A 57,671-nucleotide genomic window follows, 5' to 3' on the forward strand; every position below is an offset into this window, starting at 1 on the left:
AAGTGCTGGTATTATTGGCACAAAAGGAAAATGGACCAACGGTGTGACTATGGCCGATGTAAATAACGACGGATTACTAGATATTTACGTGTGTTATTCGGGGCCACAGCAAAATAAACAAAACGAACTCTACATAAACCAAGGCAACAACACTTTTAAAGAAAGTGCTAAAGCTTATAATATAGCCGATAATGGTCATTCCGTACAAGCGGCTTTTTTCGATTATGATAAGGATGGCGATCTCGATTTATACGTGGCAAACTATCCTCCAACGCCATTTCAAATTGGCAACGATTATTACGCTGATAAAAAAAATAATCCTTCTTTAGAAGATTCAGATAAATTATTCCGCAACGACGGAAATAATACATTTACAGACGTTACCGAAACTTCGGGAATACTAAATTTTGGACTTTCACTTGGGCTTAGCATTAGCGACATGAATAACGATGGTTGGGCAGATATTTACGTTTCAAACGATTTTAATTCTCCTGATTATTTGTACATCAATCAAAAAGATGGCACATTTAAGAATGAAATAGATACAATGATGGCGCATACCTGTAACTTTGGTATGGGCACCGATGCTGCAGATTTTAATAATGATGGTCTTATAGATTTGTTACAGGTTGATATGGCTTCTAGTCAAAATGATCAGGAAAAGGCCAACATGTCGGCTATGAATACTGAAAAATTTTATGAAGCTGTAAGTTTAGGACTGCATCATCAATATATGAAAAATAGCTTGCAGGTAAACACAGGGTCAGGAACCTTTAGCGATGTAGCTTACCTTGCTGGACTTGCTAAAACCGAATGGAGTTGGGGACCGTTGTTTTTCGATTTTGATAACGATGGATGGAAGGATGTTTTCATTACCAACGGCATACGTAGAAATGTAAACGATAATGATGCTATTATTTATTTAAAGCTTAAGAAAGCATACAACGACCTTACACAAAACGATATTGTAGAAACCCTTACTAAATTGCCTGTAAAACCGGTAGATAACTATTTGTATCGAAATTCTAAATCTTTAAAATTTAATAAAGCTGAAGGAAATTGGGGCTTAACGTTTAAAGGCTTTAGTAATGGTGCCAGTTACGCCGATTTAGATAACGATGGTGACTTAGACATGATTGTTAATAATTTAGATGCGACATCTTCAATTTTCGAAAATAAATCTAATCAATATTCAAATACAAACTACTTAACAGTTAGCCTGAAAGCTAAAAAGGATAACCACTTTGGAATCGGTTCTAGAATTACAATAAAAACGGTACATGGAACTCAAGTGCAAGAACTATTTTTAACCAGAGGCTTTGAGTCTTCCACCGAACCTAGGGTACATTTCGGACTAGGCAATGCATCAAAAATTGATACGCTTCAAATACTTTGGCCATCAGGGAAGCTACAAACTTTAACTGAGGTAGCTGCTAACCAAGTTTTAAACATTGTTCAAGAAGAACACTCTGGATCGGTTAAACAAGATGAAATCATAAAAGAAACAGTGTTCTCACCAATTTCAGATAACTTAAAAATCAATTTTAAACATATAGAAAACCCGTATAACGATTTTGATAAGGAAACACTTCTACCGCATAAAATGTCGACTTTAGGTCCTTTTATTACCGTTGGTGATGTTAATGGCGATGGTTACGACGATTTTTATGTTGGTGGCGCCATGGGGCAATCTGGAAAATTATTTATCCAAAACATTGATGGCGGTTTTATCGAAAGTTTTCAAAAAAGTTTTCAAAAAGACCAAGGTTTTGAAGATATGGGAGTCTTGTTATTTGATGCCGAAGGCGACAACGATTTAGACCTCTATGTGGTTAGTGGTGGTAACGAATTACCAAAAGGACATTCAAATTATCAAGACCGTTTATATTTAAATGATGGAAAGGGGAACTTTTCTAGAGCAGTTAGTTTGTTACCAAAAATAACGGCAAGCGGGTCTTGTGTTACCGCCTCAGATTTTGATAATGATGGTGATCTCGACGTGTTTGTAGGCGGGAGATTATCGCCTCAAAATTACCCAAATGCTGGAGAATCCTTCATTTTAGAAAATCAAAACGGAACGTTTAAAGATATAACCGAAAAAGTTGCACCAGGTCTTAAAACCATTGGCATGGTAACATCGGCAGAGTGGAACGATTTAAACGGCGATGGCACTATAGATTTACTAATTTCCGGTGAATGGATGCCGATAACAATGCTTATAAATCATAACGGTAAGTTTAGTATCAGAAATAATAGCGCTGAGGTAGGCTGGTGGAACCATGCGACTGTAGCCGATTTAAACGGCGATGGAACGAAGGATATTATAGCTGGTAACCTTGGACTTAATTATAAGTATCAAGCGAGTCACGAATTTCCGTTTGTTATTTATGGCGACGATTTTGATGATAACGGATCCTCTGATATTGTACTTGGGTATTACAATCAGGAAACCTTGTATCCCGTGAGAGGGCGATCATGTTCTTCAGATCAAATACCATCTATTAAGAAGAAATTTCCGAATTATACAACATTTTCAAAAGCCACTTTGCAAGATGTTTATGGTAAAAAGGCTTTAGATAGTGCAAAGGTGAAATATGCAGCAACACAATTTGCGTCTGGAACTTTTTCTCTAGATAAAAATTTGAATCTAAATTTTGAGGCCTTTCCAATTGAAGCTCAAGTGTCATCGGTTAACGATATTTTAGTTGAAGATTTCGATAAGGATGGGACTCTAGATGTTATCATGGCAGGTAATTTGATGAATTCAGAAGTAGAAACACCGCGAAATGATGCGAGTTTCGGCCTGTTTTTAAGAGGGCAGGGAACAGGGGCTTTTGTTTCCTCGCCTTCTTATGTTTCTGGAGTTCATTTTACTGGACAAATTACCGATTTAGCCATTATTAAAACCATAAAAGGTAACGTCTTATTGGTGGCTGCGAATAACGACAAGTTAAAGGCTTATAAAATAAATTAATAACATGGTTAATAGTTTATATGTTCGCTATAATTGGTCTTTAAAAAAGCTAACCATACAGGCTTTGGCAACAATGTTGTTGCTGGTTTTTGGGTGTAAACCAAAGGATTCCGACTCGCAATCAGAAGGCACTCAAAAAATGGCCAAGCGATTAGAGTTTGTAACGGCGCGTGCAAATCCTGATATTAATTTTTTAATTTCGGATAAACGAATTGCACGAAAAAAAATACGTTTTGAAACTGCACCCGATAATGAGTTTGTTTTTTTTGATTACGTTCAGGAATTATTAAATGCTGGGCAAAATGCTAAAGCCTTACATCTTGTAAATCAACGCTTATACGAGAAAATAGGAGACAGTTTAGCGTTCAGTCCTAAAACTATTTACTACCATAAACTACAGGTAAATGCACATATTCAGTTGGGAGAAGATCTTAATTGTGTTAATCATCATGTGGGGGCGTCTTGCACCATTCCTATACAACCGGAAGCCGTTCATGGTAATGTAATACACGCTTTAAAAGCAGTTGAAATTTTGACCCAAATGGTTAAGGCTTTTCCAAAAGATTATGAAAGTCGCTGGTTGCTAAATCTGGCTTACATGACTATGGGGTCTTATCCCGAGAGTGTTCCTAAAGCATATTTGGTTCCTCTCGAAAACCCTTTAATCAAAACAGAAGATAGCTTGGTAAATATCTTCAAAAATATCGCCATGAAAGCAGGGGTAGCAGTTAACGATATTGCTGGAGGCGTATCACTCGAAGACTTTAACAATGATGGCTTTTTAGACGTTATGGTTTCGGCTTATGGGTTGAAAGGACAGCTTCGATATTTTGAAAATAATCAGGATGGTACCTTTACCGAAAAAACGGAAGAAGCAGGATTAACAGGATTGTTTGGGGGGCTTAATTTGGTACATGCCGACTATAATAACGATGGCTTTGTAGATGTTTTTGTATTACGTGGTGCTTGGTTTGGTGCCGAAGGCCGTTATCCTAATTCTCTTTTAATGAATAAAAATGGACATTTTGAAGATGTTACCGAACAAGCGGGAGTTTTGTCCCAAATGCCTACACAAACAGCTGCATGGGCCGATTTTAATCTTGATGGTTATCTTGATCTTTATGTTGGTAATGAAACCATTAATATTGGCTTTGCCCAAAGCGAGTTTTACATGAATAATGGCGATGGCACGTTTACTAATGTGGTCGATAAATTGAAACTTGGCGTAACAGGTTATATAAAAGGCGTCACTTGGGGCGACATAGATAACGATATGTTACCCGATTTATACGTGTCTAACTTAACTCGGAAAAATAAATTATTTCATAACCTGGGCGGAACTTCTCTCGAAGATTGGAAATTTGAAGAGATTAGTACTGCCGCAAATGTTGAAGACCCTGTGGGGAGCTTTCCAACATGGTTTTGGGATTATAATAATGACGGACACGACGATTTGTTTGTAGCGGGTTACGATCTAAATCGAATTAAACAGGTGTCGTTCGATGAGGTAAGTGCTTTGCTTGGGGAAAATCCCAAATACTCACTCCCCAAACTCTATAAAAACAATGGTAACAACACCTTTACCGATGTTACCGAATCTATGGGCTTGGCAAGGCCATTTTATGTAATGGGGTGTAATTTTGGAGATATTGATAATGATGGCTACTTAGACTTTTATCTAGGAACTGGCGCACCAAATTTAGGGTCTATAGTGCCGAACAGAATGTTTAAAAATGACAAGGGAAATTATTTTAATGATGTAACCTATCAAGGTGGGTTTGGGCATATTCAAAAAGGGCACGCCATTGCTTTTGGCGATATCGATAACGATGGCGATCAAGATATTTACGCCGTTATGGGTGGATCGGTAGTTGGAGATAATTTTCCGAATGTACTTTATCAAAATGGAGGGAACACCAACGCTTGGCTTGTGGCTAAATTAATTGGTACAACAGCTAACCGTTCGGCTATTGGTGCTAAAGTAGAACTCACTTATATTGATGCTACAGGACAAACACATAAGCTGTTTAGAACAGTCACCACTGGCGGAACCTTTGGGGCTTCTAGCCTTCAATTAGAAATAGGATTAGCAAAAGCAGTAAAAGTTAAAGAACTAAAAGTACGGTGGCCAAATAAAAATAGAACGGTTGCTATTTATAAAGATATAGACATTAACCAACGTATTGAAATTAAAGAAGGCGAGAGTACTGTAAAAACAATGTTAAAGCCTAATTCTAAATCGGTAAACTAACCACAAAATATTCTGTAATAAGATGAATTACAACAGTAAAAATATAATGTTTGCAATGGCTCTTATGCTGGTCTTTGCTTGTAAAGAAAAAGAAGATAAAACCGTACCAGAATCAGAAATAATTCCCGAATTGCAACTGTTTAAACAAGTTAGTTTAGAACAATCTGGAATCGATTTTAACAACCGCTTGGTTGAAACCGACAGTATGAACTATTTTGTGTATCCATATATTTACATGGGCGGTGGAGTTTCTATTGGCGATATTAATAACGATGGTCTTAACGATATATATTTCACGGGGAACATGACCCCTAACAAATTATACTTAAATAAAGGCGGATTAAGCTTTGAAGATATTAGTGAAAAGGCAGGTGTTGCAGCTGGAAACCAATGGATAACAGGAACTACCATGGCCGATGTAAATGGCGATGGATATTTAGATATTTATGTGTCGGTTGCTGGAAAATTTAACCCTAAACAAAATTTACTTTACATAAATAATAAAGATTTAACCTTTACCGAAAGCGCCGAAGCTTATGGTGTTGCTGGAGATGCGAATACCATACAAGCTACCTTTTTTGATTACGATTTAGATGGCGATTTAGACTTGTATGTGGCCAATTACCCTATTAGTAGGTTTAGTACACCCAATGGGGTCTATAAACAACGCATAGAAAAGGCAAATATAGTAGATAGCGACCGGTTGTACCGTAACGATGGTAATAATAAATTTATCGATGTTACCGAAGATTCGGGAATATTAAATTACGGGCTTTCGGTTGGTGTTGCGGTTAGCGATATAGATAATAACGGTTATCCCGATATTTATGTGTCTAACGACTTTGCAACACCCGATTACTTATATATGAATAATGGTGATGGCACGTTTTCAGAGCAATCAAAAGAACTAACCAAGCATACAGCTTGGTACGGTATGGGGGTAGATATGGCCGATATTAATAACGATGCGTTGCCAGATGTTATTCAATTGGATATGACACCCGAAAATAACCGCCGTAGTAAAGCCAACATGGCGAGTATGAATCCGCGTAAGTTTTGGGATAACGTTAAGATGGGTTTTCATTATCAATACATGCAAAACTGCCTTCAACTAAACAACGGAAAGATAAACGATACGTTGCAGCCTTTTAGCGATATTTCCAGATTAGCCGGTATGGCTACAACCGATTGGAGTTGGGGAGCACTTATGGCCGATTTTGATAACGATGGTTGGAAAGATGTTATTATTACCAACGGCGTTAGAAGGGAAATAAATAATAAAGATTATTTTAAAACCTTAAAGACCTATACGCCTATGGCCTTTAAGAATAATATGTTGGAACTTACTAAGAAAATGCCTTCAGAAAAAGTGCCCAATTATGCTTTTAAAAACAACGGAGATTTATCGTTTAAAGATGTTAGTAAAGATTGGCATCTCGATTTTGTAGGTTTTTCAAACGGTCTGGCTTATGGCGATTTAGATAACGACGGCGATTTAGATTTAGTGGTTTCCAACTTAGACAGTATTTCTACAATTTATGAAAATCAGGCCACTAAAATTTCAGGAAACCATTATCTACGTTTCAAGTTTAATGGCCCTGAGCAAAATAAGTTTGCTTTAGGTATAAAAGTATTGTTGGAATACGATGGTGCCAAACAATTTCAGGAGCTTACTCTAACCCGTGGGTATCAATCGTCGGTGGAGCCTTTTCTTAATTTTGGATTGGGAAAATATGCTAAAGTTGATAAAGCAACCATTATTTGGCCTGATGGTAAACAAGAAATAAAAGAGCATATAACAACCAATAGTATAGTAGAGGTTAACTATAATGATGCAGTCTATAAAACGATTACAACATCAAAAGACAATAAGTCAAATTACAAGTTTACTAATGTTACCGCACGTTCAGGGGTTAATTTTAAGCACGAAGAAAATATATATGATGATTTTAAGGAAGAACCATTACTTCCTCATAAAACATCACAGTTCGGTCCGGGTATTGCCGTGGCAGATATCAATAAAGATGGAAGGGAAGACTTTTTTGTTGGTGGAGCCAATGGGCAATCCGGCCGAATTTTTATCCAACAATCAGATCGAACTTTTCAAGCCATTGATGTTCCCGACCTTCAAAACGATGCCGTTTACGAAGATTTGGGAGCTCTCTTTTTTGATGCCGATGCCGATGGTGATGACGATTTATATGTGGTAAGTGGCGGCAACGAATTTGGGGCGGGGTCTCAGTTTTTACAAGACCGATTATACCTAAACGATGGACAAGGGCATTTTACAAAAAACACTCAGGCATTACCAAAAATGCTTACCAGTGGTTCCAAAGTTATTGCTGCCGATTTCGATAAAGATGGCGATTTAGACCTTTTTGTTGGGGGTAGATTGGTGCCTGGAAAATACCCCTTAGCTCCTAGAAGTTATTTGCTTAGAAATGATAGTGAAAATGGTAATGTTCGTTTTATTGATGTAACAGAGGATTTGGCTTCAGATTTATTAAAACCAGGTTTGGTTACCGATATGAAATGGAGCGATGTTGATGGAGACGATTGGCTAGATTTGGTGCTTGTAGGAGAATGGATGCCTATCTCAATATTTAAAAATAGCAAAGGAGAGTTTAAAAACGAAACCAAAGCCTATGGTCTTGAAAACACTACGGGGTGGTGGTACAGTATCGATGTTCAGGATTATGACAACGATGGTGATTTGGATATTGTTGCAGGAAATCTTGGGCTTAATTATAAGTATCAAGCATCGAATAATCAAACCTTCGATGTATATGCATCCGATTTTGATAAAAATGGCCACCTCGATATTGTTTTAGGGTATTATTCAGAAGGGGTTCAGTACCCGGTTCGTGGTCGCGAATGTTCGTCCCAGCAAATTCCAGGAATTACTCGAAAATTTAAAAATTATGATGCTTTTTCTAAAGCAACGATAGAAGATGTTTATACAAAAGATAAACTTGAAGATGCCTTGCATTACAAGGCTAAAACTTTTGCAACTACCTATTTTCAAAATGATGGTAAACATTTTTCAGCAAAACCATTATCTTCACAAGCGCAATTATCGGCTGTTAATGGTATTGTAAGTAAAGATGTTAATAATGACGGGGTTTTAGACCTTATATTGGGAGGAAACCTTTTTACCTCAGAGGTAGAAACGCCAAGAAATGATGCAGGTCAAGGGGTTTTGCTAATTGGCGATGGAAAAGGTAATTTTTATGCAAAAGCACCCTATGAAAGTGGCCTAAGTTTAAGTGGCGACGTAAAAGGTTTAGCAATGCTGAAATCTGAAGGATATACCTATATTATTGTTGCAAATAATAACGATAAATTGCAAATCATTGAATGCGACATTAATTAATAATTTAATTTCTAAATCATAGTATGCCTACATTTTTGTACATAAAAAACATTTTATTAAGAACGGTTTTTATCCTTCTGGCTTTTATGCTTTTTTCTTGTAAAGACAATAAAAAAGGGCATGCAAAAGAAACAGCATTTACCAATAACTTGATTTATGAAACCAGCCCTTATTTGCTGCAACATGCTCATAATCCGGTGAATTGGAATGCTTGGGGAGACGATGCGCTTGCATTAGCTAAAGCTGAAAACAAATTGCTGGTAATAAGTATAGGGTATTCAACATGTCATTGGTGCCATGTTATGGAAGAAGAAAGCTTTCAAAATGATACTGTAGCCCAAGTAATGAACCAGGATTTTATAAATATTAAAGTTGATAGAGAAGAACGTCCCGATGTTGATCATGTGTATATGACTGCCGCACAAATGATGAATGGTGCTGCAGGTTGGCCATTAAATGTTATCGCTCTTCCTGATGGTCGGCCGGTATTCATTGCCACGTATATGGAAAAAGAGCAATGGATGGCGCTTCTGAAAAAGTTTCAGGCCTATTTTAAATCAGAGCCCGATAAGCTTTACGAATATGCCAAACAGGTTGAAGAAGGTTTACAAGCCTTGACACCAATAGTTGATACCGAAGCAGATGTTAATTTTAGTATCGAAAATTTGAATCAAGCCTTAGCAGCCTGGAAAACGAATTGGGATACCGAGTGGGGTGGCGACAAGGCAAACGAAAAATTTATGCTGCCAGTGCGTTTACAGTTTTTATTAAAATATGCTGTAATGTTTTCAGATGACGATACATACGCTCATGTTGTAAAAACTTTAAATAAAATGGCTCTTGGTGGGGTTTACGATCATCTTGAAGGCGGGTTTTTTCGCTATACCACAGATTCGAAATGGCAGGTGCCTCATTTTGAAAAAATGCTATACGACAATGCACAACTCATAGCGCTTTATGCCAATGCTTACAAGGCCAGTAAAAACCCTGATTATAAAAAGATAGTTTACGAAACCTTTTCGTTTTTACAAAACAATATGTTTAGTGGGCAAGGTGGGTATTACGCTGCTATCGATGCCGATAGCCAAGGTGAAGAAGGTAAATATTACTTGTGGAAAGCCAACGAGTTACAGGAGATTTTAGGGAACACTACCGATACGTTTAATTTGGTGTATAACCCGCAAAAGATTCAATTGGAGTATCAAGGTTTTGTTTTACAACCCATAGTTTCTGATACTACTATTGCAGAACAACTAAAGGTTTCATTAAAGACCCTTCAAACGTATAAAGAAGACTGGAAAAACGCTTTGTTGAAAGCGCGTGAAAAGCGCGTTAAGCCCTTAACAGATAAAAAGATAATTTGTTCTTGGAATGCCCTATTAGGAAGTGGTTATATTGAAGCTTATATGGCTTTTCAGGATAAAACATTTCTCGATAGAGCCTATGGAATATATGATTTTTTACAAAAACATTTGATTAAAGAAGGTCGCTTATATCATTCCTACATTTCGGATCAATCTGGAGAAAAAGGCTTTTTAGAAGACTATGCTTTTTATATCGAGTTTTTAATCCAAATTTATAAAGCAACAGCCAATGAAGCATATCTTAATGAAGCCAAGTTATGGTTAGAGCGTACCGATACGCTTTTCTATGACGAAGAAAAAGGATTGTATCAGTTTGCTTCAGGTAATGAGTTAATAACACCAGTAATAAAGCTAGATGATGGTGTTTTACCTTCCCCAAATACCATAATGGCAAAAAACCTTATGCAATTAGGGCATATTTATTTTAATAAAGATTTTAAAAAAAGAAGCAAGACGATGCTTTCAGCAGTACAACAAGATGTTTTAGAGTATTTGCCCTATTACTCAGGTTGGGCTGATGGTTTTTTAGATTTAAGTACTGTGGCTTACGAAGTTGCTATCGTAGGTCAGGAGGCTAAATTAATTTTATCCCAAATGAATCAGGCATACCTGCCAAACACTTTAATTGTGGCAAGTCGTGAAGCTAGCCCAATACCAATATTTGAAAACAGATTTTCCGATTCCGGAACCTATATCTACATATGTCAGGAAAATATGTGTAAACTACCAACAACCAATGCCAACCAGGCAATTAACCAAATTAAACAAGATTATGAATAAAAGAGTAAACCTACTATTATTAGTAATAACTATAATTTTTTCAGTAGGATGTAAACAACAAAAAAAACAAGAAGAGGTTAGTATGGAACCTCGAGGAGCAGATAACATTGCTTATAAATGGGGCCATATGGCCATACAAGCACAAGCTTGGGATACCGAACGTTTTAAACCTCGCCCAACAGTGACTTCGCGATATTTAGGACTTATATCGGTGGCTATGTTCGATGCCTGGTCTAGATATGATGAAACCGCTACGCCTGTTTACACTACAAATGTAGACAGAAGACCTTCAGAAGAACATACCCTAAAAAACAAAGAAATAGCAGTGAGTTATGCAGCATACCGTGCGCTTTTAGAATATTATTATTCAGATGCTAAGGAATATGCAGGTTTAATGAAGGAGTTAGGTTTAGACCCTAACGATATGTCTATGGATCCGACCACGCCAATAGGGGTAGGAAATCTTGCTGCGAAAGCTGTTATCGAAGCTAGAAAAAATGATGGTGCCAATCAGTATGGAGAAGAAGAAGGCTCAAACGGAAAGCCTTATTTTGATTATACAGGTTATAAACCAGTAAACGACCCAGATAATAATGTTGATATAAACAGGTGGCAACCAAAATATTTTACCGATGCTAAAATGGGGAAATTTGCCCCAGGATGTTTAACACCTTACTGGCAATTAGTAAAACCTGTTGCTATGGATTCTGCAAGTCAATTTAGACCAGGACCACCTCCAATGGTAGGGTCAGAGCAATTGGCTAAAGAAGTAAAAGAAGTGGTTGACTTACAAGCAAATTTAACCGATGAGCAAAAAGCTTTAGTAGAATTTATGCGTGATGGCCCGCAATCGGTGCAGCAAGCAGGACACTGGTTTAAATTTGCTCAGGAAGTGTCCATTAGGGATCAGCACACTCTAGATGAAGATGTAAAAATGTACTTCTTAAATCAAGTGACAGCCATGGATGCCTTTATCGCATCGTGGGATTCTAAAATGTATTACGACTTTGCTAGACCTTTTGCTTTGGTACATGAATACTACACAGGAAAAGAAATAAAAGCTTGGGCAGGGCCAGTAAAAGGCATGCAAAAAATGGATGGTAGCCAATGGCGACCATACTCGCCGAGTAGTTTTTTATGTCCGCCGTTTCCAAGTTACACCTCAGGACATAGTACCATAAGCGGCGGTTGTGCTGAAGCATTAAAACTTTTTACTGGCGATGACCATTTTGGTGCGTCGGTAGAACTAATTCCAGGGTCACTTACCGAAACCGATTCTACGTTTTATGGTAAAAAGGTAACTTTAGAGTTTCCAACATTTACCAAAACTGCTGAAATGGCTGGTATTTCTAGAGTTATGGGTGGTTACCATATTCAGGCCGATAATGTTGCTGGTCTTCAATTAGGAAGAGATGTGGCACACCAAGCCTGGAAGTTTTATAATGAGCACCTGGGTAAATAAGATAGTTTTCAACAATATATTATAATTAAATGCAAAAAAGGATTCCGTTTCAGGAATCCTTTTTTAATTCAAAAGAATAGAAACTTATAATTTCACCAGTTTAAATATATTTGATTGTCCAAATCCATCACTTATTTTAACCAAGTAAATATTTTTAGATAAGTCTGATATGTTGAATGTCGTTCCTTTTTCATAATCACCATCAAATTGTTTTACGAGTTTACCCGTCATATCAAAAATATCAACTTTCTCGATGGCTTGGTTTACTTTAAAAGTATTATTTGCCGGATTGGGATATAGTAGAATATGTTGTCTGTTTTCATTTTCAGAAACCGATAATGTGCTCATCTGGTTACCATAAATTTTAAATTCACCAGGTTTTAACTGAATGCTTGTTGTAGCCGCATTTATTACGGAGTTGTCTAACAAATCGTACCAATCTCCGGAATAAGGGAAATTCGGGTTAATGGATTGAGTTACGATATCAAAATTAGCAACGATTATAACATTTTTTAAAGTTGTACCTGAGGTGTTTTCATTACCTGTATAAATTGAAATTCTTGGCGTTAAATTATTTGAAGAAATAGTATAATTACCTTCAAATACGGGCTCATTAATTTTTAAATTATTAATGCGCGACCAGTCGTTATAAATTTGGTTTCGTTGTGAAACACTCAACCAATTATTTGTCCATTGCGGTTGCGGTTTTGTGTCTAGTTTACAATCACCCGGAGTTGCATCTTCAGGCGTGTTTACCGAACCACTGTTACATGTAAAAATGGAATTTTCCATTCCTAAATCGCCAAAATGCCAAATCATTTTTGGCCCTGGAATCGTTAGAGAAACAGCGCCTAAGGCAGACATTCTGGATAAGGCTGTTTCCAGATTGGTGATATCATAATCAGCATTGCTATTTCCATAAAGTAGGTTTTTGTACATTAAGCGTTCTTCATCATGACTTTCGGCATATCCAACCAAACGTGGTGAAGAATACCCTCGGGAATTGTGTCCCATTTCGCTTATATCTGAACTATACCCCATAGTTAACTCGTTATATGGGTCGGTCATTTTTCCCCAAAGCATGATGCCTTTACCTTCATCAATCCTGTAGTTAGCCCACTCGGTTTCTTCATCTCTTGATGATTTGCCATCGGAGTTAGCATCCCAATCGGTACCGAGATGTTCAAAAATGACATAGTGATCAGGATCTAAACTCCAGCTATAATCTGCATAGTCTTTTAAAATAGCTACTCGGTCGGCATTATAATCGTTGGTACATCCTTCGTTATTTTCGCAATTTTGAGTAAATCCTTTGGTTAAGTCCCAGCGAATACCATCGATGTGAAATTCTTCTATCCAATGTTTCACCACGCGTTTTGTGTAGTAATTAGTAAATCCGTTGGAGTGATTAAAATCCGATCCCACGTTATAGGTGTGTTTCGGCGTTTGATTAAAGTATGGATTCTCAGAACTAGGTTCGCCCCAACCATCATTATCGGCATCATTCATCCATAATCTAACCATAGGGTTTCGCCCGAAAGCATGATTTATTGCTAAATCAAGAATAACTGCAATTCCGTTTTGGTGGCAGATGTCAATCAGTTCCTTAAACTTATCTTGAGTACCATAAAACTTATCTAAGGCCATATGGAATGAGGTGTTGTAGCCCCAACTTTCGTTACCTTCAAATTCCATAACAGGCATAAGTTCGATGGCATTAATATTTAAATTTTTAAAGTAATCGATGCGGTCGATAATGTCTTGAAAATTTCTGTCGGCATCAAAATCACGAACCAACACCTCATAAATTACTAGATCTTCTTTTTTAGGTTTAGTAAAATTGGTGACTTGCCAGTTAAAGTCGGATTGACCAGTTTGTAAAACACTAACTTCACGTTCTTGTCCAACAGGATATGCTGGTAGAATCGGATAGCTCTCTGATGGTATATAAGGATCGTCAAAAGGAGATAAAACTAATGTCGAGTAAGGATCCGCAGTTTTAACAAGTGTAGGGGAATTTGCTAAAGGTGTTTTATCTACAGCCCAATATTGATACGTTTCAATTTGTTTAGAAGTTAAACCTGTTAAGGTAATCCAGAATTTGCCATTACGTGACGGGTCTCTTTTCATTGCGTAATTGGAGTCAGGCTGCCAGTTATTAAAACTACCAGCCACATAAACAAAATCTTTGTAAGGTGCATATAACACTAAAGTTGCTTTCGATGGGTCGCTTTCATCATAGGTGATACCGTCTTCATAATTTTCAGGCATGAACCCCGTAAGCGCCCCTGGATCAATAATCACTGAAAAAGTGATGATTTTGGTTTCTCCCGAAAAGGTGACTTCTAAACTGTAATTTTTGTTTTCTGTAATATTTGCATCGTTGAAAGTATATGATGCTATTGTATTTTGTGAATTAATAATGTTACCATTGGCTTTTAAAACATAATCAGCATTACCGCCCGTATTGGTAGCCGATATATTGAGGTTATCACCAGAGTTTAAAATAGTAGTATTGTTGGTAGGCGCAGAAAGTGTTACCAAAAACGTGCCAACAGACTCTAAATAGTCATTAGACTGTTTATCGCCAGAACCATCTTTAGCTTTTATGAGGAACCCTATTTGTCCAATGCCCGTTCTGTTATAGAATGTTGTGGGCGTAAATGTAATATTGTATTCATCGGCTGATGCATTATAAGATAACCGGTTTGCTTCGTTAGAGTCGGTCCAGCTTCCATTCGTTGGGCAATCCTGTTGATTAGCAAGATTAGTATCATAAGACCACGACCACAAGTATAAGGCGTTGTTGTTAACCCCCCATGTGGCTTCATCTATAGAGGCCCCATCAAAAGTTATGGTTATGCTATCGTCTTCATTAAAAGGGGAAGGAGATATTGAATAACTTACATCTTGTTTTTGTCCATAGCTAATTGTACAAAGCAGTAGTAAGAGGAGTAATTGTATGTTTTTCATTTTTTTTAGTCATTAAAACAAAAAAGGGCTGTATTGATTAACAACACGCCCTTTTTGTAATTACATAAGAAATTTGAGTTAGTCGTTAAAAATATTATCGTTTTCCTAGGTAATATCTTGGTCCGTCAACATCATTAAAGTCTATACTTATAACGTAGTTACCAGCTGTAACAGCGATGTTGTTTTCAGGATCCTGATCAAGTATATTATCTTCATTAGCGTCGCCATAGTCTCCGTTCCATTCGTTATTTGGTCTGAATTTAATGTCACCATCAATTAAATTTACATTTTCAGCATACCAAATACCTGGTTGGATTTCCGTTAATGCAGCATCAGGTGTTTCACCCCAGTTGTTATATCCAGAGCCAACGGCACCCCAAACAGTAGCTTCTTCAATACTGTATGATTTGTCTTTTAAATCTACAGTTACAAAATAGTGTCCTGCGGTAACAGCTATATTATTTTCAGGGTCTGCATCTAAAATGCCGTCGCCGTTGGCATCACCTAAATCACCACCCCATGCGTTATTCATTCTGAATTTAATATCTCCATCTACGAACATTACACTAGCTTTAAACGTATCGGTTGTGTAATCGTAATATAATTTAGCATCTGGACCACCGTTGCCCCAATCGTTATAACCAGAGCCAACAATTCCCCATGAAAATTCTTCGATTGTATATGAATTGTCATTCGTGTCAATGGTAATTTTGTAGTCACCCGCAGTAACCGCAATATTATTTTCCGGATCTGCATCTAAAATTCCATCGCCATTGGCGTCACCTAAGTCGCCACCCCATTCGTTGTTTTCACGGAATTTGATATCGCCGTCAATTAAATTAACGTAAGAAACAATGACACCTTCAGTTGCTGTTGTATAAAATTTAGCGTCAGCAAAGGCACCCCAATTATTATAACCAGAACCAACAACACCCCAACTTGCAACTTCGAATCCTGCACCACTTTCAACGGCTTCTGGAAGTACTACGCTTAAAGTTTGTGTTTCGGTAAAAACAGGTAATCCTCCATCTGTACCGGGTGAAGCCATTAGCCTAAAGTATAAGTTTCCGGTATTTGGGTTTTCGCTATTTGGATCGTTATCAAGTCCGGCATTGGCAGCAAATTTTAGCATATCGCCAATAGTGATAGATAATTCGTTACCATCTGTTGAGCTTACAGTTTCAACATCAGTAAAATCGCCAATAATAGAATGCTGAAGTTCATATTCTACGTTTGTAGGAACGCCGAAGTAGGCATCTTCCCAGGTAAAACGTTCACCGATGTTTTTAGAAGCTGCTGCGGTTAATGTATATTCTTCAAGAAAAACATTGGAAAAGCTAATACCTTCTTCAGGCACTTTAGCAACAAATACTAAATCGTCTTCTTGGTCGCAAGAAGTAAAGCTTATAACAGCTATAATTAAAAGCGATAAAAATTTTATAAGTTTCATAATAATTAGTTTAGTTTTTTAATAACCTTTATTTTGAGTTAAGTTTGGGTTGGCTTGTAAGGCAGATGAAGGAATAGGGTAAACGTTGTAAGTTGAAGGAATTGAGGTTCCATTTTTTACACCACCTTTCCAAGGCCATATATAGGTGCTTCCTGTAAACATTCCAAAGCGAATTAAATCGGTGCGTCGATGTCCTTCTAGGTTTAATTCTCTTCCTCTTTCATCTATTATAAAGTCTAGAGTTAAATCGGTCTGACCAATGGTATTGGCATGCGATCGTTTTCTAACATCATTTACATATTTTAAAGCGCTTCCCATGTCGGTATTTGCTGCACCTCTTAAAGCACATTCGGCATACATTAAATAAGCATCTGCTAATCTGAATAATGGGAAATCGGTGCTAGAAAAACTTGTAGCTACAGATGCAGAATTGAAATTGGTATTTCTGAATTTTATGGAAGGGTATCCGTCTGTCCATTCTTTATAGTCTTCCATGTCATAATTATGACCTTCGGTCCAGAACAATTTCGCTCTGTCATCATTTGAAGTAGCTAAATCACCATATAAACCGTACCATGCTTTTGTAGCGCGGTGACCCGTCCAACCTTCTGCTGCACCAAACTCGGCAAGAGGCATGGTATCAGCACTTAAGTTGCCATTAATGATATAGGTAGTGTTTCCATAACTTTGACTTACCTGTGAATCGGCAATTAAAGGAAAAATAATTTCTTTAGATGAATTGTTATCAGCAGAAAATAAGCTTACATAATCTGTTGCCAATTCATAAGGGCCTTCGTTGATTACTTTATTAATATAAACTGCGGCTTCAGTATATTTTGCGTTACCTGTATAAACTTCAGCGTTTAAATATAGTTTACTAAGTAACATTTGAGCCGCACTTTTGGTTGCTCTACCGTAGGTGTTGGTATCTAGCAGGAGCGGTTCAATATCTAATAATTCCGCTTCTACATAATCGAATAATACATCACGAGAAACTTCATCTAAAGGTTCAGATTGTCCATAATTTTCTTCGGTAGCTAATACACCTTTACCAAAAACATCAATTAAATAATAGTAAGCTAATGCTCGAATAAATCTTACTTCAGAAGTGATAACCTCTTTGTTTTCAACATCTACATTTGGTAAAATGGACAACAGGTTGTTGCATTGAGGAATGGTAAAGAAAATTCTATTATATAAATATCTAAAGAATTTATTTTCTGGTGTCCAATTACTGGTTGTTGTAAGTTGGTCTAAACCATTATCGCCCCAACGGTTTTTCATGCCATCGGCTGCAAAATCCTGTAAGTTTACAATACCTCTTAAGAAAGGTGATTCTCCGGCATTATCACTAATGTCCGATTTGTCAGGACCTTCGGCACTTGATAAAGCAAAAGAACCATAAAGTCTGGATAAAATCCCCTCAACAGCTTGTGGGTCGCGAGCTAAAAGCTCATCAAGCGATAGTTCAATTAGCGGATCTGGGTCTAAATCGCTTGTACAATTAATATTTAGTGTACCGATAAAGACAAAACCGACTAGTATTTTTATTATATTATTTTTCATTGTTTTAAATTTTAAAAGTCAATATTCACACCTAAGTTGTACACGGTTGGTCTCGGGTAAAAATTGTCGTCAATTCCTTTAAAGTTTTCAGGATCTTGTCCGGAATAATTTGTAATCAGGAATGGATTATTTACAGCGCCATAAATTTTAAGTGAAGCATTTTTTATAACATTATTTAGGGTGTGGCCAAGCACAATGTTTTCACATCTTAAGAATGATGAGCCTTCAAGAAAGTAATCGGAATACTGGATAGGATCCTGAATATCTGTAAACACTGGGTTAGCCGAGCCATTGAAGAAATTTAATGCGTTATTAAAGAATGTGTCATCTTGAGATTTTACATTTTGAATTTCGCCATGTGTTAAGCGTCTTGAGTTATACACATAACCATCTAATTGACCTCTAAAGCTGGCTGTTAAATTCCAGTTATTGTAATCGAAATTAAATCCAAAACCAAATGTCCAGTTAGGTTGAATGGCTTTGTAGTAGCGATCATCCTCGGTAATTTTTCCGTCGTCGTTAAGGTCTACAAACGAACCTAAAATAGGGTTTCCGCTTTGGTCATATACTTGTTTAAATACCCATGCCGAACCAGCTTGTTGCCCAACAGCATGTCTTAACAATTCGTTTCCTGTACCAAAAGCTAAACCACCGTCTGGAGCATTTATTTGCTCTACACCTTTTAAATCGGTTACTTCGGTATAATTGTATGATAAGTTACCGTTAAAAGATAAGTTACCGTGGTCGTTTTGTATAGGACTTAAATTAAGATTTAGTTCGAAACCTTTGCTTTCGGTAGAACCTACGTTTTGAATAACACGGTCGCTAAGGGCTTGTCCCGGAGGCACGTTAGTAAGTACCAATAAGTCGGTTGTTTCACGTTGGTAAATATCGAAAGAACCTGAAAGTACCCCTCGGTTAAAGAAATCGAAATCGATTCCAGCATTGTAAGTTGTTGTTTTTTCCCAGGTTAAATCTGGATTAAATTCTTTTGCATTGTATACGTTTACACCAGAAATGTACTGACTTTCAGGTGACCCCACTTCGAAAAGTGGAATTGCTGGATAAAAACCTACCTGTCCAGAAATATCTTGCTGTCCGGTTTCACCCCAACCTAAGCGAATTTTAATGTCGTTAATGAAATTAACATCTTTAAGAAAGTTTTCTTCTTTTAGTTTCCATGCCAGTGCAGCTGATGGAAAGTAACCCCAACGATTTTCAGGAGTAAAGAAAGAAGAACCATCCGCTCTAAACGATGCTGTTAATAAGTATTTATTCGCAAGATTGACATTGGCTCTTGCGAAATAAGATTGTAGGTTTAACCTATTGTAAAATCGATTATTTATGTTGTTAGCATCGATGTTTGGAACACGATCTCCGGTAATACCATCGCTGTCTAAGTCGAAAGGCTTATCATCTTCATTATAAGCAGGGTCTGCATAAAATTCATCTTTATTACCATCGTTTTTAAAATTCTGATAGGAGTAACCCGCCTGGATATCGAAATTATTTATAAACTTTTCGTCAAATTCTTTGCGATAAGCAAGGTAAGATTCCATAGTAGTGTTAGTAATATGTTGTCTTTCGGCATAGCTCAACCCTGGTTGGAATATATAGGTTCCTGCTGGTATAGGGTTATTGTTAGGATCGGCACTGGCTACCAAAGCGTAGCTATTAATTGCGTTTTCTTTATAACGTTCTTCAATTTTGGCTCTCGATGCTTCTAAGCCCAAATTTACTACGGCTCGCAGCTCAGGTAAGAAATGAAACTTATAGTCTAACTCCACATTACCAAGTAATCGCTTTACATTTTCAGGTCGTGTGCGTTGTTCTAAAACCGCTAACGGATTACTGGCTCCAGCCTTTGCATTAGGATTATTTGAATCTGGAGCAAATAGTTGTTGGTAATATCCGCCAAAAATAGAGTTGTCGTCATAAATTGGTTTTGTAGGATCCATAGAAACAGCACCACCTATGGCTCCACCATCATCAACCGAATTTTTTTCAACCGAAGTTCCTTTGGCGTTAATATCTACTTTAAGATGATCATCAAAAAATTTAGGTGATAAACGTAATGAAGCTGTAATTCTTTCGTAATCGTTAGTTCGAACAACTCCTTCGGTATTATTGTAACCAACAGAAGCTCTAAAAGGAATAGACTGAAATAAGTTGGCTCTTACACCAAAGTTATAATCTTTAGTTACAGCCGTTCTGTAAATAGCGTCCTGCCAGTTTGAATTATAAATTTCCCTGTCGCCTTGTGGAGTACTTATTACTTGAGCTACTGGTTGCGTAGTTGAAACGCTTCCTGCAGGTACGCCTAATAAATCCAGATTGTCTGGATAATACATTTTAACAAATCGAACAAAAGTGTTACCATCCATAACATCGATTTCTTGTTTAGAAGTCACGTTACTTAAAGATGTTCTTGCCGAAAAGTTAAATTTAGCATCACCAGAAGTCCCTTTTTTAGTGGTTATAATAATAACCCCGTTAGAAGCTCTCGATCCATAGATAGCTGTAGCCGATGCATCTTTTAAAACACTGAAACTTTCAATATCATTTGGGTTAACCAAGCTTAAAGGATTGCCAACTCCTGCTATACCACCATTGTCAAGGGGTACGCCATCGATAACAATTAAAGGAGAGTTGTTACCAGAAAGTGATGAGCCACCACGTATTCTAATATTGGGAGCAGCATCGGGCTGTCCGCCAGCGCTTGTAATTCTAACTCCTGCGGCTTTTCCTTGCAATAATTGATCGGGAGATACTACCGCCCCTTGATTAAAATCATCCGAAGAGATAACTTCAACCGAACCTGTTAGGTCTTCTTTTTTTACGCTCCCGTATCCTATTATAACCACTTCATCTAAACTTGCAGCATCTTCTGCCATAATTATGTTTAGCACCGTTTGACCATTGTAGATGATTTCCTGCGATTGATAACCAATGAATGTAAATGTGAGTACATCGCCTTTATTCGCCTGAATTTGAAATTCTCCGTCAAAATCGGTAGCTGTTCCATTGGTGGTTCCCTTAACGAGAATATTTACACCGGGCAATGGCAAAGATGTAGATTGTTCTGTTACTGTTCCTTTAACTATGGTTTGGGCCAAAAAAGTTGAGGGCACAAGAAATAGTAAAAACAGTACGCCATTAATAATTGTCTTCATACAGTTCTTTTGTTAATGTCTTAGTTTTAGTTTAGTATATCTTCACTTCTCACCATGAATTATTGCTAATGTAGTAATTGTAACTATGGTATTATTATGAAATTCGTAACGCAAACGTTTCCGTGTTAATAACTTTTACAAAAATTTTAACGGAAACGTTTGCGCTCAATTAAATAATAAGAAAAAACTTACAGTAAATATTATTCTTACAATTTAAAAGTTAGTTTATGTTGAAGAAACATACTAAATTAGCTATATTGGGTTTGTCGTTAGCATAACGATTTGTTTTCGCGATTAGTCAGTAGTATCCTTAAAAATGAAGAAAAAAGTAACTTTAAAACAAATAGCAAGAGAATTAGATGTATCTGTATCTACGGTTTCAAGAGCTTTGGCCGATAGTAAAGAAATTGGTGAAGATACGCGACGTCGAATTCAGGCTTATGCTAAATTTTTAAACTACAAGCCCAACAATATTGCACTTAGTTTGAAAAATAAGAAGACGAAAACCATTGGGGTGCTTATTCCCGAAATTGTACATCACTTCTTCTCGACAATTATTAGGGGTATTGAGATTGTCGCAAATCAACGCGGCTATAATGTTATTGTAGGGTTGTCTAACGAGTCATTTAGTAAAGAAGTATTAAATATGGAAATGCTTGCTAATGGTAGTATCGATGGGTTTGTATTATCTATTTCAAAAGAAACACTGCTTCAACAGGATTATCATCATTTTAATGAAACCATAAATCAAGGCATCCCAATAGTTATGTTTGATCGTGTCGTAAATGAAGTAGAGTGCGATAAAGTAATTGTTGACGATTTTTCTGGATCTGTTAAAGCGGTAAAAAAATTAATAGCTAATGGCTGTAAACACATTGGACTTATCACTACTATGGATTACGTAAGTGTTGGGCGCCTGCGTACCCAAGGTTATTTACGAGCACTTGAAGAATCGCAAATGTATGCAGAACCTAATTTGATTTTGAAACTTGATGACATGGGGGCTTTAGAAGATAACTTGGATATTCTTGAAACAGAGATAGAACAATTTTTTAAAAAGAACCCTGAAATAGACAGTATTTTTGCTGTTAATGAGCTTTATGCGGTAACAGCCATGAAGGTTGCCAAGAAGTTAGGATATGATATACCATGTGATATTCAGGTTATCGGTTTTACCGATGGCGTTTTGTCAAAACATGCTTCGCCAAGTTTAACTATTGTTAGTCAACATGGTCAAAAAATAGGTGAAAAGGCAGCCGATTTACTAATTGATCGGTTAGAATTAAACGACGATGAAACGGAATCGAATCATAACGAAAAGCCTAAGAAACAGACCTTTGAAACCGTGGTTATTGAAACCGAAATTATTGAGAGAGAATCCACTAAATAAAAATTTATTAGGAATTTTAAAATTCTTTTCTATATCTTTGAAGCAGAATCAAAACTTATATTTTCACTTCTCACTTAATAAGTTTTGATAAGTTTTATGCTTATCAGTAGTATCAATTAATACTATTTCGATGGAAAAGCGTAAGTTAAGTTTTCTTCAAATCTGGAACATGAGTTTCGGTTTTTTAGGAATTCAAATGGGGTTCGCCCTTCAAAATGCCAATGCAAGTAGAATACTTCAGATTTTTGGAGCCGATGTACATCAGCTATCCTGGTTTTGGATTATAGCACCAATCATGGGGCTTATTGTTCAGCCAATTGTTGGATATTACAGCGATAAAACCTGGGGGCGATTCGGTAGACGGAAACCATTCTTTTTAGCCGGTGCTATATTGGCTTCGGTGGGACTTGTGTTAATGCCTCAAGCCGATATTTTTATTGCCTTTTTGCCTGCCATCTGGGTAGGTGCTGGATTTTTAATGTTAATGGATGCTTCTTTTAATATTGCCATGGAGCCCTTTCGTGCTTTGGTTGGTGATAATTTAAGAACAGACCAACGTACTTTAGGATTCAGTGTGCAAACGGCTTTAATTGGTTTCGGTGCCGTAATAGGGTCATGGTTACCTTATACTTTAACCAACTGGTTTGGAGTATCGAATGCAACGGTAGCGGGAGAAGTTCCGTTAAACTTAATTTTATCTTTTATAATTGGAGCGATTGTTTTAGTACTCTCAATTCTGGTAACTGTAATTACGACAAAAGAATACACTCCAGAAGAGTTATTGCAATTTCAAGAAGAGCAATCAAATTTCGAATTAGAAGAACAAGAAGCTTCTGAAACAACAGGATTAAAAACAATTCTGGAAGATTTTAAAAAAATGCCTACAACAATGCGCCAGCTAAGCTGGGTGCAGTTTTTTTCATGGTTCGGCTTATTTGGCATGTGGGTATTTGCTGTACCAGCCATAGCGCAACACATATATAATCTACCTGTAAGTGATAGTAGTAGTGTTTCCTATCAGGATGCAGGAGATTGGGTTGGTATTTTGTTTGGAGTTTATAATCTTGTTTCGGCATTATATGCATTTGCACTACCGATTATCGCAAATAAGTTAGGGAGAAAACGAACTCATGCCTTGTCTTTAATTATTGGAGGTTTAGGCTTGTTATCGATTTACATTATGCCAGATAAAAATTGGCTGATTCTTTCTATGATAGGAGTAGGTATTGCATGGGCTAGTATTTTGGCTATGCCATATGCTATATTGGCTGGATCCATTTCACCCAAAAAAATGGGTGTGTATATGGGAATCTTCAACTTTTTCATTGTCATTCCACAAATTATTAATGCACTAATTGGTGGGCCGTTAGTAAAATATCTTTACAACGACCAGGCTGTTATCGCACTTATGGTAAGTGGTTTTAGTTTCTTAATTGCCGCTACACTAGTATTTAAAGTAAAAGACGTCGACGACGTTGTAAAATCTTAAAAAAACAAACATCATAATGAGTGGGTTTATTTTTGACCTCGATGGGGTCATAGTTGATACTGCAAAGTATCATTATCAGGCATGGAAACAATTAGCCGACAAAATAGGGATTGAGTTTTCGTTGGAACAAAACGAACAACTTAAAGGCGTGAGTAGAGCAGATTCTTTAAATAAGATTCTTGAATGGGGGCAAAAAACAATTTCAAATGAGACGTTTACTGCTTTGATGAAAGAAAAAAATGAACAGTATTTGGATTTTATTGCGACTATGGATGACAATGAAATTCTGCCCGATGTCTCTAAAGTTTTAAACTATTTAAAGACTAAAAAACAGAAAATAGCTTTAGGATCAGCGAGTAAAAATGCGGTGCAAATACTTGAAAAGGTAAAACTGACACATTATTTCGATGCCATTGTTGATGGTAATCAAGTAACAAATGCTAAACCCAATCCAGAGGTGTTTTTAAATGCTGCTAAGCAAATTAATGTTCAACCTGAACATTGTATTGTATTTGAAGATTCGCTGGCTGGAATACAAGCCGCTAATATAGCGAATATGGTAAGCATTGGAATTGGAGACGCCAGTATTTTAGCTGAAGCCGATTACGTGTTTAAAGATTTTTCAGAGATGTCTTTAGAATTTATAGACAAACTAATTAACCTTAAAAATTAGACTGTTATCAACCTTTTAATTTCAGTTAGATAGTAGTTGCACAACGAAAAATGAATCAAGATTATATAAAACCAGATAATTGGTCGATTATAGAAGAAGGCTTTGATACCAGTCGAGTAAAGTCTTCAGAGAGCCTTTTTAGTATTGGTAACGGTGCTATGGGGCAACGTGCTAATTTTGAAGAAACCTATTCTGGTCCAACTTTTCAAGGGAGTTATATTGCTGGGGTTTATTACCCCGATAAAACCCGTGTTGGTTGGTGGAAAAACGGGTATCCCGAATATTTTGCTAAGGTTTTAAACGCACCCAATTGGATTGGTATAAACGTATCCATTAATAACGAAACTCTAGATTTGTTTACCTGCAAAGCTGTTAAAGATTTTCGTAGAGAACTCAATATGAAAGAGGGGTGGTTATCCAGAAGCTTTAAAGCAACCCTGCAAAATAATATAGAGATACAGGTGAAAGCCAAGCGTTTTTTATGTTTGGAATTAGACGAAGTTGGTGCTATTCATTATGAAGTAACACCAATTAACAGCGATGCTTCCATAACGTTTAAGCCGTATTTAGATGCTGGAATTACTAACGAAGATACCAATTGGGACGATAAATTCTGGGATGTTCTAAAGGTTTCCAATGAAGGTAATCAAGCCTTTATTGAAGCTAAAACCATGAAAACCGAATTTCATACTTGTACGTTTATGCAATCTCAGGTTTTTGTAAATGGTAATGCAATTAATATAAGTCCAGACATTCTTAAAAAGGACAATTTTATAGCTTACAGCTATTCAAAAAACTTAAAAGCTGGAGAACGGTTTGCCATTGAAAAGTTTGGAGGATACATTGTTGATCGTAATTACGACAAAACAAAACTTGTGGAAGCTTCAAAATCGGTTTTGGGTAAAGCCGAAACTCTTGGGTTTTCAGGGTTATTAAAAATGCAAGTTCAAGCCTGGGCTAATATTTGGGATATGGCCGATATTACAATCCATGGCGATGTAAAGGCGCAGCAAGGTATTCGTTTTAATATTTTTCAGTTAAATCAAACCTATTTAGGTAAGGACTCCAGATTAAATATTGGGCCTAAGGGGTTTACCGGTGAAAAGTACGGCGGAAGTACCTACTGGGATACAGAGGCATATTGCATTCCGTTTTACATGGCTACTAAAAATCAAAATGTTGCCAGAAGTTTATTAGAATACCGTTACAATCATTTAGAGCGAGCTATTGAAAATGCCAATAAATTAGGCTTTACAAATGGAGCAGCTTTATACCCTATGGTAACTATGAATGGCGAAGAATGTCATAATGAATGGGAAATTACTTTTGAAGAAATTCACCGTAACGGAGCCATTGCCTTTGCTATTTACAATTATTACCGTTACACCAACGACTATAGTTATATTCCTGAAAAAGGATTGGAAGTGCTTATTGGTATTGCTCGTTTCTGGCAACAACGCGCCACATTTTCAACTGATAAAAATAAATATGTTATTCTCGGCGTTACTGGACCAAACGAATATGAAAATAATGTAAACAATAATTGGTACACCAATTATTTAGCGAAATGGTGTATTAAGTATGCTATTGAAAATATTAAAAAAGTTGAAGCTGAATATTATACTGATTTTATTAGAATCATGACAAAAACAAGTCTTTCTGAATCAGAGTTGAATTCGTGGAAAGAGGTAGCTGATAACATGTATTTTCCATATTCTGAAAAGCATGATGTTTATCTTCAACAAGATGGGTTTTTAGACAAAGAACTGGTTACTGTGGCCGATTTAGACCAAGCGCAGCGGCCTATAAATCAAAAATGGAGCTGGGACCGTATTTTGCGATCGCCATACATTAAACAAGCCGATGTTCTACAGGGGTTTTACTTTTTTGAAGATGACTTCTCGAAAGAACAATTAGAGAAACATTTCGACTTTTACGAACCGTTTACCGTACACGAAAGTTCTTTGTCGCCTTGTGTGCATAGCATTCAGGCTGCAAAATTAGACCGTATGGAACAGGCATATACCTTTTATCTAAGAACCTCGCGTTTAGATTTGGACGACTACAACAAAGAAGTACACGAAGGGTTACACATAACCTCTATGGCAGGTACCTGGATGAGTATTGTAGAAGGCTTTGGTGGTATGCGTATTAAAAATAGTATGTTATCATTTACACCTAAAATCCCGAAACAGTGGGAGGGGTATTCATTTAAAATAAACTTCAGAAATCAAATTTTAAAAGTTAATGTGAGTCACGACGAAACGAAGTTTGAGTTAGAGGGAAATGAATCAATGGAATTATTGGTTGATGATAACTTGCAGGTTATAGAACCTAATAACATTGAGAATGTATCAGGATAATATTAAAATACAGGGCTTTATTCAAAAGGTATTTATGCTTTTTACGATTCTGTTAATTGTGGCATGCCGGGATTTTAAAACGCAAAAAGAAGTGGTATCTTACAATAAGGATGTTAAATATTATAACGATTTGGAACGCATTGAACCTTTAAACTGGTGGGTAGGTTTTAAAAATCAGGAATTACAATTATTAGTTAAAAACCCTGATATAGCCATGGCTACGCCCGAAATTAATTATGAAGGCGTTAGTATTAAGGCAGTTCATAAAGCCGATAGTCCTAATTATTTATTTATTGATTTACATATTGATAGAACAGCTAAGCCCGGAACATTTAATATCGTTTTTAAGTTTGACAATAACGAAACTATTATTCAGACTTATCAATTAAAGCCGCGACTTAAACCATCGGAAGATTATATTGGTTTTGATAGCTCTGATGCTATTTATCTTATAACCCCCGATCGTTTTTCCAATGGAAATCCTTCAAACGATATTCATCCAAACTTATTAGAGAAAGGGATTAACAGGAAAGATAATTATGCGCGACATGGTGGCGATATTAAGGGAATAACCAATCATTTAGATTATATCGAGCATATGGGGTTTACCGCCATTTGGCCTTGTCCTTTGCTAACTAACGATATGCCAAGCAGTTCGTATCATGGTTATGCGATGACCAATTTTTATGAAATCGATCCACGTTTTGGAACTATGGAGGATTATCTGGAGTTGAGTGAAGAAGCTCGTAAAAAAGGTATTAAGTTAATTATGGATATGGTGGCGAATCATTGTGGGTCTGAGCATTGGTGGATGAAAGATTTACCGTTTAAAGATTGGGTAAACCAGCAGGAAACTTTTGTTAATCATGAAAATCTTCAAAATTCTAATCATAGAAGAAGTAGCAATCAGGATCCGTATGCTTCTGCCAGCGACAAAAAAGCCATGAGCGATGGTTGGTTTGTGCCGTCTATGCCCGACTTAAACCAAAAAAATCCGTTTATGGCTAAATATATTATTCAGAATAGCATTTGGTGGGTTGAAACAGCTGGTTTAGGTGGTATTCGTCAAGATACCTATCCGTATTCCGATAAGGATTTTATGAGTCATTGGGCAGGAAGTATTATGGATGAGTACCCAAATTTTTCAATTGTTGGTGAAGAGTGGAGTTACAATCCCTTAATTATAGGGTATTGGCAGGAGGGCGCTAATAACCGCGACGGTTACGATTCCAATTTAAAATCGCCCATGGATTTCCCTATGCAAGGGAAAATAATTTCAGCATTAAATGAAGACGAAGGTTGGGATACAGGCCTCATAAAAATATATGAAGGTCTCGCAAACGATTTTTATTACGCATCTCCGAAAGATCTTTTGGCATTCACCGACAATCATGATATGAGTCGCGTAACGACACAGTTAAATCTCGATGCCGAAAAGGTTAAGATGGCGTTGGGTTATGTGTTTACCATGCCTCGTATACCGCAATTTTATTATGGCACCGAAATTTTAATGAACGACACCAAGAAACCTGGCGATCATGGTTTAATACGCAGCGATTTCCCTGGCGGTTGGGATGGCGATAAAATAAATGCCTTTACAGGGAAAGGCTTGTCCGATAAACAGTTGGATATGCAGAACTTTGTTAAAAACCTAGTAAATTATAGAAAAACAAGTGAAGCTATTCATAACGGAAAGACCATTCATTTTGCACCAGAAGCTGGCATTTATGTATTGTTTAGAGTTTTAAACGATGAAATTGTTATTACTGTTTTAAATAAATCGGATAAGGAAATTTTTTCTGTTTCCCGATTTGAAGAACTGAACTTAAACGGAAAAACAGCTCAGAATATAATAACCAAAACGCAGCAAATCTGGAAAGATAACTTAAAAATAAACCCTAACGGAATAACTTTATTAACCACGAAACTAAATAATTAAAGTAATGAAAAGAATAAAATATATCATTTGGGTTTTACCAGTTCTGGCACTTTTTATTTCATGTAAAAAAGAAAAGAAAGAACCAATTACACCAGAGATTGTCGAAAAGATTGTACATAAACTTCCTGAAATTAACAATGCCGTTTTAGAATCATCGGTTATTTACGAAGCAAATATTCGTCAATACTCAAAAGAAGGAACATTTAATGCCTTTACAAAAGATATTCCGCAAATTAAACAATTGGGCGTTAAGATAATTTGGCTTATGCCTATATTTCCAATTTCTGAAACCAACAGAAAAGCTACCGGAGGCGATTTTGCTTATAAAATTGAAGATGAAGCCGAACGCGCCAAAATGCTTGGGAGTTATTATGCAGTTTCGGACTACACAAAAATAAATCCAGAGTTCGGAACAATTGAAGACTTTAGAAAACTGGTTAAAACAGCTCACGATAATGGTATTTATGTTATTTTAGACTGGGTTCCAAATCATACTGGTTGGGATCATGTATGGATTACAGATCACCCAGATTATTATACGCAAAATGAAAAAGGTGAGATTGTAGATCCAACCAATCCAGAAACTGGAGAATCCTGGGGTTGGGGCGATGTGGCCGACTTAAATTATGACAATCCTGAAATGCGTAGGGAAATGATTGAAGACATGAGCTATTGGGTTGCTGATGAAGGTGTAGATGGATTTAGATGTGATGTGGCCAGTAACGTGCCAACCGATTTTTGGGAACAGGCCATTCCGCAACTACGTGTTCAAAAAGATATTTTTATGTTAGCCGAAGCGTGGCAACCTGAACTTTTAGAAGGCGATTTATTCGATATGGCCTATACTTGGGAGGGACACCACATTATGAATGAAATAGCTCAGGGAAAGAAAAACGTTAGCGATTTAAAGCACTACCTGGAAGCAAATAAAACCAAATATGCTTCAGACGATATTTTAATGAATTTTGTTACCAACCACGACGAAAATTCATGGAACGGAACCGTTAAAGAGCGTATGGGCGATGCTTCCGAAATAATGACAGCTTTAAGTTATATGTTACCAGGAATGCCTTTAATTTATTCGGGACAAGAATATGGTTTAGATTACCGTTTAAAGTTTTTCGAAAAAGATTCCATTCCAAAAACCAAAGGAGACACATGGACATTATTAGAGCAATTGGGACAATTAAAGAATACGCATCCGGCATTAAATGGAGGTAAGGAAGCTGCTAATTTAACTATGGTAGATGTTGAAAATCCTAATATTTTAATCTTTGAACGTGAGAAAGGAGAGGATAAAATTTTATTTATAGGAAATCTTTCAAAAGAAAAACAAGAGGTGAAACTAACCATTTCTGGCGGTTTTTCAGATTACCAATCGAATGAAAATGTAAATCTAGAAGAAGGGGAAGGACTAACTTTAGCGCCTTGGGAATTTAAAATTTTAATAAAAAAATAATTGAAGGCTTGTTTCATTTCAACCTTAATTAATAAAATCAATTAACTAAACAGATACGCTTTATGACATCGAAAATGTATATTTTGCTATTTGCCTTTTTAAGTATCCTTGGGGTAAATGCACAGCAAATAACTTCACCGAATGGTAATATATCTCTGGAGTTTTCTTTGAGTAGTAACGGAGAGCCTACTTATAAAATTAATTATAAAAGTAAATCGATTATAAAAACCAGTAAGCTAGGTTTAACGCTTAAAAATGCCGATAACTTAAAACAGGGGTTTATAGAAACTGGTAGCGAAGAAACTTCGTTCGACGAAACATGGAAACCAGTTTGGGGAGAAGAAAGTGACATTAGAAATAACTACAACGAGCTGCTTGTTAATTTAGAACAAAAGGCTACAGAACGTATCATGAACATTCGTTTTCGCGTGTATAACGAAGGGGTTGGTTTTCGTTACGAATTTCCTGAACAACCAAACCTTGTTTATTTTGTAATAGAAGAAGAAAATACACAGTTTGCGCTTACAGGAGATCATACCGCATTTTGGATTCCGGGCGATTACGATTCTCAGGAATACGATTATACCGAATCTAAATTATCGGAAATTAGTGGTTTATTCGATTCAGCAGTAACGCCAAATGCATCGCAAAGACAGTTTTCTAAAACAGGTGTTCAAACCGCTTTAATGATGAAAACTGCAGATAATTTATACATCAATATTCATGAAGCTGCGTTAATTAATTATGCGTGTATGCATCTTAATTTAGATGATGAAAATATGGTTTTTGAATCTTGGTTAACCCCAGATGCTCAAGGAAATAAAGGGCATATGCAGGCACCATGCGTAACACCTTGGCGTACTGTTATGGTTAGTGACGATGCTAGAGATATTCTGGCTTCACGAATAACTTATAACTTAAACGAACCCTGCGTTATTGAAGATACTTCTTGGATAAAACCTGTAAAATATATTGGCGTTTGGTGGGAAATGATTACAGGAAAAAGCTCTTGGGCTTACACCGACGATTTACCTTCGGTACAATTAGGAGTAACCGATTTCGAAGACGTAAAACCTAACGGAAAACATGCTGCCAATACAGCTCATGTTAAAGAATATATCGATTTTGCCGCCAAACATGGTTTCGATGCTGTTTTAGTTGAAGGTTGGAACGAAGGTTGGGAAGATTGGTTCGGTCAATCGAAAGATTATGTATTCGATTTTGTAACGCCGTACCCAGATTTCGATGTGGAAGACATTGAAAACTACGCCAAGTCGAAAGGTGTTAAAATGATAATGCACCATGAGACGTCGGGGTCTACAAGAAACTATGAGCGCCACATGGATAAAGCTTATCAGTTTATGAAGGATCATGGTTACGATGCTGTAAAAAGTGGTTATGTAGGTAATATTTTGCCGCGAGGAGAATTTCATTATAGTCAGTGGGTAAATAATCATTATTTATATGCGGTTCAAAAAGCTGCCGATTACGAAATTATGGTAAACGCTCACGAAGCAGTAAGACCAACAGGAATTGCCAGAACATACCCTAATTTAATAGGTAACGAATCTGCTCGTGGTACCGAATTTCAGGCATTTGGAGGCTCTAAACCTAATCATGTAACCATATTGCCTTTTACAAGGTTGTTGGGTGGTCCGATGGATTATACACCGGGCGTTTTCGAAATGGATATTAGTAAATTAAACCCAGATAATAATTCGCATGTTAATAGTACAATAGCAAATCAGTTAGCACTTTACGTTACGATGTATAGTCCGTTACAAATGGCAGCCGATTTACCTGAAAACTACAACCGATTTTTAGATGCGTTTCAATTTATAAAGGATGTTCCTGTAGATTGGGAAAAGAGTGTGTATTTAGAAGCAGAGCCCGGAAGTTATATTACCATTGCAAGAAAAGATAAACATTCAAACAATTGGTTTGTAGGTCATGTAAACGGAAAAGATGCTCGAAAATCTGAAATTTCATTCGATTTCCTAGAAAAAGGTAAAAAGTATATCGCGACTATTTATGCCGATGCTAAAGATGCCAATTATAAAACCAACCCGCAGGCATACACCATTAAAAAAATGAAGGTTAATAGTCAATCTAAACTATCACAGGTTAGTGTAGAAGGAGGTGGTTATGCCATAAGCATTATAGAAGACTAGTTTCTGTTGAGGTTCTTCAGTATGAATATTTAATAGTGTTTCATTTAAGATAAAGGATTCTGTTTTTCAGGATCCTTTTTTTGTTTATGGTGTTTTTTTAGATTTTTTAAATACCTGATAATTATCATTTTATTAGGTAGGTGTATTTCGTAAATTTAGTAGATTAAACTTATGTCAAAGTCATGAAAGCTGATGTTGATGTTATAAAATACTCCGGAGAAAAAGTAAAGTTTTCTTTAGACAAATTGAAGAAATCTTTAATTCGTAGTGGTGCAGCACAAAATACCGTTGAAGAAATTGTTTCAAAGGTTGTTGATGAGCTTTACGACAATATATCAACAAAAGAAATTTACAACAGAGCCTATGCTTTGCTAAAAAAAGAGAAAAGTTATTTGGCATCAAAATATAAACTGAAAAAAGCAATTTATGAACTAGGACCTACCGGTTTTCCTTTTGAACGTTTTATAAGTGCTGTCTTAAAGTATTCAGGTTATCAAACCGAAGTAGATAGAATACTTCAGGGTACATGTATTTCTCATGAAGTGGATGTTGTCGCAATAAAGGAAAATAAGGTTACTATAGTGGAATGTAAATTTCATAGTGAGAAAACACTAAAATGCAATGTTAAAGTGCCTCTTTATATCAATTCACGCTATAATGATATAAGGTCGAATTGGAAATTTAGCCAGTATCAGGATAAATTTTTAACAGAAGGCTGGGTAGTAACAAATACACGTTTTTCTGAGGATGCTCTAACGTTTGGAAATTGTGTGAATCTGTATTTATTAAGTTGGGATTATCCGAAAAATGATGGTTTAAAAGATTGCATTGACCGATTGAGATTGTATCCAATTACGGTTTCTACATTACTCTCTAACAGAGAAAAACAGTTTTTATTAAGTAGAGATGTTGTATTGTGTCGAGAATTAATAGATGATGCGTTTTATTTAGATCATTTAGGTGTTTCAGAAAACCGAAAAAAGAAAATTCTACACGAGGTAGGCATGTTGTGTAAATCGTAAGGTTATGATTAATGCTGTTAAAATAACATTTTTAGGTGCAGCTGGTACCGTAACAGGTTCGAAAATTCTTATTGAAACTTCCGAGAAAAATATACTTGTAGATTGTGGTATGTTTCAGGGAGTAAAGGCGTTGAGGTTACAAAACTGGAATAATTTACCAATCGACGTAAGTCAGATAGATGTTGTTTTATTAACGCACGGACATCTAGATCATGTTGGCTATTTACCACGATTGTTAAGGCAAGGTTTTAATGGAAGTATATTGGGTACAGCGCCAACTTTGTCTATTGCCGAAATAATTTTACTCGAAAGTGCCAAGATTCAGGAAGAGGAAGCTGAGAGGGCAAATACCGAAAATTATTCCAAACACAAGCCCGCATTACCTCTTTATGATAAATTAGATGTAGAACGAACTCTAAACAAATTTCAAGTAGAAGTCCCAGATAAATGGATACGCCTTTCAGAATATATTTCCTATCGCTTTCAAACAAACGGACATATATTAGGCTCGACATTTGTCGAGATAGATATCCATGGAAAACGGTTTGTGTTTTCAGGAGACGTTGGGCGTATTAATGATTATTTACTGGCAAGTCCGAAAAAGCCTGAATGGGCCGATGTTTTATTTGTTGAAAGCACCTATGGAGATGGCTTGCACCCAAATGAAAATTTAGAAGAAACGCTTACCGAACTTATTCATGAAACTGTTAGAAACCAAGGAAATTTAATTATTCCAAGTTTTGCCGTAGAGCGCTTACAAACACTTGTTTTTTTACTTTGGAAGCTTTACAAGAAGGGTAAGATTCCTAATATCCCGATTTTTATCGATAGCCCCATGGGGAATAATGTTTTAAAGGTATTTAAACATTATAGTTCTTGGCACAAATTATCAGATGCCGAATATGATGCCATGTGCAATCATGTTAACATTGTACAAACTTTTAGGGAAACCTGGGAAACTATAGATGATCGTCGATCTAAAATTATTATTGCAGGTAGTGGCATGGTTACAGGAGGGCGGGTTTTAACTTATTTACAGCAACTTGTAGGTGATCCGACCACAACTGTTTTGTTAACTGGGTTTCAGGCCGAAGGTACACGAGGACGATTGCTTAAAGAAGGCACTCACGAAATTCGTTTTTACGGAAAATATTACCCTGTTAAAGCAAAAATAAAGAGTATTCAAAGTCTATCGGCACATGCAGACCAATTGGAGTTAATAGATTGGATGAGTAATATTAAAAATATCCCGGAAAGGGTTTATTTAGTTCATGGAGAGCCTACAGCTCTGGATACATTAAGATTAAAAATAAATACTACTTATGGTTGGAATGTTATCATTCCTGAACTGTATGATAATGAGTATTATAATATTTAACCTTTGTTGATTTTATTACAACAGATAAGAACCTTAAAACCATGATAATGAGTTTTTGAAAATCGATTGAATATAATAAAACCAGATTAAAATGAAAACACAAGAAATTAAAGAGTATCGTATGTGGTTAAGCTCAGAAAACATGCATCGGGATACTCAAAAGTGGTTATCTGAATTGGAATTTATTAAAGATGAACAAATGTTTTTTAATGATTTAATTAAATCATACACCCTTCAGCTTATAGATTCTGAACACTTTCAGGAAAGTAAAAAAGTAACCAATGAAATGACTGAAATCCAACAAGCCACTTCAAATTTATTAAACGAAGTTAAAAACCATGATAATGGTTTAGAAGTTATGGTAGATGGTCTTGATGAATATGAAAAGGAAGAAGCCTATAGAGGTGAACATCGTGAACTAATCGCTAAAGTGGAAACCTTTTTAAACGCATATAACGTTTTAAAAACACAGTTGTTCACATTAGTAAAAGGCGTTATAAAGTCTAACAAACAAAAGCGTTTGCTTGAGTAGCAAATTAAAAATTAGAAATCAGGCATTTTACAAAGTAAGATGCCTGATTTTCTGATTGTGTTACATTATGGCTTGCGACTCTTCATAATTTGGTCCGTAAAGCGAAGGTACCTGGTTTCCGGTAGCTCTTAAATGCGCAATAAGTTCGCCACGATGATGGTATAAATGGTTAAATAAAAACCCTCTAATAACTTGTGCTTTTGGCATAGGCGGGAAGCTGTTTACGCCGTTTATAGTCATGGACCAATCGTTCATGTATTCAGATTCATTAAAATTTTCAATTGCTTGTTGTGCTATTTTGATGTTATTCTCTAATTTTTTTAAAATGTTGGTTGTTTTACTTATATCTCCTTTATCATAAGTGTAAGTACTCATTTCAAAACTATCTTTATTAAAGGTAACCTGGTACCAATTGTATATTTCAGCAATATGAGCCGCAAATTCACCAACAGACCAAAGATGAGGTTGCGGTCGATAACTGAGCGCATCGTTGGGAATCATGGATAATAATTTTTTAGTGTTTTCAGCTTCGTGCTGAAATTCCGCCAGGAGTGCTTTCTTAATCATATCTATAGAATTTACTGAATAATAATGCTTAACTCTAAATATAGTTGATTTTAATTAAGTAAACTGTTAAAATACAGTGTTGTAGGTTTGATTTAGCATTGAGATTTATTGTTTACCATGGAGATCCAGTTTTAAGAAATATAAAATTGAATTTTTAATGCGTTTGCAGACACCAAATAGTTGCTTTGCTGTATTTGAAAATTAATCAAACTGTTAGTCCGATTAAACTAAATTTATGTTAAACAAAATGCGCATAATTAAAAAATTGTAACTTTGTAATCAAGATGAACAAAGTATTTCACAAAATAATAGCAATTTCTATGGCATTTGTAGTGTTATTTACTACAATGTCGTTTACGGTTGATATGCATTTTTGTGGAGATACTTTAGTTGAAATGGCGGTATTTCATAAAGCAGAAGGATGCGGCATGGCAATGGAAATGCCAGCTACAAATACTTGCTCGTTAACAAAAAAGGGATGTTGCGATGATAAGCAACTTGTAATTGAAGGACAAGATGAACTTCAACAGTCTTTTCAAAAATTATCATTTAATCAACAGCTGTTTATCTCATCTTTTGTTTACACATTAGTTCATCTGTTTGAAAGTTCAGAAAGTAATGTGGTTACTGCCGAAGCTTATAAACCACCACTGGTCACAAGGCAAATCTTCAAGCTAGACGAGACCTACTTAATTTGATTTTAGTAATATGTTGACATGCAGTGTTTATTGCGTGCCGACCTTATTGTTTTTGGAACTATCTAAAAAGTTCTAAAGTGTTGTATTCAATATTTTAATTACTAAAATTTTAAAAATATGCTCAATAAAGGCATCAAATTTTTAATAGAAAACAAGCTGGTGGCTATTCTTTTACTGGTTCTATTTATAGGCTGGGGAACTGTTAATGCACCTTTTAACTGGAATACGGGGATCTTGCCAAGCAATCCTGTAGCCGTTGATGCAATTCCTGATATTGGTGAAAATCAACAAATTGTTTTTACCAAATGGGACGGCCGATCGCCACAGGATATCGAAGATCAGATCACTTATCCTTTAACAACATCTTTATTAGGTATTCCAGGTGTTAAAACCATACGAAGCTCCTCGATGTTTGGTTTTTCTAGTATTTATATCATTTTTGAAGAAGATATTGAGTTTTATTGGAGCAGAAGTCGAATACTTGAAAAATTAAACGCACTGCCCGGAGGTTTGTTGCCCGAGGGGGTAAGTCCTGCACTGGGACCTGATGCTACGGGGCTTGGGCAAATTTTTTGGTATACCCTCGAAGGTCGTGATCAGGAAGGTAATGTAACTGGAGGATGGGATTTACAGGAATTACGAAGCATTCAAGACTATTATGTAAAGTATGCTTTGTCTTCAGCTAATGGTGTTTCAGAAGTGTCTTCAATCGGGGGATATGTTCAGGAATATCAGGTGGATGTTAATCCAGAACTAATGCGCCAGTATGGGATAGGATTGCAGCAAGTTGTAAAGGCAGTAAAAGAAAGTAATACCGATATTGGTGCACAGACCTTGGAAATTAATCAGGCGGAATATTTGGTGCGTGGTTTGGGGTATATAAAATCCATTGCGGATATTGAGGAAGCAGTAGTTACTTCAAAAGATTTTACAGCAATAAAAATTAAGGATATAGCTAAGGTTAATTTAGGACCAGCAGCCAGGCGTGGTATTTTAGATAAAGAAGGTGCTGAGGTTGTGGGGGGTGTTGTGGTAGCTCGATATGGTGCCAATCCTATGGAAGTAATAAACCATGTAAAGGATAAAATTAATGAGTTAAGCTCCGGGTTGCCATCAAAAGAATTGAGCGATGGTCGTTTATCACAGGTAACTATTGTTCCGTTTTATGATCGCTCTGAACTTATTCAAGAAACTTTAGGAACACTTAATGAGGCTTTAACACTGGAAATACTCATTACCGTTTTAGTAATTGTGGTTATGGTGTTTAACCTCAGGGCGTCTGTGCTTATTTCTGGATTATTACCAGTAGCTGTGCTTATGGTGTTTATAGCCATGAAATTTTTTGATGTCGATGCTAATATCGTTGCGCTTTCGGGAATTGCGATTGCTATTGGTACCATGGTGGATGTGGGCGTTATTCTTTCAGAAAATATTATTCGGCATCTAGACGAAAATGATGGAAGTTTAGCTATAAATACTGTGGTTTATAATGCAACAGCCGAAGTTTCAGGAGCTATTGTTACAGCCGTTATGACCACCATAATCAGTTTTATTCCGGTGTTTACTATGATAGGTGCTGAAGGCAAACTGTTTAGACCACTGGCGTTTACTAAAACTTTTGCACTTACGGCTTCTATTATTGTAGCATTGTTTTTAATTCCGCCATTTGCGGCATTTATCTTTAAAAAGAAGGATTTTAAAACAAAGTTTAATTATGCTCTTAATGTTTGCCTAATAATAATAGGTGGTATTGCTATTGTTGAAGGTTTTTGGTTAGGATTTGTATTAATTGGTTTTGCTGGAGTTAATATCTCGCATTTATGGTTTAAAAAGGAAGCCATACAATTTACAATTTTCAACACTAAATTTAGACTTACCATAAATGTTATTAAAATTATTATTACCGCCGTAGTTATTGTTTTTCTATTGGCTGAATACTGGCGTCCATTAGGTGTTGATAAGAGTATATTTTGGAATCTTATTTTTGTAGGGGTTATTTGTTTTGGATTATTGGGCGTTTTTGCGCTATTTCGAATGTATTATACCAGAATATTAAGATGGTGTTTAAATCATAAGATACTTTTCCTATCACTTCCAACAGCTATTGTTATAGCAGGTTTTTTCATCATGACAAATACAGGAAAGGAGTTTATGCCGTCTTTAAATGAAGGCTCTTTTCTGCTCATGCCAACCTCAATGCCACACTCTGGAGTTGAAGAAAACAAACGCGTGCTTCAGCAATTAGATATGGCTGTGGCCAACATTCCTGAAATTGAAACCGTTGTTGGTAAGGCGGGACGAACCGAATCGGCTTTAGACCCAGCACCGTTATCTATGTACGAAAATATCATTCAGTATAAGCCAGAGTATATGCTGAATGCACAAGGTATGCGCCAACGTTTTAAAGTAGATGAAGCTGGAAATTATGTTTTAAAAAGCGGAGCAGTTTTAAGTTTAGATCAACGAGATAATTGGCCAAATATTAACTTTAAAACACAGCTTATCCCAGATGACGACGGTGAATTCTTCCGTAATTGGCGTTCTGAAATTCAATCGCCTGATGATATTTGGAATGAAATCGTAAAAGCAACCAAATTGCCAGGGGTAACGTCAGCTCCAAAACTACAACCCATTGAAACCCGATTGGTTATGCTGCAAACCGGTATGCGAGCACCGATGGGGATTAAAGTTAAAGGGCAGGATTTGAAACAAATTGAAGCTTTCGGGGTTCAATTGGAGGAGGTTTTAAAACAAGCCGAAGGCGTGAAACAAGAAGCTGTATTTGCCGATAGAATTGTAGGTAAACCTTATTTGTTAATAGATATTAATCGTGATAATCTGGCGCGTTACGGGGTTACGATAGAACAGGTGCAGAATGTATTGAAAGTAGCCGTTGGCGGAATGGTGTTAACTCAAACCATTGAAGGGCGTGAGCGTTATGGCGTTCGGGTGCGTTACCCACGCGAATTACGCGCCAATCCTACCGACTTGGAACAGGTGTATATTCCAGTTGAAAATGTAAGCCCCATACCGCTAAGTCAATTGGCAACTATTCGTTACGAACAAGGGCCTCAGGTCATCAAAAGTGAGGACACCTTTTTGGTAGGTTACGTATTGTTCGACAAACTGGATGGTTTTGCAGAGGTTAATGTGGTGGAAAATGCTCAAAAAATAATTCAGGATAAAATCGACGCTGGTGAAATAACAGTACCTAAGGGCATTAGTTATCAGTTTACTGGAAGCTACGAAAATCAGTTGAGAGCGGAGAAAACATTATCTGTGGTAGTGCCTTTGGCGTTAATGATAATATTTTTAATTCTCTATTTTCAATTCCGATCGGTAGGCACTTCGTTAATGGTGTTCTCGGGTATCGCCGTTGCCTTTGCAGGAGGATTTATTATGATTTGGCTGTACGGTCAAGGATGGTTTTTAAACATTTCCTTATTTGGAGAAAATCTTCGCGATTTATTTCAAATGCATCCTATTAATTTAAGTGTAGCGGTTTGGGTTGGGTTTATTGCCCTTTTCGGTATTGCCACCGATGATGGCGTTGTAATGGCTACGTATTTAACACAAACCTTCGAAAGAAATTCACCAGATAATAAAAAAGACATCCGAGCCTCGGTAGTTGAAGCTGGTGAAAAACGCATCAGACCCTGTTTAATGACCACAGCAACAACCATACTTGCACTTTTACCTGTGTTAACATCTACAGGACGTGGTAGTGATATTATGATTCCTATGGCAATTCCAAGTTTTGGAGGTATGTTAATTGCTTTAATTACGTTGTTTGTAGTGCCGGTGTTATACAGTTGGAAAGCTGAAATGAGACTTAAAAGTGAACAACTAAAAATTAAAAATTAAGAATGAAAAATATCATATACAATATAAAAACAGTCTTTATTCTTGGTTCTTTATTCTTGGTTTGTACAGTAGAAGCGCAAGAATTAAATGTTCTAATAGAAGAAGCTTTACAACACAGTCCGGAATTGCAAAAGTTTGATGTGCAATATCAAATTGCTTCAGAAAAGACTAATGAAGTTAATACCATCCCGAATACCGAATTTGGTGTTGGGTATTTTGTTAGTGAACCTGAAACCCGCACCGGACCTCAGAAATTTAAAGTTTCTGCGAAACAAATGTTGCCATGGTTTGGTAATATTTCGGCGCGTGAAAATTATACTGCCGCCATGGCCGATGCCAAATATCAGGATTTGGTAATCGCCAAACGTAAGCTTATAGCATCGGTATCGCAATCTTACTACGATTTGTATGCTATTCAGGCGAAACAGAAAGTTTTAACTGAGCAAATCAATCTGTTAAAAACGTATGAAACAATGGCTTTAACCTCGGTTGAGGTCGGTAAAGCGTCTGCGGTAAGTGTTTTGCGATTACAAATGCGACAAAATGATTTGCAGCAACTTAAAGCGATATTGTTTCAGCAATATCAGGCAGAACAAACCAAATTGAATAAGCTCTTAAATAGAGATAAAGAAACCGAAGTTGCGGTCAGTATTTTAGAAATGCCTTCAGAGGATTTTGAGGTGTCATCAACAAGTTTAGCCTTACACCCCGAATTGGTAAAGTACGATAAGTTGTTTCAATCTGTAGAACAATCGGAGTTATTAAATCAAAAAGAAAGCAGTCCGATGATTGGTTTTGGTTTAGATTATATCAATGTTGAAAAACGTCCGGATATGAGTTTTTCAGATAACGGAAAAGATATCATAATGCCAATGATTTCGGTTAGCATTCCTATTTTTAATAACAAGTTTAAATCCCAAACCAAGCAGAATCAACTGCAGCAAAAGGAGATTGAATATCAAAAACAAGAACGTATAAATACTTTAGAAACAACATTAGATAAAGCGATAAATGAGCGAGCTTCGGCCAGAATAAGTTATAATACGCAAACTAAAAACTTAAAACAGGCGAAGGATGCAGAGAATATTTTAATTAAAAGTTATGAAACAGGAACTATAAATTTTAACGATGTTCTGGATATTCAGGAGTTACAGCTTAAATTTCATATGAATCAAATTGAAGCAGTAAGAGGCTATTATATGCAGTCAGCGATTATTAATTATTTAATTAAGTAGTTATGTTACGAACTTTATTAATTAAAAATATGGTTTGTAATCGCTGTAATTTAACCGTTTCACAATTGTTAAAAACTGAAGGCATTGAAATCCATTCGATAGAGTTGGGAAAAGTTGTTGTTGTTGAAAATGAAAATAATGATTACAACAAATTAGAGAAGGCATTAAATGAATTGGGTTTTGAACTCATACAAGATTCTGAAGACGCTATTGTAGAACAAATAAAGATTGAGTTAATCAAGGAGGTTGAAAAAGGGGAAACCGATGTTATTCTTTCTGAAGTCGCTAAAAAAATGGGTAAAAATTATGCGTATTTAAGTAAAATGTTCAGTAAGTCGGAAGGGATTACACTCGAAAAGTATCTCATTCACTTAAAGATAGAAAAAGTTAAAGAGTATATTCAATTACAGCAACTTAATTTTTCGCAAATAGCGTATAGTCTGAATTATAAAAATAGTAGTCATTTAGCGAAACAGTTTAAAAGTGTTACCGGGATGTCAATGTCCGATTATAAGAATCTGCATGAAGCAGAAAGAAAATCGATAGACCAAATTGTATAAAAATTAACCATAATTAGAAAAAACCAACTTTTTAAAGTAAGGTAATTTTGCAATGGTAAATTTTAACAACTAAAAATTATGAAACATACATATCACATACACGGCATGAGTTGCAACGGTTGTAAAAATCACGTTGAGGACACACTTTCTAAGGTGGACAATGTAACGAACGTGACTGTTGATTTAACAGCGGCACAGGCCACTATAGAAATGGCTTCGCATATTCCATTGGAAACGTTTCAGGATGCATTAAGCTCACATGGCGATAGGTACAGTATACATAATTTAAACGATAAAGAACATCACCACAAGTCAAAAAAAGAGACCAAAACTTCAGGTCATGGAACCGGAGTTTATTATTGCCCCATGCATTGTGAAGGCGATAAAACTTATGATAAGCCCGGTGATTGTCCCGTATGTGGAATGGATTTAGTAGAAGAACAAAATTTATCAACTTCTGCATCAGAGCAATGGACGTGCCCAATGCATCCCGAAATTATTAAGGACGAATCGGGTGCTTGTCCAATTTGTGGAATGGATTTAGTACCTGTGAATGTTGAAATTTCTGCAGAAGAGAAAACTTACAAAAACCTTTTAAAGAAATTTTGGATAGCGGTGGTGTTTACGTTACCGATATTTTTAATTGCCATGAGTGAGATGATTTCCCATAATCCGTTGTATATAATCATGGAACAAAAATACTGGAATATAGTTCAGTTTGGGTTGTCGATTCCTGTGGTATTTTATACAGCCTGGATGTTTTTTGAACGTGCATATAAAAGTATAAAAACAAGGAACCTTAACATGTTCACTCTTATTGGTATTGGTGCTGGAGTAGCTTGGTGTTTTAGTGTTTTTGGGATGGTATTTCCAGATTTGTTTCCCGAACAATTTAAAACAGAATCAGGTGCCGTTCACGTGTATTTTGAAGCGGCTACAGTTATTTTAACGCTCGTACTTTTAGGACAACTTCTGGAAGCAAGGGCGCATAGAAAAACAAATTCCGCTGTGAAAGCCCTTTTAAAGTTAGCGCCTAATAAAGCAATAAGAATAGAAAATGGTGAAGAGGTTGAAGTGGGCATTGATGCTATTAAGGTTGGGGATATTATAAAGGTAAAACCAGGAGAGAAAATACCTGTAGATGGTGTTTTAACAGAGGGATATTCCAGTATTGATGAATCCATGATAACAGGCGAACCCGTTCCAGTAGATAAAAAAGAAGGCGATAATGTAAGCAGCGGGACCATTAATGGTAATCAGTCGTTTTTAATGAAAGCTCAAAAAGTTGGAAGCGAAACCTTGTTGTCTCAAATTATAAACATGGTTAATAATGCTAGTAGAAGTCGTGCGCCAATTCAAAAATTAGCAGATAGAGTATCTGCTTATTTCGTGCCTATTGTGGTCCTAGTATCGGTTGTCACGTTTATTATTTGGGCCATATGGGGCCCCGAGCCAGCTTATGTGTATGCTTTGGTTAATGCCATTGCGGTACTAATTATTGCCTGTCCTTGTGCATTAGGTTTGGCAACTCCAATGTCGGTTATGGTTGGTGTAGGTCGTGGTGCCCAAAATGGTGTTCTTATAAAAAATGCTGAGGCTTTAGAAAAAATGAATAAAGTCAATACCCTAATTATTGATAAAACGGGAACCATTACCGAAGGTAAACCCAGTGTTGAATCCGTTGGTGTTTTTGGTGAGCAAATAAGTGAACATAAACTGTTGCAATATATGTTGTCAACTAATACAAATAGTGAACATCCGTTAGCAAAGGCTATTGTGAATTATGGCAAAGAGAAAAATATAGAATTATTAAAAACTCAGGGATTTAATGCCATAACAGGAAAGGGTGTAGAAGCCAAAGTTGAAGCTATAAACGTGGCTATTGGAAATGCGAAAATGATGGCACATGCCCATGCGAATTTAACAAATGACATAAAGGAGGAAGTTAAAGTATATCAGAAGAAGGGAAAAACAGTATCCTTTATCGCTATCGATAATACTGTAGCAGGATATGTAGTGATAGGCGACCAGATTAAAAGCACGAGTAAAAATGCTATTTCAGAATTGCAAAGTAAAGGAATTGACGTTTTTATGTTAACCGGAGATAATCATGATACAGCTAAGGCTGTGGCAGATGAATTACAACTGTCCAAATTTAAAGCTGGTATGTTGCCTCAGGATAAGTTAAAAGAAGTAGAAAAATTGCAGGCCGAAGGACGCATTGTAGCGGTGGCTGGCGACGGTATTAATGATGCCCCGGCTTTAGCAAAAAGCGATGTTGGTATTGCTATGGGAACCGGAACCGATGTAGCCATCGAAAGTGCCATGATTACATTGGTAAAAGGGGATTTACAGGGTATTGTAAAAGCACGACACTTAAGTTATGCTGTTATGAAAAATATTAAGCAAAATTTGTTTTTTGCTATGATTTATAACACGATTGGTGTGCCCATTGCTGCAGGCGTTTTATTTCCGTTTTTTGGAATTTTATTATCGCCTATGATTGCGGCTTTAGCAATGAGCTTTAGTTCGGTTTCTGTGATAACTAACGCATTACGTTTAAAGAACATTAAAATTTAAAAATGGTAAAAAGACAGACAGCTCTTAAAATTAGAAAAACGCATCGGTATCTTGGTTTGTTTATAGGGATTCAGTTCTTATTCTGGACACTGAGTGGTTTGTATTTTAGTTGGACCAATATTGATGATATTCACGGTGACCAGTTTAAAAACCTGGATTTTAAAAGTAAATCCTTTGATGGATTAATGAGTCCTACCGATATCGAAGGTGTATCTGAAATTCATGCTGTTGAATTAAGAGAGATTAATAATGAGCCTTACTATTGGGTAAATCATAATACATTATTTAATGCTGTAAACGGACATTTAAAAAAGAAGATTACGGAAGAAGAAGCGAGGATTATTGCTAATAAGCATTTAAAGTCTGGGTTGAAAATTACGACTATTGAGGAAATTACCGAGACCAGTAAACATCATGAATATAGAGACAGGTTGTTGCCTGCTTATGTCATTTCTTTTGAGTCAGATGAGGCTTTAAAAGCATATGTGTCTACCAAAGATGGTAGATTTCAAACCGTTAGGCATAGAGCTTGGAGGTGGTTTGACTTTTTATGGATGACCCATACTATGGATTACGAAGGTCGGGATAATTTCAACACAGTAGTGTTACGTGTTTTTTCTCTAATGGGGTTGTTAACTGTTTTGAGTGGATTTTTATTGTGGTTCACATCCTCTATGACTGTTAGAAAATTAATTAAAAAGAAAAATAAATAATAATGAAAAAATATATCATTTACAGTGTTTTATTACTGGCTGGACTATTTTTGGGTTGGTTAATATTTGGTGGTTCATCTACAACTGATGCAGAACATAATCATAACGAAGCTTCACAAAGCAGTCAAATATGGACCTGTTCTATGCATCCGCAAATCATGCAACCCGAACCAGGCGATTGTCCCATATGTGGTATGGATTTAATTCCAGCCGAGGCAGGAGCTGATGGGTTAACTGCCGATCAGTTTAAATTAACTGAAAATGCCATGGCATTGGCTAATATTCAAACAACTGTTCTCAATAAAGGAGAAAATGACAATCATAGTATTAAGTTGTCAGGTAAAATCGTTGAAAACGAAAGCGCAAATGCGGTGCAAGTCAGTTATTTTTCCGGGCGTTTAGAAGCGTTGAAAATTAGTTATACAGGAGAAGCAGTTCACAAAGGGCAGTTATTAGCTACAGTGTATTCGCCAGAATTATATGCGGCACAGCAAGAGTTATTAACAGCTGCATCTTTAAAAGCATCTCAACCTGATTTATATAATGCCGTTCGAAATAAATTGAAACTATGGAAGCTGAGTGATAAACAAATTAATCAAATAGAAACTACGGGTAAGATTAAAGAAAACTTTCCGGTATTTGCTACTGTGTCTGGAACAGTTGCCGAAAAATTAGTTGAACAAGGTGATTATATTAAGCAAGGACAACCGCTTTTAAAAATAGCAAATTTAGGGACGGTATGGGCAAATTTTGATGTTTATGAAAATCAGATACCTCAGTTTAAGAAAGGTCAGGAAATCAGTGTAACTGCCAAAGCGTATCCGGGAAAGGAATTTAAAGGTAAAGTCGATTTTATCGATCCTGTTTTGAGTGCTAAAACCAGAACGGTTTCTTTAAGGGTTGTTTTAAATAATGCTTCGGGTGAATTTAAACCGGGTATGTTTGTAGAAGCTGAGGTACATGATTTAGGTCATAAATCTAGTGAGTTGTTAACGGTTCCATCAAGTGCAGTTTTATGGACAGGTAAACGTTCTGTAGTTTATGTTAAAGCAAGTTCTGATCAGCCTGTATTCCAAATGAAAGAAATTCGTTTAGGGAATCGATTAGGGGAGTTTTATGAAGTATTGGACGGATTGAGTTATGGCGATGAAATTGTAACTAACGGCACATTTACTGTAGATGCAGCTGCACAGTTGCAAGGTAAAAAATCGATGATGAATAAACCGGTAGAAGAACAAACCTTGGATACTGAAAATGAAACCACAAGGTTAAAGGTGTCTGCCGAGTTTCAAAAGCAATTAAAGGAACTTTATGACCAGTATATTATATTAAAAGATGCATTTGTAAATGATAATGCAAAGGCAGCAGCTAACAATGCCTTGGATTTAGGGAATGTTTTAGGTAAAGTTGATATGAAACTTTTAGAAGACGATGTGGCACACGAACGCTGGATGACTTATTTAGAGTTAATTAAATCGAATGCGACACTAATTCATAAAGCTTCGGATATAGAAGTACAAAGAAAACATTTTGAAATCGTTTCCAATGCATTTATTAGTGCGGTACAGACTTTTGGGATTAATGAAAAAGTGTATTTAGAATATTGTCCAATGGCAAATAATAATAAAGGAGCTTATTGGTTGAGTAATGAAGATAAGGTGCTGAATCCCTATTTCGGTGCATCAATGCTAACCTGTGGAGAAGTAAAACAAATAATAGAGTAAATAATTTAAATTAAAAAATGATGAAAAAAGTAATTTTAAGTGTAGCTGTTATTGCAGCAATCGGATTGTTTAGCTGTAAAAATGAAGCTAAAAAAGCTGAAGATGCAACGCAAACAGAAATATCTAATGAAGTTGGTATGATTGAAACGTCTTTTGGTGTACGTGGCAACTGCAGTATGTGTAAAAAAACTATTGAAACTGCAGCAAATAGTGTTGACGGTGTAACTCAAGCAGTTTGGGATGTTAATAAAAAGACAATTGACGTTACTTTAGATAAAGCAAAAACTAGCGCTTTAAAAGTAGAGCAGGCTATTGCTAATTCTGGGTATGATACGGAAAATGTTGCAGGTAATTTAGATGCTTATAACAAGTTGCCAGGATGTTGCCAGTACGATCACGACATGCAAATGAATCAATCTGGTGAGCACAAAGCAAATGACCACCATGGTGAGCATCATATGTAATTCGATAAAGATTTATTAATGATTTCTTATTTTTATCTTAATCTGTTGTTAATTACTGATTTTATTCTTTGTTTTTTTGTTAAATGATTAATTTTGTGAATATTAGAATAGGCGTTTTTTAAGGAAAATTCCTAGTTAGAAATTTAATATTATAAAGATTATGAAAGGAAAAAATACATCAGGAGTATTTCAGGGTATCCATGATATACGAGTAGAAGAAAGAGAGCAACCAACAATAACAAATGATAGTGTTATACTAAATGTTGAGGCCACTGGTATTTGTGGAACAGATTTACATATTTACCACGAAGGTTTAGTGCCTTCTGGTTCAGTTTTAGGACATGAGTTTTGTGGTGAATTGGTGGAAGTAGGGGCAGAGGTTAAAGACTTGAAAGTTGGCGACCGCGTAGTGGTTAATCCTATGTATAATGGGGTTGGTTTAGGATTGAGTCCTGGAGGCTTTGCTAATCAGGTTAGAATAGTTAATGCTCAGTTGGGAAAAAACATACTTAAAATTCCTGAAAGTATAACAACCGATAAAGGTGCTTTATTGGAGCCTTTAACGGTTGGTTTAGCCGCCATTAATAAAACGGATATGTCGGCAGCAGACAATGTATTGGTTTCTGGTTGTGGAACCATTGGTTTGGTAACCATTGCAGCTTTAAAAAGTAAAGGTATTGAAAATATTATAGCGACTGATATTAGTGAAAAACGCTTAGAGTTGGCAAAGACATTAGGCGCAAAATATACCTTTAATCCATCTACTGATGGCGATTTAAAAGATTTTATTGTTAAACAATACGGCGAGGTAAATGCACTCGATTATTCAGGAATGTTACCAAATTTAACTACGGTGTTTGAGTGTACAGGAGTTAGTGCCTTATTTACGCAATGTTTAGATTTATTAGCGCCAGATGGGAAAATGACGGTTCTAGCCATTTATAGCAAAGAAACAACTATGAATCCTAATTCGGTTGTATATAAACGATTAAATGTACAAGGGTCATTATTTTATACTGATGAAGATTTCTTAGAAGCTATTTCGTTGGTAGAAACAGGAAAAGTAGATGTAACTCCAATTATTACACATCATTTTCCATTGGATGAGTTACCTAAAGCTTTTGAAGTGCAGGCCGATAGCGGTCAGTCTGTAAAAGTCGTGGTTACATGTAATTAATTTTAAGATATTGTAAATAGAAAAGGCTTGGATTATACCAAGCCTTTTCTATTTATTGAATGTTTAAAGCTCTATTTCTTGTCTTTGTATTGAAATACGTTGTAAGGGATTGAGGTTCCTGTAATTTTTAAAACAACAACGCCATGTGCAGGAACAGATTTAGTTATTTCGCTACTATTTGATGTTGGTGTTGTTTCTTTACTCCATAAATCTTTGGTTTCATAGCCTTTTGAAGCATCTATTCCAACAGATTTTAAATCGAATTTAATGTTTTGAGTTTCTTCAGTTCGATTTAATAGAGCCACGGCAACAATGCCACTTATTGATGAATTAACAGGTTTACCCCAAACTTCCAATTCACCGTAGTCTACAAGTCTTCTGGCTTGGTAAACATATTTACTTTGGTTAAGAGCAATTAATTCTTCATTAGTAATGATCTCTTTGGTCTCCTTCGTTAATGTTGTTAAGTCGTTTCCTAACAGCAGGGGCGAGTGCATTAAGCACCACATAGAGAATTGCGTTTTATCTTCTTCGTACGTCATACCACGCCCAACTTGTAGCATATCCATATCATTATAATGTCCGTAAGAACTGTATGGCCACAAATCGGCATTTGCATCAATGGTTTTTAAGGCCGATTCAAAAGTATCTGCTAGATCACCGTTTATCCGCCATGAATTAGCAATTTGAGTAACCCATTTCCCAGGGAATTGCCAACGACAAACATTGTATATAACCGAAGGCTTTAATTGACGCGCTAGTTTTCCAATTTCGGTGTATCTAGTTTCTTCATCTAAACCAAGCCATTCGCCACCGCACCAATCAACCTTAATAAAATCGAAATCCCATTCTTTTAAGAACAAGGTTAAATCTTGTTTATCATGTCCATATAGGCCCATGCCTACACCAATGGTGTCTTTGTCCCAATACGAGGCGCAAGTATTTATGCCGGCATCTGAATAAATGCCCGCTTTTAATCCTTTGGCATGGATGTAATCAGCCATATGTTTCATGCCTTTCGGAAAACGGGTTTCGTGTGATATTATTTTTCCATTTTCATCTCTACCACCAAAATAACCGTCATCAATATTTAGGTAAGTATATCCATACTCATTTAATTTTTGGTTTACTAAAGCATCAGCCTGACCTTTAATGATATCTTCATTAATGTTTACTCTGTAATTATTCCAGGATGCCCAACCCATTAGTGGTGGATGTAATGTGTTAGTATGGCTATCAGATTTTGATGTTTGTGGTGTTTTGCATGATACTGCTAAAAAACCAGACAGGAGGGCATAAGCCCCTAAATGTTTTAATTTCATGTTTTAATCGGAAAACTTTAATTAATTGGGTTAATAATTGATTTGGTTACGTTGAGTTGTTTGATTTTTTAGAGTGCTCAAATCTACTAAAACCGCCAAGATTATTAAAGAAAAAAGCCATAAAGATACTTTTACGAAACACCCTTAGTATTTCTATTACTAGCAATACCAAAAACCCAGAACGCGCTAATTGGTCCAAAAAGCTGCAACCGAGCCAATGGCATAGGTAGGAACTTTTTTAGCGGTAATAGACCAGTTGTTTTTTAATGCCAACAGATGAAGGGTGGCTGATACTGCAACGACAAGTATGATTTGGCCAAGTTCAATACCTATCTTGAAAAAAGCTAAGGCTAATGGAATTTCCTTTTGTGGAAGCCCTACCTCGGTTAAGGCTCCAGCGAAACCAAATCCATGCAAAAGACCAAATGAAAAGGCAACGAGCCAGGGTTTTAGCTCTCTCGGTAAGATTGGTGTGATTATCTGGCGTGAAAATAATTTGATACAAGCTATATTTATAAGGGGTAACATACGTATCTTTATTTTTATCAAAATACGCCATAAGATTTTCTTCGGTAGCAGGAGCCAAAAGACCAGTTAAATCCTGACCGAGAAATTCCTTTTTTTGCGCCAATCTGCGATTTACTATTTCGTGGTTATGATCCAGATTCATTCTTAACGCCTCACAGTATAGAACTTCCTGATTAATGTATTTGTTAATGAGTCCATCTAGTTCTTCTTTGGTTGGAGCTCTTTCTCACTGCATACACCAAAGTTCAGCCATATGTTCTATGTCGGTATTATCAACAATAATTTCTTCATCATCAGTATTTTTATTTACCGAATTATGTATAACAAAAATGAGAGCCCCCAATACAAAAAAATGTAATAAAGGCTCTGTAAGTAATTTTTTTTCATTTATTTTAATTTAAATTATACCAGATAGGTGATGTGTAAGCACGTTCTTGTAAGGTTCTTGGTGCATCGTCGGTCATTTTTAAATTGTATTTCATAGCATCGAATGTTGTCCATCTGGGGGTAGGGATTTCTAAAACTCGAACATAGTAAAATGCTTCAAGATTTGGATCGAATTCCAGGTCGCTCCAAAAGGTTTTTTAATTCAGTGTCTCCAATGGTGTTTGTTCAAGTTGCTGTTGCAACATCAACAGTATTGCCAACTGGAGGTAATTTACCGCAGATATCTAAATTTCGTTTTTCAGCGTCGCCCCCAAACCACATTAAATATTTTTTCATGAGTGTTTCCTTCGGCATCTAATCAGCCTTTAACCACTTGAATACGATCTAAATTGCCACTAGTAGGATCTTTAAGCGCGCTAATTAAAAAGGTAGGCGCTTTACCTTCTGGATCATTACTAATATCGCCTCTCATAGGTACGCCTTTATTATAACCTTTTACAATATAATTAGGATCGTTAAAATCGCAGGCTGCATAATTGAACCCACCAAAAAAAAGAACGGTCATTCTTGAACCTGTAGTAGCGTAGGTTTCTTTACGTTTCATAGCATCCCAAAGCGCTGCTCTGGTATTGGATTCAGCGCAAACACCAATGTAACCTGATGCTTCCATTTGCCATCAGTGTACAAATCCTAATGGGAAATCTAATGCTTTTTCGTCCCAACGCTCAGGGCTAGGTTCAGATGAAGCATATTTACCCAGTAATTGTCTTCTTCGGCTGTAGATAGCGACGTATGTGAATCTGTACCACTGGCAAATCCGTATTTAAATGGATTAATTCCAAGATCAGCTTCATGTTTTAACCATTTTTGAGCGCTTTTCTGGTATATTCCCTTTCCAGCATTTCTTTTGTTATGTGGCGCTAATAACCTCTTCGCCTCGTGCAAAACGCAAAACTCCTTCAGGATCTAAGGGTTTACCTACGGCTCCTGCATCGGCAGACTAGGCTGTATGCAAGTGCTGGTCGCCCCAGTATACATTTTTTTAATGGTTTACTAGTACTTCTACTTCTTTAGATGCAGCCATTGGTGTTGTTTCTTAATTGGGTTGTTGCTGTTCTTTTTTAGCGTTGTTACCATTAAAAATGAATATTAGTGCTGTTAGGGTAAATAACTTTGTTGTTTTCACATTGACTCTATTATTTATGTGGTTGGTGTATTTTTATTCGTCTTCAAGAACATCTACAATTTCATACATGTCTTTACCATCTACCTGAATAGGTTGGTAATACGTTTCTCCAAATTGAACAAAAGTCTGGTCTCCAATTTTTACTTCTTCGCCACCTTCAGGAAGGTTAGGTACAATAGTGCCAGCTGTAGCGGGTACCACGATGTAACCATCGGCATTTTGTTCGTAAAAAGCACCGCCGTAATAATAGTTATTGGTTTCATTAACCGTTACTTTTTCCGCTTCCGAAGGTATGGATGGTACTTGTGCACCAATAGGGGCTTGTACAGCCTCAAAGCCATCTTCTGTTTTTAAATAATAGGTGCCGTTATCGTAATGGTATTCTTCTTTATTATTACTATCGTCTACAATGGCAACTATAATGGCTGTGGTTGCAAGTGTTCTAACAAAATAACCCCAAGGATGCCAGTATGGGCCCCAATAGTATGGACGATAAGGGTGGTAGTAATAGGGTCGGTGGCAATAAAATCGAAATCCTCCGAAAATGTATGGGGGTCTCACATAATGCCTATGGCTATGCCTTACATAGGTGTGTCTATGGTTGTGGTTTCTGTTATTAACATTAATATTTATGTTGTTATGACTGTTGTTAATGTTAATGGTGTTGTGGCCACCCCCTGTGTTTCCTGGTCTGCGATTAATGGTTTTAACGTTCGATGTATTTTTGCTACGGTTTATAACTTGTTTGCCTTTATTGTTATTTATAGTTGGCTTGTTTCTGTTAATAACCTGTTTGTTATTGTTGTTAATGTTAGGTCTGTTACGGTTAACAGTTGCTTTATTATTTGGTAAATTATTTCTTGAAATCACTTTTTTATGTCCCCCATTAATAGAGCCTCCTCTGTTTATAGTGTTGTTGCCTGGCCTGCTGGCAGGTCTGCTTGTAGGTCTGTTTATGGGTTTATGTGCCATGCTGGAGTTGCCGCCACGAGAAACAGGATGTTTAAGTCGCTGTGCCTCCAGATTTTCTGTAACTCCTAAACTGAAAATTAATAGTAATACGGTAACTGATATATATTTAATATTTGAAAATATGAGGTTCATAGTTGTTAGGAATTAAGATTTAGAAAGAATACTAATCAGTGAAGCATGTGGTGGTGGGGTAAAGTCGTAAATAGCATCAGGGATAATCGGGTTCAAAACCCAGTTGCTAAATGTTGTTTCAAACTGCAAGTTGTTTTCGTTTTTGTAAACTATAACAATACGTTTGGGTAACATAACCGCATTGGCAGTAATCCACAGTTGGACATGTTTTTCTGTATTCGAGGCTGTTATGTAAAAGCACTTATCGTCGTTTACATCGCGTTGTCCTTTGTAGCTTATTGTGTCGAAACTTTCTATGAGGTCGTCTGTGAAGGAAGGATAAAAAAAGTCGGCAGCAGGAAACTTGAAATCGAAGGCCATGTGCATAGAGTCAATCATGGTTAGAATGGTTTCCGGAGCTTCCAGAGTAACATAATTGTTTTCGTCCAAGGAATAATAGGAAACATAATCCCCGTCATACCAATAACCAAAATTACCGCCATCACCTTTAGTTGTGGAGGTAAACTTGTTAGGGCCTGTCATAGCAATGCTGCTTTTTGCATAAAAAGTACTGAGATTTCCTTGGTCGTCAAGTTTGTCTGTAGCGGTGTTTATGTTGAATTCAACCGATTCTAAGCTTCCAAGGATATCGGCCATTTTGTCTATAATATATATAGCTGTAGAATCTATGTTTTTAGTTTGTGCATTTGAAAATAATACCAAAAGTAGCGTAACAAAGCAAAAGTGTTTTTTCATATGATTAGTGTTAATTGAACGATAAGGAAGCAGGCGATTTATTTTGAAGAAGTGCTTTTTTTTTGTGATCTTTAAAAAAAAAGCTTAAACTGAAACCATAATAAAAGAGCGGCTATTATTAGTAATCGCCGCTCTTTTATTTATTTTTTATCTTTTTTACCCCAAACTTCTACCTTAGCTTTTTTGGTTACAAGCATGGCGCCTTTAGAATCGTATTCTAATTCCAGATGCTTTACTTTATCACCTTTCGAAGGGACATTATACGGTACCGAAGACATGCCTTTTGTTAATACACCAAGGCCTTTGGCATCGTATTCTTTTTTCTCTCCATTATCCATAACGATGGTAATGCTTTTTAATTCTAATGTGCCTTGGGTGCATTTTACTTTAACTTTATTAATGTCTCGTTCAGAGCCCACTAAGGTAACTTTGTCTTTTTCATTTTTAAAAGCAACAGTTTTTTCAGCTAATTTTTTCCATGAATCGTTTTGAGCGTAAGTGCTTAGGGAAGCACAAAGGAGTAGCAAGAATAAATATTTCATAGTGAAAGGTTTATGTTAAAAAATAATAGACTTAAATTTAGTGAATTTTCTTCACTTTTTAAATCTATTTTAATATTTAATAATTACGTAACCTTGTTCTAAAAATGAATTTAATATTATGAATGCCTTTTGTTTAAATCGAATAGAAGAAATAAAACTTCATTAAGTTGATTGCCTATCAACCTTCTTAATATGCGGTATGCTTTAGTAATCTGCCCTTCTACCGTTTTTATAGAAATATTTAAATATTCGGCGATTTCATTGTTGGTTAAGCCTTCTTTTTTACTAAGTAAAAATATTTCTTTGCATTTCGCAGGCAATTGTTCAATACCTTTCGTAACTAATGCTATTTTTTTTGATAGAATTTCGGCATTATCGTCCTCAATCGTTTCATTTACAGCTTCAATATAAGTGTCGTCTAAGGATTGTAATGATTTTTCTTTGTGATAATGACTAATAAAATTATTGAAAGTACTTTTGTAAAGAAGATTTTTAATCTGTAATTCTGGATTTAATTTTTTTCTGTATTTCCAGGTTTTTAAAAATGTATTTTGAACAATGTCTTCGGCGGTTGCTTCATCTTTGCTTAAGTTTAAAGCGTAAATAAAAAGGGGCTTGTGGTAAGTGTTTATAAGATAAGTGAATGCGCCTTCATCTCCAATTTGGAGTTGATGTATTAGTGATTCGTTATTTTCATATGAAGAAGCCATCAAAAAAGGTATCGCGAAAAATGGGAAATGTTTCGCAAATGTCAAAAAAAAATTAATATAAAGTAAAAAAAGTAGAAATAAAGTAAGGGTAGTAGAAAATTATCAAGTAATAAGTAAAAATGAATTAGAGTTAATGGCTCCAGAAATAGAAAACATATTAATAAAGTATTTATCTCGCTCGGCAAATGCAGAGGAGTTAAGCCAACTGTCTGACTGGTTGAAAATTGAATCGAATAGAAAGGTGTTTAAGGACTACGTGCAAACACATTATGCTATTAGTTACAGTGTAAAAACACCTAATACAACTGAAACGGTTAAGGTGCTTTTACATAATATTCGAGAAAATGAGCCGAAGGTACGTAAGCTAAATGTTGTGTCTGTTTTAAAATATGCGGCTGTTCTTGTGTTATTTGTTGCTGTGGGTACAGGTGTTTATAATCAATTTTATAACAATGCCATTGATCCAGAAGAAGCCATTAAGGATATTGTGATTGGGCATGAAAGAGCAACACTTGTGTTATCTGATGGAAGCACGGTCGATTTAGAAATGAATAAGAACACATTAATCGCTCAGGATGACATGGCTAAAATTGAAACTACCAACGAGGGCTTAGTATATAATGTTTCTGAATCTACAGAAGTTTTAAACACGTCTCCTAAAATAAATACATTACATGTTCCTGTTGGTGGAGTGTATCAAATTCAGTTGCCCGACGGAACGAAAGTATGGTTAAATTCGGCGACCTCTTTGGAGTTTCCTGAACGATTTGTTGGAGACCAACGTGCAGTGAAGTTACAAGGTGAGGCGTATTTTAAAGTCACTAAAAGTACGAAACCTTTTATTGTGGAAACCGAATCGGCCAACATTACTGTATTAGGAACACAGTTTAATGTTTCAGCATATAAAGGCGATAGTTATTTCTCATCCACTTTAGTAGAGGGAAGCATTGCGTTGCAATCTGACTTAAAAGCAAGTAAAAGTAATATATTAGAACCTGGGCAACGTGCTGTTATTCAAAAATTCGATGCTAGCATCGATATCTCTAAAGTTGATACAGAAGTTTACACAGCCTGGAAAGAAGGTAAGTTTTATTTCGAACGTGAAAGCTTAGAACAGATTTTAATTAAAATGAGCCGCTGGTACAATGTTGATGTGTTTTTTGAAACCGAAACCTTGAAACACGAATATTTTACTGGTGTAGTGTATAAAAACAAATCGGTAGACTATCTACTGAATATGATAAGTCAAACAACCAAAGTAAATTATAAAATAACTAAAAATAAAAAAAATGGGAAATATGAAATAACAATAACCAAGTAAAAGCTAGCGGTAATAAAAAATGGGACATGCTGCAACATCTCCCATTAGAATGATTGTTAGCTAAAAAAAATATTAATACTCAATTATTTAACTAATCACACAAATTTATGGAAAAAAAGTTAACCACAGTTAATTGTAGGTTACTCAGTAAACTCAAACCTTTAATTATTCGATTCATGAAACGTTCTCTCATTTTATGTATCTCATTTTTAAGTATTTCTGCCTTTTCGTTCTCTCAAAAAGTTTCCTTGAAGATGGGAAAAGTTACGCTTTATGAGGCTCTGAAAGAAATAAAAAATCAAACCGAAGTAGATTTCTTCTATAGTGACAAGGAAGTAAATATAGATCGTGTTGTTTCGGCAAACTTTAAAAATGCAGAACTTATTGATGTACTTTATACTTTACTAGGAAATACTTACAATGTTCAAAAAACTACCGAAGGTATCATCCTAATAAGTCCAAAAAACCCAGC

42 protein-coding genes (2 of these 42 only partly in view) are annotated in these 57,671 nt (G+C 36.2%); 27 read left to right on the plus strand and 15 right to left on the minus strand.

Going from position 1 to position 57,671, the window contains the following annotated elements:
- The 5 genes in view from ICJ83_RS14840 to ICJ83_RS14860 are tightly spaced (at most 23 nt apart) and all read left to right on the plus strand, a layout consistent with a single transcriptional unit that may run on beyond the window.
- On the plus strand, positions 1–2,974 hold the 3' portion of the coding sequence (locus ICJ83_RS14840) for a VCBS repeat-containing protein (RefSeq protein WP_223154799.1). Its footprint begins 362 nt before the window's first position; 2,974 of the gene's 3,336 nt are visible here — the last part of the coding sequence; its start codon lies off the left edge, out of view; it ends in the stop codon at positions 2,972–2,974.
- Between the two features lie 4 nt (positions 2,975–2,978).
- Positions 2,979–5,225 carry a CRTAC1 family protein gene (locus tag ICJ83_RS14845; RefSeq protein WP_188231194.1) on the plus strand — a complete coding sequence of 749 codons (2,247 nt, stop codon included), beginning with the start codon at positions 2,979–2,981 and terminating at the stop codon, positions 5,223–5,225.
- A 22-nt stretch (positions 5,226–5,247) separates the two neighbouring features.
- A complete protein-coding gene (locus tag ICJ83_RS14850) occupies positions 5,248–8,598 on the plus strand; it encodes a VCBS repeat-containing protein (protein ID WP_223154800.1) in 3,351 nt (1,116 codons plus the stop codon).
- A gap of 23 nt (positions 8,599–8,621) precedes the next feature.
- On the plus strand, positions 8,622–10,742 hold the full coding sequence (locus ICJ83_RS14855; RefSeq protein ID WP_188231195.1) for a thioredoxin domain-containing protein: 2,121 nt from the start codon (positions 8,622–8,624) through the stop codon (positions 10,740–10,742).
- On the plus strand, positions 10,735–12,204 hold the full coding sequence (locus ICJ83_RS14860) for a vanadium-dependent haloperoxidase (protein ID WP_188231196.1): 1,470 nt from the start codon (positions 10,735–10,737) through the stop codon (positions 12,202–12,204). The genes ICJ83_RS14855 and ICJ83_RS14860 overlap by 8 nt, the downstream gene beginning before the upstream one ends.
- 84 nt (positions 12,205–12,288) lie before the next feature.
- Here the strand turns inward: ICJ83_RS14860 and ICJ83_RS14865 are convergent, their stop codons facing one another.
- From ICJ83_RS14865 to ICJ83_RS14880, 4 genes are all read right to left on the minus strand, one after another.
- Complete coding sequence (locus ICJ83_RS14865) at positions 12,289–15,177, minus strand: alpha-amylase family glycosyl hydrolase (RefSeq protein ID WP_188231197.1); 2,889 nt, start codon at positions 15,175–15,177, stop codon at positions 12,289–12,291.
- A 94-nt stretch (positions 15,178–15,271) separates the two neighbouring features.
- Positions 15,272–16,627, minus strand: a complete 1,356-nt coding sequence (locus tag ICJ83_RS14870; protein ID WP_188231198.1) for a SusE domain-containing protein — start codon at positions 16,625–16,627, stop codon at positions 15,272–15,274.
- Between the two features lie 18 nt (positions 16,628–16,645).
- Positions 16,646–18,193, minus strand: coding sequence for a RagB/SusD family nutrient uptake outer membrane protein (locus tag ICJ83_RS14875; protein WP_188231199.1), 1,548 nt, complete (start codon positions 18,191–18,193; stop codon positions 16,646–16,648).
- An 11-nt stretch (positions 18,194–18,204) separates the two neighbouring features.
- Positions 18,205–21,366 (minus strand): SusC/RagA family TonB-linked outer membrane protein, encoded by a 3,162-nt coding sequence (locus ICJ83_RS14880; protein ID WP_188231200.1) that lies wholly within the window; start codon positions 21,364–21,366, stop codon positions 18,205–18,207.
- A 316-nt stretch (positions 21,367–21,682) separates the two neighbouring features.
- Between ICJ83_RS14880 and ICJ83_RS14885 the strand changes: the two genes are divergently transcribed.
- The 10 genes from ICJ83_RS14885 to ICJ83_RS14930 all read left to right on the plus strand — a co-directional run bounded on the left by ICJ83_RS14885 (position 21,683) and on the right by ICJ83_RS14930 (position 35,782).
- The gene (locus ICJ83_RS14885) at positions 21,683–22,756 is read left to right on the plus strand and encodes a LacI family DNA-binding transcriptional regulator (RefSeq protein ID WP_188231201.1); all 1,074 of its coding nucleotides are present in this window, start codon (positions 21,683–21,685) and stop codon (positions 22,754–22,756) included.
- Between the two features lie 130 nt (positions 22,757–22,886).
- Positions 22,887–24,245, plus strand: coding sequence for an MFS transporter (locus tag ICJ83_RS14890; protein WP_188231202.1), 1,359 nt, complete (start codon positions 22,887–22,889; stop codon positions 24,243–24,245).
- Positions 24,246–24,261: 16 nt separating this feature from the next.
- The gene (gene pgmB / locus ICJ83_RS14895; RefSeq protein WP_223154801.1) at positions 24,262–24,918 is read left to right on the plus strand and encodes a beta-phosphoglucomutase; all 657 of its coding nucleotides are present in this window, start codon (positions 24,262–24,264) and stop codon (positions 24,916–24,918) included.
- A gap of 50 nt (positions 24,919–24,968) precedes the next feature.
- Positions 24,969–27,281 carry a glycoside hydrolase family 65 protein gene (locus ICJ83_RS14900; RefSeq protein ID WP_188231203.1) on the plus strand — a complete coding sequence of 771 codons (2,313 nt, stop codon included), beginning with the start codon at positions 24,969–24,971 and terminating at the stop codon, positions 27,279–27,281.
- Positions 27,282–27,315: 34 nt separating this feature from the next.
- The gene (locus ICJ83_RS14905; RefSeq protein ID WP_188231243.1) at positions 27,316–29,220 is read left to right on the plus strand and encodes a glycoside hydrolase family 13 protein; all 1,905 of its coding nucleotides are present in this window, start codon (positions 27,316–27,318) and stop codon (positions 29,218–29,220) included.
- Positions 29,221–29,224: 4 nt separating this feature from the next.
- Positions 29,225–30,679 carry an alpha-amylase family glycosyl hydrolase gene (locus tag ICJ83_RS14910; protein WP_188231204.1) on the plus strand — a complete coding sequence of 485 codons (1,455 nt, stop codon included), beginning with the start codon at positions 29,225–29,227 and terminating at the stop codon, positions 30,677–30,679.
- 62 nt (positions 30,680–30,741) lie between these two features.
- On the plus strand, positions 30,742–32,850 hold the full coding sequence (locus tag ICJ83_RS14915) for a glycoside hydrolase family 97 protein (protein WP_188231205.1): 2,109 nt from the start codon (positions 30,742–30,744) through the stop codon (positions 32,848–32,850).
- A gap of 182 nt (positions 32,851–33,032) precedes the next feature.
- Entirely contained in the window at positions 33,033–33,872 is an 840-nt protein-coding gene (locus tag ICJ83_RS14920) for an ATP cone domain-containing protein (protein WP_188231206.1), read from the plus strand.
- Between the two features lie 4 nt (positions 33,873–33,876).
- Positions 33,877–35,250 carry an MBL fold metallo-hydrolase RNA specificity domain-containing protein gene (locus tag ICJ83_RS14925; RefSeq protein ID WP_188231207.1) on the plus strand — a complete coding sequence of 458 codons (1,374 nt, stop codon included), beginning with the start codon at positions 33,877–33,879 and terminating at the stop codon, positions 35,248–35,250.
- 91 nt (positions 35,251–35,341) lie between these two features.
- Complete coding sequence (locus tag ICJ83_RS14930) at positions 35,342–35,782, plus strand: hypothetical protein (RefSeq protein ID WP_188231208.1); 441 nt, start codon at positions 35,342–35,344, stop codon at positions 35,780–35,782.
- A gap of 60 nt (positions 35,783–35,842) precedes the next feature.
- On the opposite strand, the gene ICJ83_RS14935 is transcribed toward ICJ83_RS14930, so the two are convergent.
- A complete protein-coding gene (locus ICJ83_RS14935; RefSeq protein WP_188231209.1) occupies positions 35,843–36,349 on the minus strand; it encodes a DinB family protein in 507 nt (168 codons plus the stop codon).
- A 284-nt stretch (positions 36,350–36,633) separates the two neighbouring features.
- Between ICJ83_RS14935 and ICJ83_RS14940 the strand changes: the two genes are divergently transcribed.
- The 9 genes from ICJ83_RS14940 to ICJ83_RS14980 all read left to right on the plus strand — a co-directional run bounded on the left by ICJ83_RS14940 (position 36,634) and on the right by ICJ83_RS14980 (position 49,364).
- The gene (locus ICJ83_RS14940) at positions 36,634–37,047 is read left to right on the plus strand and encodes an HYC_CC_PP family protein (RefSeq protein ID WP_449369429.1); all 414 of its coding nucleotides are present in this window, start codon (positions 36,634–36,636) and stop codon (positions 37,045–37,047) included.
- Positions 37,048–37,164: 117 nt separating this feature from the next.
- The gene (locus ICJ83_RS14945) at positions 37,165–40,911 is read left to right on the plus strand and encodes an efflux RND transporter permease subunit (protein ID WP_188231211.1); all 3,747 of its coding nucleotides are present in this window, start codon (positions 37,165–37,167) and stop codon (positions 40,909–40,911) included.
- 2 nt (positions 40,912–40,913) lie between these two features.
- Entirely contained in the window at positions 40,914–42,146 is a 1,233-nt protein-coding gene (locus tag ICJ83_RS14950) for a TolC family protein (RefSeq protein WP_188231212.1), read from the plus strand.
- A 2-nt stretch (positions 42,147–42,148) separates the two neighbouring features.
- Positions 42,149–42,706 carry a helix-turn-helix domain-containing protein gene (locus ICJ83_RS14955; protein WP_188231213.1) on the plus strand — a complete coding sequence of 186 codons (558 nt, stop codon included), beginning with the start codon at positions 42,149–42,151 and terminating at the stop codon, positions 42,704–42,706.
- Positions 42,707–42,784: 78 nt separating this feature from the next.
- A complete protein-coding gene (locus tag ICJ83_RS14960) occupies positions 42,785–45,286 on the plus strand; it encodes a heavy metal translocating P-type ATPase (RefSeq protein ID WP_188231214.1) in 2,502 nt (833 codons plus the stop codon).
- A gap of 2 nt (positions 45,287–45,288) precedes the next feature.
- Entirely contained in the window at positions 45,289–45,999 is a 711-nt protein-coding gene (locus ICJ83_RS14965) for a PepSY domain-containing protein (protein WP_188231215.1), read from the plus strand.
- 2 nt (positions 46,000–46,001) lie between these two features.
- Positions 46,002–47,723, plus strand: coding sequence for an efflux RND transporter periplasmic adaptor subunit (locus tag ICJ83_RS14970; protein WP_188231216.1), 1,722 nt, complete (start codon positions 46,002–46,004; stop codon positions 47,721–47,723).
- A gap of 20 nt (positions 47,724–47,743) precedes the next feature.
- Positions 47,744–48,187 carry a heavy-metal-associated domain-containing protein gene (locus tag ICJ83_RS14975; RefSeq protein WP_188231244.1) on the plus strand — a complete coding sequence of 148 codons (444 nt, stop codon included), beginning with the start codon at positions 47,744–47,746 and terminating at the stop codon, positions 48,185–48,187.
- Positions 48,188–48,347: 160 nt separating this feature from the next.
- On the plus strand, positions 48,348–49,364 hold the full coding sequence (locus tag ICJ83_RS14980; protein ID WP_188231217.1) for a zinc-dependent alcohol dehydrogenase: 1,017 nt from the start codon (positions 48,348–48,350) through the stop codon (positions 49,362–49,364).
- A 71-nt stretch (positions 49,365–49,435) separates the two neighbouring features.
- On the opposite strand, the gene ICJ83_RS14985 is transcribed toward ICJ83_RS14980, so the two are convergent.
- The 4 genes from ICJ83_RS14985 to ICJ83_RS17000 form a co-directional block, all read right to left on the minus strand.
- Entirely contained in the window at positions 49,436–50,686 is a 1,251-nt protein-coding gene (locus tag ICJ83_RS14985) for a glycoside hydrolase family 27 protein (protein WP_188231218.1), read from the minus strand.
- A gap of 186 nt (positions 50,687–50,872) precedes the next feature.
- Positions 50,873–51,103, minus strand: coding sequence for a HupE/UreJ family protein (locus ICJ83_RS17145; RefSeq protein ID WP_223154805.1), 231 nt, complete (start codon positions 51,101–51,103; stop codon positions 50,873–50,875).
- Positions 51,009–51,356, minus strand: a complete 348-nt coding sequence (locus ICJ83_RS16995; RefSeq protein ID WP_223154807.1) for a peptidyl-prolyl cis-trans isomerase — start codon at positions 51,354–51,356, stop codon at positions 51,009–51,011. The genes ICJ83_RS17145 and ICJ83_RS16995 overlap by 95 nt, the downstream gene beginning before the upstream one ends.
- A 250-nt stretch (positions 51,357–51,606) precedes the next feature.
- A complete protein-coding gene (locus tag ICJ83_RS17000) occupies positions 51,607–51,780 on the minus strand; it encodes a DUF3604 domain-containing protein (protein ID WP_223154806.1) in 174 nt (57 codons plus the stop codon).
- On the opposite strand from ICJ83_RS17000, the gene ICJ83_RS17005 reads away from it, so the two are divergent.
- Positions 51,753–51,959 (plus strand): hypothetical protein, encoded by a 207-nt coding sequence (locus ICJ83_RS17005; protein WP_223154802.1) that lies wholly within the window; start codon positions 51,753–51,755, stop codon positions 51,957–51,959. The genes ICJ83_RS17000 and ICJ83_RS17005 overlap by 28 nt on opposite strands.
- Here the strand turns inward: ICJ83_RS17005 and ICJ83_RS17065 are convergent, their stop codons facing one another.
- The 6 genes from ICJ83_RS17065 to ICJ83_RS15025 form a co-directional block, all read right to left on the minus strand.
- Positions 51,960–52,271, minus strand: coding sequence for a DUF3604 domain-containing protein (locus ICJ83_RS17065; RefSeq protein ID WP_188231220.1), 312 nt, complete (start codon positions 52,269–52,271; stop codon positions 51,960–51,962). It abuts the gene before it with no gap.
- A gap of 32 nt (positions 52,272–52,303) precedes the next feature.
- On the minus strand, positions 52,304–52,546 hold the full coding sequence (locus ICJ83_RS17070; RefSeq protein WP_188231221.1) for a DUF3604 domain-containing protein: 243 nt from the start codon (positions 52,544–52,546) through the stop codon (positions 52,304–52,306).
- Between the two features lie 274 nt (positions 52,547–52,820).
- Positions 52,821–53,891, minus strand: a complete 1,071-nt coding sequence (locus ICJ83_RS15010) for a DUF6515 family protein (protein ID WP_188231222.1) — start codon at positions 53,889–53,891, stop codon at positions 52,821–52,823.
- Positions 53,892–53,903: 12 nt separating this feature from the next.
- Positions 53,904–54,626 carry a DUF2092 domain-containing protein gene (locus tag ICJ83_RS15015; RefSeq protein ID WP_188231223.1) on the minus strand — a complete coding sequence of 241 codons (723 nt, stop codon included), beginning with the start codon at positions 54,624–54,626 and terminating at the stop codon, positions 53,904–53,906.
- 140 nt (positions 54,627–54,766) lie between these two features.
- On the minus strand, positions 54,767–55,168 hold the full coding sequence (locus tag ICJ83_RS15020) for a DUF2541 domain-containing protein (RefSeq protein ID WP_188231224.1): 402 nt from the start codon (positions 55,166–55,168) through the stop codon (positions 54,767–54,769).
- Positions 55,169–55,284: 116 nt separating this feature from the next.
- A complete protein-coding gene (locus ICJ83_RS15025; protein WP_223154803.1) occupies positions 55,285–55,878 on the minus strand; it encodes an RNA polymerase sigma factor in 594 nt (197 codons plus the stop codon).
- Between the two features lie 133 nt (positions 55,879–56,011).
- Between ICJ83_RS15025 and ICJ83_RS15030 the strand changes: the two genes are divergently transcribed.
- Both ICJ83_RS15030 and ICJ83_RS15035 read left to right on the plus strand, forming a co-directional pair.
- Positions 56,012–57,199 (plus strand): FecR family protein, encoded by a 1,188-nt coding sequence (locus tag ICJ83_RS15030; RefSeq protein WP_188231225.1) that lies wholly within the window; start codon positions 56,012–56,014, stop codon positions 57,197–57,199.
- Positions 57,200–57,375: 176 nt separating this feature from the next.
- Positions 57,376–57,671, plus strand: the 5' end (the start) of a protein-coding gene (locus ICJ83_RS15035) for a SusC/RagA family TonB-linked outer membrane protein (RefSeq protein WP_188231226.1). It continues 2,986 nt past the right edge of the window; only the first 296 of its 3,282 coding nucleotides appear in the window; it begins with the start codon at positions 57,376–57,378; its stop codon lies beyond the right edge, outside the window.

Origin of the sequence: Aestuariibaculum sediminum, assembly GCF_014596945.1 — a bacterium.
GTDB lineage: Bacteria > Bacteroidota > Bacteroidia > Flavobacteriales > Flavobacteriaceae > Aestuariibaculum > Aestuariibaculum sediminum.

Coding starts and splice junctions, on each gene's coding strand:
- ICJ83_RS14850 (WP_223154800.1), top strand. CDS start 5,248: ATGAATTACAACAGTAAAAATATAATGTTTGCAATGGCTCTTATGCTG.
- ICJ83_RS14970 (WP_188231216.1), top strand. CDS start 46,002: ATGAAAAAATATATCATTTACAGTGTTTTATTACTGGCTGGACTATTT.
- ICJ83_RS14860 (WP_188231196.1), top strand. CDS start 10,735: ATGAATAAAAGAGTAAACCTACTATTATTAGTAATAACTATAATTTTT.
- ICJ83_RS14950 (WP_188231212.1), top strand. CDS start 40,914: ATGAAAAATATCATATACAATATAAAAACAGTCTTTATTCTTGGTTCT.
- ICJ83_RS14890 (WP_188231202.1), top strand. CDS start 22,887: ATGGAAAAGCGTAAGTTAAGTTTTCTTCAAATCTGGAACATGAGTTTC.
- ICJ83_RS15025 (WP_223154803.1), bottom strand. CDS start 55,878: ATGGCTTCTTCATATGAAAATAACGAATCACTAATACATCAACTCCAA.
- ICJ83_RS14885 (WP_188231201.1), top strand. CDS start 21,683: ATGAAGAAAAAAGTAACTTTAAAACAAATAGCAAGAGAATTAGATGTA.
- ICJ83_RS17005 (WP_223154802.1), top strand. CDS start 51,753: ATGCTTCAAGATTTGGATCGAATTCCAGGTCGCTCCAAAAGGTTTTTT.
- ICJ83_RS16995 (WP_223154807.1), bottom strand. CDS start 51,356: ATGAATCTGGATCATAACCACGAAATAGTAAATCGCAGATTGGCGCAA.
- ICJ83_RS15030 (WP_188231225.1), top strand. CDS start 56,012: ATGGCTCCAGAAATAGAAAACATATTAATAAAGTATTTATCTCGCTCG.
- ICJ83_RS14905 (WP_188231243.1), top strand. CDS start 27,316: ATGCTTTTTACGATTCTGTTAATTGTGGCATGCCGGGATTTTAAAACG.
- ICJ83_RS14920 (WP_188231206.1), top strand. CDS start 33,033: ATGAAAGCTGATGTTGATGTTATAAAATACTCCGGAGAAAAAGTAAAG.
- ICJ83_RS14865 (WP_188231197.1), bottom strand. CDS start 15,177: ATGAAAAACATACAATTACTCCTCTTACTACTGCTTTGTACAATTAGC.
- ICJ83_RS14980 (WP_188231217.1), top strand. CDS start 48,348: ATGAAAGGAAAAAATACATCAGGAGTATTTCAGGGTATCCATGATATA.
- ICJ83_RS15020 (WP_188231224.1), bottom strand. CDS start 55,168: ATGAAATATTTATTCTTGCTACTCCTTTGTGCTTCCCTAAGCACTTAC.
- ICJ83_RS14935 (WP_188231209.1), bottom strand. CDS start 36,349: ATGATTAAGAAAGCACTCCTGGCGGAATTTCAGCACGAAGCTGAAAAC.
- ICJ83_RS15015 (WP_188231223.1), bottom strand. CDS start 54,626: ATGAAAAAACACTTTTGCTTTGTTACGCTACTTTTGGTATTATTTTCA.
- ICJ83_RS14975 (WP_188231244.1), top strand. CDS start 47,744: ATGAAAAAAGTAATTTTAAGTGTAGCTGTTATTGCAGCAATCGGATTG.
- ICJ83_RS14900 (WP_188231203.1), top strand. CDS start 24,969: ATGAATCAAGATTATATAAAACCAGATAATTGGTCGATTATAGAAGAA.
- ICJ83_RS14945 (WP_188231211.1), top strand. CDS start 37,165: ATGCTCAATAAAGGCATCAAATTTTTAATAGAAAACAAGCTGGTGGCT.
- ICJ83_RS15010 (WP_188231222.1), bottom strand. CDS start 53,891: ATGAACCTCATATTTTCAAATATTAAATATATATCAGTTACCGTATTA.
- ICJ83_RS14915 (WP_188231205.1), top strand. CDS start 30,742: ATGACATCGAAAATGTATATTTTGCTATTTGCCTTTTTAAGTATCCTT.
- ICJ83_RS14955 (WP_188231213.1), top strand. CDS start 42,149: ATGTTACGAACTTTATTAATTAAAAATATGGTTTGTAATCGCTGTAAT.
- ICJ83_RS14925 (WP_188231207.1), top strand. CDS start 33,877: ATGATTAATGCTGTTAAAATAACATTTTTAGGTGCAGCTGGTACCGTA.
- ICJ83_RS14875 (WP_188231199.1), bottom strand. CDS start 18,193: ATGAAAAATAATATAATAAAAATACTAGTCGGTTTTGTCTTTATCGGT.
- ICJ83_RS14930 (WP_188231208.1), top strand. CDS start 35,342: ATGAAAACACAAGAAATTAAAGAGTATCGTATGTGGTTAAGCTCAGAA.
- ICJ83_RS14880 (WP_188231200.1), bottom strand. CDS start 21,366: ATGAAGACAATTATTAATGGCGTACTGTTTTTACTATTTCTTGTGCCC.
- ICJ83_RS14845 (WP_188231194.1), top strand. CDS start 2,979: ATGGTTAATAGTTTATATGTTCGCTATAATTGGTCTTTAAAAAAGCTA.
- pgmB (WP_223154801.1), top strand. CDS start 24,262: ATGAGTGGGTTTATTTTTGACCTCGATGGGGTCATAGTTGATACTGCA.
- ICJ83_RS14940 (WP_449369429.1), top strand. CDS start 36,634: ATGAACAAAGTATTTCACAAAATAATAGCAATTTCTATGGCATTTGTA.
- ICJ83_RS14965 (WP_188231215.1), top strand. CDS start 45,289: ATGGTAAAAAGACAGACAGCTCTTAAAATTAGAAAAACGCATCGGTAT.
- ICJ83_RS14855 (WP_188231195.1), top strand. CDS start 8,622: ATGCCTACATTTTTGTACATAAAAAACATTTTATTAAGAACGGTTTTT.
- ICJ83_RS17065 (WP_188231220.1), bottom strand. CDS start 52,271: ATGGAAGCATCAGGTTACATTGGTGTTTGCGCTGAATCCAATACCAGA.
- ICJ83_RS14870 (WP_188231198.1), bottom strand. CDS start 16,627: ATGAAACTTATAAAATTTTTATCGCTTTTAATTATAGCTGTTATAAGC.
- ICJ83_RS14910 (WP_188231204.1), top strand. CDS start 29,225: ATGAAAAGAATAAAATATATCATTTGGGTTTTACCAGTTCTGGCACTT.
- ICJ83_RS14985 (WP_188231218.1), bottom strand. CDS start 50,686: ATGAAATTAAAACATTTAGGGGCTTATGCCCTCCTGTCTGGTTTTTTA.
- ICJ83_RS14960 (WP_188231214.1), top strand. CDS start 42,785: ATGAAACATACATATCACATACACGGCATGAGTTGCAACGGTTGTAAA.